The organism is Arenibaculum pallidiluteum (genome assembly GCF_017355985.1).
Lineage (GTDB): Bacteria > Pseudomonadota > Alphaproteobacteria > Azospirillales > Azospirillaceae > Arenibaculum > Arenibaculum pallidiluteum.
In genome coordinates this window covers 1-49,191 of record NZ_JAFIQU010000018.1, presented here as the reverse complement: position 1 = coordinate 49,191, position 49,191 = coordinate 1, and the positions used below count along the sequence as shown (strand labels likewise).

44 protein-coding genes are annotated in these 49,191 nt (G+C 69.6%); 16 read left to right on the top strand and 28 right to left on the bottom strand.

What is annotated here, in order from left to right; genetic code table 11:
* The 4 genes from JUB13_RS25415 to JUB13_RS25400 all read right to left on the bottom strand — a co-directional run.
* On the bottom strand, positions 1 to 939 hold a 939-nt coding region (locus JUB13_RS25415; RefSeq protein WP_207484091.1), incomplete at its 3' end, for an ABC transporter permease.
* The gene (locus JUB13_RS25410; RefSeq protein WP_236025220.1) at positions 936 to 1,955 is read right to left on the bottom strand and encodes an ABC transporter permease; all 1,020 of its coding nucleotides are present in this window, start codon (positions 1,953 to 1,955) and stop codon (positions 936 to 938) included. The genes JUB13_RS25415 and JUB13_RS25410, both read right to left, overlap by 4 nt.
* Complete coding sequence (locus JUB13_RS25405; protein WP_207484089.1) at positions 1,948 to 3,015, bottom strand: ABC transporter ATP-binding protein; 1,068 nt, start codon at positions 3,013 to 3,015, stop codon at positions 1,948 to 1,950. Before JUB13_RS25405 ends, JUB13_RS25410 begins: the two co-directional genes overlap by 8 nt.
* 87 nt (positions 3,016 to 3,102) lie before the next feature.
* On the bottom strand, positions 3,103 to 4,272 hold the full coding sequence (locus JUB13_RS25400; protein WP_207484087.1) for an extracellular solute-binding protein: 1,170 nt from the start codon (positions 4,270 to 4,272) through the stop codon (positions 3,103 to 3,105).
* 241 nt (positions 4,273 to 4,513) lie between these two features.
* Here JUB13_RS25400 and JUB13_RS25395 point away from each other — a divergent pair, with 241 nt between their 5' ends.
* Positions 4,514 to 5,248, top strand: a complete 735-nt coding sequence (locus tag JUB13_RS25395) for a sulfite exporter TauE/SafE family protein (RefSeq protein WP_207484084.1) — start codon at positions 4,514 to 4,516, stop codon at positions 5,246 to 5,248.
* Between the two features lie 8 nt (positions 5,249 to 5,256).
* On the opposite strand, the gene JUB13_RS25390 is transcribed toward JUB13_RS25395, so the two are convergent.
* Positions 5,257 to 6,156 (bottom strand): DMT family transporter, encoded by a 900-nt coding sequence (locus JUB13_RS25390; protein WP_207484082.1) that lies wholly within the window; start codon positions 6,154 to 6,156, stop codon positions 5,257 to 5,259.
* A gap of 169 nt (positions 6,157 to 6,325) precedes the next feature.
* Here JUB13_RS25390 and JUB13_RS25385 point away from each other — a divergent pair, with 169 nt between their 5' ends.
* The 3 genes from JUB13_RS25385 to JUB13_RS25375 all read left to right on the top strand — a co-directional run bounded on the left by JUB13_RS25385 (position 6,326) and on the right by JUB13_RS25375 (position 9,381).
* Complete coding sequence (locus JUB13_RS25385; RefSeq protein WP_207484080.1) at positions 6,326 to 6,637, top strand: polyhydroxyalkanoic acid system family protein; 312 nt, start codon at positions 6,326 to 6,328, stop codon at positions 6,635 to 6,637.
* 249 nt (positions 6,638 to 6,886) lie between these two features.
* Positions 6,887 to 7,666 carry a substrate-binding periplasmic protein gene (locus tag JUB13_RS25380; RefSeq protein ID WP_207484078.1) on the top strand — a complete coding sequence of 260 codons (780 nt, stop codon included), beginning with the start codon at positions 6,887 to 6,889 and terminating at the stop codon, positions 7,664 to 7,666.
* Between the two features lie 149 nt (positions 7,667 to 7,815).
* Entirely contained in the window at positions 7,816 to 9,381 is a 1,566-nt protein-coding gene (locus JUB13_RS25375) for a methyl-accepting chemotaxis protein (RefSeq protein WP_207484076.1), read from the top strand.
* An 81-nt stretch (positions 9,382 to 9,462) separates the two neighbouring features.
* Here the strand turns inward: JUB13_RS25375 and JUB13_RS25370 are convergent, their stop codons facing one another.
* On the bottom strand, positions 9,463 to 12,795 hold the full coding sequence (locus JUB13_RS25370; RefSeq protein WP_328703015.1) for a maltotransferase domain-containing protein: 3,333 nt from the start codon (positions 12,793 to 12,795) through the stop codon (positions 9,463 to 9,465).
* Between the two features lie 120 nt (positions 12,796 to 12,915).
* On the opposite strand from JUB13_RS25370, the gene JUB13_RS25365 reads away from it, so the two are divergent.
* From JUB13_RS25365 to JUB13_RS25355, 3 genes are all read left to right on the top strand, one after another.
* Positions 12,916 to 13,743, top strand: coding sequence for a polyphosphate kinase 2 family protein (locus JUB13_RS25365; RefSeq protein WP_207484074.1), 828 nt, complete (start codon positions 12,916 to 12,918; stop codon positions 13,741 to 13,743).
* 69 nt (positions 13,744 to 13,812) lie between these two features.
* Positions 13,813 to 15,267, top strand: a complete 1,455-nt coding sequence (locus JUB13_RS25360; protein WP_207484072.1) for a TrkH family potassium uptake protein — start codon at positions 13,813 to 13,815, stop codon at positions 15,265 to 15,267.
* Positions 15,268 to 15,605: 338 nt separating this feature from the next.
* Positions 15,606 to 16,259 carry a TetR/AcrR family transcriptional regulator gene (locus tag JUB13_RS25355; RefSeq protein ID WP_236025219.1) on the top strand — a complete coding sequence of 218 codons (654 nt, stop codon included), beginning with the start codon at positions 15,606 to 15,608 and terminating at the stop codon, positions 16,257 to 16,259.
* Between the two features lie 24 nt (positions 16,260 to 16,283).
* On the opposite strand, the gene JUB13_RS25350 is transcribed toward JUB13_RS25355, so the two are convergent.
* The 14 genes from JUB13_RS25350 to JUB13_RS25285 form a co-directional block, all read right to left on the bottom strand.
* Positions 16,284 to 17,018, bottom strand: a complete 735-nt coding sequence (locus JUB13_RS25350; protein ID WP_207484068.1) for an MBL fold metallo-hydrolase — start codon at positions 17,016 to 17,018, stop codon at positions 16,284 to 16,286.
* 2 nt (positions 17,019 to 17,020) lie between these two features.
* Entirely contained in the window at positions 17,021 to 17,824 is an 804-nt protein-coding gene (locus JUB13_RS25345; protein WP_207484065.1) for an ABC transporter permease, read from the bottom strand.
* Positions 17,821 to 18,723, bottom strand: coding sequence for an ABC transporter permease (locus JUB13_RS25340; protein WP_207484063.1), 903 nt, complete (start codon positions 18,721 to 18,723; stop codon positions 17,821 to 17,823). The genes JUB13_RS25345 and JUB13_RS25340 overlap by 4 nt, the downstream gene beginning before the upstream one ends.
* A 68-nt stretch (positions 18,724 to 18,791) precedes the next feature.
* Positions 18,792 to 19,940 carry an extracellular solute-binding protein gene (locus JUB13_RS25335; protein ID WP_207484061.1) on the bottom strand — a complete coding sequence of 383 codons (1,149 nt, stop codon included), beginning with the start codon at positions 19,938 to 19,940 and terminating at the stop codon, positions 18,792 to 18,794.
* Between the two features lie 57 nt (positions 19,941 to 19,997).
* The gene (locus tag JUB13_RS25330) at positions 19,998 to 21,104 is read right to left on the bottom strand and encodes an ABC transporter ATP-binding protein (RefSeq protein WP_207484059.1); all 1,107 of its coding nucleotides are present in this window, start codon (positions 21,102 to 21,104) and stop codon (positions 19,998 to 20,000) included.
* Positions 21,105 to 21,517: 413 nt separating this feature from the next.
* Positions 21,518 to 23,434, bottom strand: coding sequence for a response regulator (locus tag JUB13_RS25325; RefSeq protein ID WP_207484057.1), 1,917 nt, complete (start codon positions 23,432 to 23,434; stop codon positions 21,518 to 21,520).
* Entirely contained in the window at positions 23,434 to 24,495 is a 1,062-nt protein-coding gene (locus JUB13_RS25320) for a chemotaxis protein CheB (protein WP_207484055.1), read from the bottom strand. Before JUB13_RS25320 ends, JUB13_RS25325 begins: the two co-directional genes overlap by 1 nt.
* Before the next feature lie 6 nt (positions 24,496 to 24,501).
* The gene (locus JUB13_RS25315; RefSeq protein WP_207484053.1) at positions 24,502 to 26,724 is read right to left on the bottom strand and encodes a hybrid sensor histidine kinase/response regulator; all 2,223 of its coding nucleotides are present in this window, start codon (positions 26,722 to 26,724) and stop codon (positions 24,502 to 24,504) included.
* Positions 26,721 to 28,343: a methyl-accepting chemotaxis protein gene (locus JUB13_RS25310; protein ID WP_207484051.1), complete on the bottom strand. Its 1,623-nt coding sequence runs from the start codon at positions 28,341 to 28,343 to the stop codon at positions 26,721 to 26,723. The genes JUB13_RS25315 and JUB13_RS25310 overlap by 4 nt, the downstream gene beginning before the upstream one ends.
* The gene (locus JUB13_RS25305; protein ID WP_207484049.1) at positions 28,340 to 28,897 is read right to left on the bottom strand and encodes a chemotaxis protein CheW; all 558 of its coding nucleotides are present in this window, start codon (positions 28,895 to 28,897) and stop codon (positions 28,340 to 28,342) included. The genes JUB13_RS25310 and JUB13_RS25305 overlap by 4 nt, the downstream gene beginning before the upstream one ends.
* Positions 28,894 to 30,363, bottom strand: coding sequence for a CheR family methyltransferase (locus JUB13_RS25300; RefSeq protein ID WP_207484047.1), 1,470 nt, complete (start codon positions 30,361 to 30,363; stop codon positions 28,894 to 28,896). The genes JUB13_RS25305 and JUB13_RS25300 overlap by 4 nt, the downstream gene beginning before the upstream one ends.
* On the bottom strand, positions 30,360 to 30,878 hold the full coding sequence (locus JUB13_RS25295; protein ID WP_207484045.1) for a chemotaxis protein CheW: 519 nt from the start codon (positions 30,876 to 30,878) through the stop codon (positions 30,360 to 30,362). The genes JUB13_RS25300 and JUB13_RS25295 overlap by 4 nt, the downstream gene beginning before the upstream one ends.
* Positions 30,878 to 31,261: a response regulator gene (locus JUB13_RS25290; protein ID WP_207484043.1), complete on the bottom strand. Its 384-nt coding sequence runs from the start codon at positions 31,259 to 31,261 to the stop codon at positions 30,878 to 30,880. Before JUB13_RS25290 ends, JUB13_RS25295 begins: the two co-directional genes overlap by 1 nt.
* 119 nt (positions 31,262 to 31,380) lie before the next feature.
* Positions 31,381 to 33,273, bottom strand: coding sequence for a potassium transporter Kup (locus JUB13_RS25285; protein WP_207484041.1), 1,893 nt, complete (start codon positions 33,271 to 33,273; stop codon positions 31,381 to 31,383).
* 197 nt (positions 33,274 to 33,470) lie between these two features.
* On the opposite strand from JUB13_RS25285, the gene JUB13_RS25280 reads away from it, so the two are divergent.
* Positions 33,471 to 34,010 carry a peroxiredoxin gene (locus tag JUB13_RS25280; protein ID WP_207484039.1) on the top strand — a complete coding sequence of 180 codons (540 nt, stop codon included), beginning with the start codon at positions 33,471 to 33,473 and terminating at the stop codon, positions 34,008 to 34,010.
* 87 nt (positions 34,011 to 34,097) lie between these two features.
* Positions 34,098 to 34,643, top strand: a complete 546-nt coding sequence (locus JUB13_RS25275; protein ID WP_207484038.1) for a carboxymuconolactone decarboxylase family protein — start codon at positions 34,098 to 34,100, stop codon at positions 34,641 to 34,643.
* 103 nt (positions 34,644 to 34,746) lie between these two features.
* Here the strand turns inward: JUB13_RS25275 and JUB13_RS25270 are convergent, their stop codons facing one another.
* Both JUB13_RS25270 and JUB13_RS25265 read right to left on the bottom strand, forming a co-directional pair.
* A complete protein-coding gene (locus tag JUB13_RS25270; protein WP_207484036.1) occupies positions 34,747 to 35,397 on the bottom strand; it encodes a LysE family translocator in 651 nt (216 codons plus the stop codon).
* A 60-nt stretch (positions 35,398 to 35,457) separates the two neighbouring features.
* Complete coding sequence (locus JUB13_RS25265) at positions 35,458 to 36,105, bottom strand: LysE family translocator (RefSeq protein WP_328703014.1); 648 nt, start codon at positions 36,103 to 36,105, stop codon at positions 35,458 to 35,460.
* Positions 36,106 to 36,252: 147 nt separating this feature from the next.
* Here JUB13_RS25265 and JUB13_RS25260 point away from each other — a divergent pair, with 147 nt between their 5' ends.
* Together JUB13_RS25260 and JUB13_RS25255 are read left to right on the top strand one after the other, a co-directional pair.
* Positions 36,253 to 37,332, top strand: coding sequence for a Kelch repeat-containing protein (locus tag JUB13_RS25260; RefSeq protein WP_236025218.1), 1,080 nt, complete (start codon positions 36,253 to 36,255; stop codon positions 37,330 to 37,332).
* 90 nt (positions 37,333 to 37,422) lie between these two features.
* Entirely contained in the window at positions 37,423 to 39,042 is a 1,620-nt protein-coding gene (locus tag JUB13_RS25255) for an acyl-CoA synthetase (protein WP_207484032.1), read from the top strand.
* 169 nt (positions 39,043 to 39,211) lie between these two features.
* Here JUB13_RS25255 and JUB13_RS32135 read toward each other — a convergent pair whose 3' ends face one another.
* Together JUB13_RS32135 and JUB13_RS25245 are read right to left on the bottom strand one after the other, a co-directional pair.
* On the bottom strand, positions 39,212 to 39,784 hold the full coding sequence (locus JUB13_RS32135; RefSeq protein ID WP_207484030.1) for a c-type cytochrome: 573 nt from the start codon (positions 39,782 to 39,784) through the stop codon (positions 39,212 to 39,214).
* Between the two features lie 40 nt (positions 39,785 to 39,824).
* Positions 39,825 to 41,048 (bottom strand): PQQ-dependent sugar dehydrogenase, encoded by a 1,224-nt coding sequence (locus tag JUB13_RS25245; protein WP_236025217.1) that lies wholly within the window; start codon positions 41,046 to 41,048, stop codon positions 39,825 to 39,827.
* 489 nt (positions 41,049 to 41,537) lie between these two features.
* On the opposite strand from JUB13_RS25245, the gene JUB13_RS25240 reads away from it, so the two are divergent.
* Positions 41,538 to 41,924: a nuclear transport factor 2 family protein gene (locus JUB13_RS25240; protein ID WP_207484028.1), complete on the top strand. Its 387-nt coding sequence runs from the start codon at positions 41,538 to 41,540 to the stop codon at positions 41,922 to 41,924.
* A gap of 61 nt (positions 41,925 to 41,985) precedes the next feature.
* Here the strand turns inward: JUB13_RS25240 and JUB13_RS25235 are convergent, their stop codons facing one another.
* Complete coding sequence (locus JUB13_RS25235; protein ID WP_207484026.1) at positions 41,986 to 42,564, bottom strand: lysine transporter LysE; 579 nt, start codon at positions 42,562 to 42,564, stop codon at positions 41,986 to 41,988.
* A gap of 202 nt (positions 42,565 to 42,766) precedes the next feature.
* On the opposite strand from JUB13_RS25235, the gene JUB13_RS25230 reads away from it, so the two are divergent.
* A complete protein-coding gene (locus JUB13_RS25230) occupies positions 42,767 to 43,192 on the top strand; it encodes an OsmC family protein (protein WP_207484024.1) in 426 nt (141 codons plus the stop codon).
* Positions 43,193 to 43,211: 19 nt separating this feature from the next.
* Positions 43,212 to 43,754 carry a TerB family tellurite resistance protein gene (locus JUB13_RS25225; protein ID WP_207484022.1) on the top strand — a complete coding sequence of 181 codons (543 nt, stop codon included), beginning with the start codon at positions 43,212 to 43,214 and terminating at the stop codon, positions 43,752 to 43,754.
* Here the strand turns inward: JUB13_RS25225 and JUB13_RS25220 are convergent.
* From JUB13_RS25220 to trhA, 3 genes are all read right to left on the bottom strand, one after another.
* A complete protein-coding gene (locus JUB13_RS25220; protein WP_207484020.1) occupies positions 43,739 to 44,905 on the bottom strand; it encodes an iron-containing alcohol dehydrogenase in 1,167 nt (388 codons plus the stop codon). The two genes, JUB13_RS25225 and JUB13_RS25220, sit on opposite strands and share 16 nt — an antisense overlap.
* A 74-nt stretch (positions 44,906 to 44,979) precedes the next feature.
* Positions 44,980 to 45,387, bottom strand: a complete 408-nt coding sequence (locus tag JUB13_RS25215; protein ID WP_207484018.1) for a response regulator — start codon at positions 45,385 to 45,387, stop codon at positions 44,980 to 44,982.
* A gap of 198 nt (positions 45,388 to 45,585) precedes the next feature.
* Entirely contained in the window at positions 45,586 to 46,278 is a 693-nt protein-coding gene (gene trhA, locus JUB13_RS25210) for a PAQR family membrane homeostasis protein TrhA (RefSeq protein WP_236025216.1), read from the bottom strand.
* Between the two features lie 210 nt (positions 46,279 to 46,488).
* Here trhA and JUB13_RS25205 point away from each other — a divergent pair, with 210 nt between their 5' ends.
* Both JUB13_RS25205 and JUB13_RS25200 read left to right on the top strand, forming a co-directional pair.
* On the top strand, positions 46,489 to 47,466 hold the full coding sequence (locus JUB13_RS25205) for a BMP family lipoprotein (protein WP_207484014.1): 978 nt from the start codon (positions 46,489 to 46,491) through the stop codon (positions 47,464 to 47,466).
* 8 nt (positions 47,467 to 47,474) lie between these two features.
* Positions 47,475 to 49,058, top strand: coding sequence for an ABC transporter ATP-binding protein (locus JUB13_RS25200; protein WP_207484012.1), 1,584 nt, complete (start codon positions 47,475 to 47,477; stop codon positions 49,056 to 49,058).
* The last annotated feature ends 133 nt before the right edge of the window (positions 49,059 to 49,191 follow it).

Below are 49,191 nucleotides of genomic sequence, written 5' to 3'. Positions count from 1 at the left end.
CTGGGCTTCTGCCGCGGGCTGCGCATTGGGCTGCGCCGGACGGGCCGGCACCGGCGCGTCGGCGGGCGTGACCAGCGCGGAGGCCGATTGCGCGTCCACGGCCTCGGCGGCTTCGCGCCGGCGCCGGGCCCGCGCCTCCTCCCGCCGCTTCAGGATCTCGTAGGCGACGGCGCCCAGGACGGTGACAGCCACGATCAGGACCGCGAGGGCGCTGATGGCGGGCGTCGTGCCCTGCCGCACTCGGCCGGCGAGGACGGTCGTCAGCGTCTTCTCGGCCAGGATCGCGAAGGTCGTCGTGTTGTAGTTCTCGAAGGAGGATAGGAAGGCCAGCACGGCGGCCGAGAAGATCGCCGGGCGCAGGAACGGCAGCAGGACGTGGCGGAACACCTGCGCGTGGCTGGCGCCGAGGTCCAGCGCCGCCTCCTCCTGCGCGCGGTCGAAGCGCTGCAGGCGGGCCAGCAGGATCAGCATGCAGTAGGCCGAGATGAAGCTCGCCTGGGCGAGCACGGTCATCACGATGCCGTCGTACAGGAAGCGCAGCCCGGTGGCCCCTGTCACGTCGCGCCAGAACACCACCGTCGAGATGCCGATGATGACCCCGGGGGTGAGCACCGGCGACACCACCACGAGATAGTAGAAGCCGCGGGCCCGTGCGTAGACCTGCGTCAGCACGATCGCGCCAGCCAGGCCGATGGGTACAGAGACCAGCACCACCAGCAGCCCGACCCAGAGGCTCGTGCGCAGGCCCAGCATCACCTCCTGGTCGCGCAGCAGGGTTGCGAACCAGTTCAGCGTGAAGCCCTCGAACGGCACGACCGAGGGATAGCTGGCGCTGTTGAAGGCCGTGACGCCCATCACGGCCAACGGGCCGAAGAGATAGAGGAGGAAGACCAGGATGTAGAACCGCACCAGCCATCGATTGACCGCCTGGGACGTCATCGCGTGATCTCCCCGAGGCTCAGGCGGCAGACCCGCATGGTCGCGAGCACGAAGACGATGCAGGCCACCAGCAGCAGGAAGGCGTAGGCCGCCCCCTGGGGCCAGTTGAAGGCTTGGTAGAAGCGGTCGTAGACGATGGGCGTGAACCACAGCGTTCGCGGCCCGCCCAGGATCTGCGGCGCCGCCAGCGCACCCGCCGTCAGCATGAAGACAAGCGTGCAGCCCGAGGCGATCCCGGGCTTGGCATGCGGCACCACGACGAAGAGGTGGATGTGCCACCACGGGCCGCCGAGGTCGCGCGCGGCCTCGATCTGGTTGCGGTCCAGGCTTTCGATGGCGTTGTAGAGCGGGAACACCATCATCAGCAGGTAGGCGTAGGACAGCCCGGCATAGAGGCCGAGGTCGAGGCCCAGGAAATCGACGGGCTCCGAGACCAAACCGAGCCCCATCAGCGCCTGGTTGACCACCCCGGACGAGGCCAGCAGCACGCGGATCGCAAACGCCCTGAGGATCTCGTTCACCCAGTACGGCGCGATCAGCATCAGCATCAGCAGCCGCATGCGCGTCGTCGATGCCGCCTTCGCCATGTAGAAGGCGATGGGATAGCAGAGCAGCAGGTTCAGGAATGTGATCGCCACCGAGGCCAGGATGGTCAACGCAAAGGCCTTCAGGTGGATCGTGTTCCAGGCCGCGGTGGAGCGGGTCGAGCCGTACAGGAAGAAGCGGTAGTTCTCGAGCGTGTAGACGTCGTTCGGGCCGCCCATCTGGGTCGGCGGCAACCGCGGGCGGAAGGACAGGTCGATCATATAAAGCTGCGGCAGCACGATCAGCAGCACCGTCCAGACGCCGACCGCGACCACCAGATAGGTCGAGACCGCGATGCCGTTGCGCTGCACGAAGGAAACCGGGCGTGCCCCCGGGGCGCGCCGCCGGTCCAGCAGGGCCATGGCGGCATAGAAGAGGACGACCGCGACCGGCAGCGCCAGGATCAGCCAGTGGCCCACCGAGCTATGCATGGGCGAAGCCTTCGCGGGGAAGGACCAGCGCGTCGGCGGGATCGTAGCCGAGCCGCACCGCGGCGCCGGGCTTGGGCACCGGCGCGCCCCGCGGGATCGTCGCCGTCATCCGCCCGCCGCCGTCGAGCTCGAACGTGGCGTGGGTCAGGATCCCTTCGTAGGCGACCTCTGTCGCCCGGCCGGTCAGCGGTCCCTCGCCCAGCACGACGGCCTCGGGGCGCACGAACAGGACGGCCTCGGATGTCCGCATCAGGTTGCGCAGGTTGCGGCCGCTGAGCGGCCCGGCCGCCGTGGTCACCAGCGCCCTGTCCCGGTCGGCCTCGGCGACGGTGCCTACGAAGGCGTTGTTCTCGCCGACGAAGGACGCGACGAAGGCCGTCCGGGGCGCCTCGTACAGGGTGCGCCCGTCGGCGACCTGCTCGATCACGCCCCGGTTCATCACCGCGATGCGGTCCGACATCGCCAGCGCCTCGCCCTGGTCGTGGGTGATGTAGATGAAGGTGATGCCGACGCGGCGCTGGATCGCCCTCAGCTCGTTGCGCATGTGCTGGCGGAGCTTGAGGTCGAGGGCCGAGAGCGGCTCGTCCAGAAGCAGCACCTTGGGCTCGACCGCGAGCGCCCGGGCGATGGCGACGCGCTGCTTCTGCCCGCCCGACAGCTCGTCGACGCGCTTGTCCGCGTGGCCCGGCAGCGCGATCAGATCGAGCAGCCGCTCGGCGACTTCCCGCCGCGCGGATCTGGAGACGCCGCGCACCCGCAGCCCATAGGCGATGTTCTCGGCGACGCTCATCATCGGGAAGAGCGCGAGGTTCTGGAAGATCAGTGCCGTCGGCCGCCGGTTGGGGCCGAGACCCCGCATGTCGGTCCCGCCGATCCGGACCTGCCCCTCGCTCGGCTCTATGAAGCCCGAGATCGTGCGGAGCAGCGTGGTCTTCCCGCATCCCGACGGACCGAGGAAGCTGAAGAACTCCCCGGCCTCGATGGACAGCGTTGCGTCCTGGACGGCCGTGAAGGCTCCGAAGCGGACGGTGACGTGGTCGAGTTCGACGGCGGAGGTCATGGGGAACCCTGTCCTGATCTCGGGAACATCGCCGCGGCCGCGGCGGAGCGGCGGGCGCCCACCAAGGGGCGCCCGCGCGGCACGCCGCTACGCCGCCTTGAACTTCTCGGCGTACTGGGTGCGCAGCTCGGCGAACCAGGAGGGTTCCGGCGGCCGGTTCCACAGCTTGTTGACGGCGTCGCCGGGGAAGGACTCTTGGAAATTCTTCTTCGCCGTCGCCGAGAGGAAGGCGTCGGCGCCTTTCGAGACCGGGTTGTAGCCGGAGCCGTCCGCGATCCTGGCCGAGACCTCGGGCGAGTGGACGTAGTTCAGCCACTCGTAGATCTGGTCGAGGTTCTTGGCGGCCTTGGTCATGGACCAGCCGTCAAGCCAGGCAATGGCGCCCTCCTGCGGGGCCATGTAGGACACGGGCTTTCCTTCCTTCTTCAGGCTCAGCGCGGGGCCGTCCCAGGTCATGCCGATCACCACGCCGTTCTCCATCAGGCCGGACTTGGTGTTGTCGGCGGAATCCCAGAACTGCTTGATCCACTTCTTCTTCTCGATCGCGACCTTCAGGATCTGATCGTAGATCTTCACCATGGCCTCTTCGTTCTTGAAGGCGTCCATCATCCGGTTGGACGGAAGCTTGCCGGTCGCGTCGAGCCAGAGGCCGATCCCCAGCAGCAGCGAATGCGGCCGGCCCTGGACCTTGCCCATGTACTGCTCGTCCCACAGCGTCCCGTAGCTCAGCGTCGCGTAGTCGAGCTTGGTCAGGTCGGTGCGGAAGGAGATCGCCTCCGAACCCCAGGTGTGCGGCACGTGGTAGAGGCCGCCCTCCCAGGTCCAGACGCTGGTCGAGGCCTCCAGCATGGAGGGCAGCAGGAGATCGAGCTTCAGCTTCTTCGTGTCGAACGGCGCCAGCAGGCCGAGTTCCTGGAACTGCGGGGCGCGGTCGCGGGTGGGCGCGCACAGGTCGAAGCCCTCGCCGCCGGTCGCCTGCAGCTTGTTGATCTGCTCCTCGTTCTGCGAGAAGGGCGTCGTGTTGACCTTGATGCCGGTCTTGGCGACGAAGTCGGGGATCACGGGCTCCGGAAGCTCGTCGCTCCAGTTCAGGAGGTTGAGCTGGCCCGAGGAGGACAGGGCGTCGCGTACGTACCAAGGCCCGATGGCTGCGGCCGTGCCCGCGACGGCGGTCGCCTTCAGGAGTGTGCGGCGCGTGAATTCCTTCGCCGCCAGCAAGGTCTCACGGGTCTCGTTCGTCCTACGCTCGTCGCTCATGGTCGGCCCTCGTGTTGTCGCCATGAGTTCCCGCCGTATGCAGAAAGCGGACCAGAGCTGAATCCTGCCCGTCACCGCGATTCCGGCCGAAGCCAGCCGCCCACGCTTTCGGCATGTCGGGGATGAACTGTCCAGATTCTGGGCTTGCCGCGAATCCGGGCGCTGGACGTGGCCTCTGTCCGATCCGGCCCGGACGGGCGGAACGCCGCTTGCAGGCCCGCCGCCCCGAAAGGGATATCGCATGCTCTCTTCGCTCTTTGCGGGCGCGGTCGTCTTCGCGGCGGGGCTGGTGCGCGGGGCAACCGGCTTCGGCTTCGCCCTCCTGGCCGCCATCGGCCTGTCGCTGGTGATGCCGGTTGCGCAGGTGACGCCGGTGGTGCTGCTGATCGAGATCGTGCTGTCGGCGCTGATCCTGCGTGAAGGCGGGTTCGGCGCGCTGGACCGGCGCCGCGCGGTCCCGCTGATGGCGGGCGGCGTGCTCGGCGTGCTCGGCGGCTATGCGCTGGTCTCGGGCTTGCCTGGCGACGCGGTCGCGGTCGGGCTGAACCTCGCGGTCCTGGCCTCGGCCGCGGTGACGCTGCTGCGGGTCGAGACGGCCGGACTGGACACCCGCGGCTGGGCCGTGGCCATCGGCGCGCTGGTCGGTGCCCTGATCGCGGCCTTCGCCGTGGGCGGGCCGCTGGCGGTCGTCTGGCTGCTGGCCTCGGGGGCGGCGCCGGCGGCGATCCGCGCCACGGTCAGCGTCTTCTTTGGCATGACCGACAGCATGAGCATCGGCGTTCGGCTTCTCGACGGCAGCTTTCCCGCAGAGGCGCTGGTCAGCGCGCTCTGGCTTCTGCCGCTCGCCGGCCTCGGCACGCTCGCGGGCGGCGCGCTGTTCGCGCGGATCGATCCCGCGCATTGGCGGCGGGCCGTCGCCGCCTTCCTGGTCGCCGCGGCGGTCCTGAACCTGCTGCGGACGCTGTCCACCTCCTGATCAAGGGATCAGGCGCGCGGCCTGACGGTCGCCAGGAAGATGCCAGGCAGGATCAGCGCCGCTCCCAGCAGGTGGTGAAGCTGCGGCGCCTCGTCCAGCAGCATCCAGGCGAGCCCCGCATTGTAGAGCGGGCCGAGATACAGGGTCAGGCCGGTGCGCGCCGGACCGAGCACGGCCACCAGCCTGTTGTAGGCCAGGAACGCGCCGATCCCCGGCACCAGAGCCAGGAACAGCAGGACACCGATGGTGCGCAAGTCGGTTCCGGTCGTCTGGCCCAAGGCGATCTCGGCGAGATAGAAGGGCAAGGTGCAGGCGACGCCCGCGGCGACCATGCCCTCGAAGCGGACCAGCAGCGGCAGATCGCTGCGGCTGTAGCGCAGCAGGACCGAATAGAGCGCCCAGGCGAGCATGGACATGATGATCCATAGGTCACCCTCGACGAAGGACAGGGCCGCCAGGGCCATGGGATCGCCCTTGGCCAGGATCGCCAGCACGCCGAGTAGGCAGAGCGCGATGCCGGCGGCCTGCCGGCCGGCCACGGGCTCGCCCCAGAAGATCCGCGCCAGGACGAGGATCAGCACCGGCGACGCAGCGTAGATCAGCCCGATATTCGTCGCAGTGATCGTCTGGGCGCCGAGATAGACCGGAGCGCCGCACAGCCCCATCCCCAGCGCCCCCAACGCCATGAGCGGCCGCCATTCCCGGCGCAGCGCCCGGCGATGCGCATGCAGGCGCGGCAGCACGAAAGGCAGCAGGACGAGCAGGGTGATGGCCCAGCGCCAGAAGGCCATGGCGACGGCAGGGATCTCGCCCGCGACCCAGCGGGCAGCCAGCATGTTGCTGACCATCATCACCGGCGAGACGATCAGCAGGGGATAGGCCCAGCGGGGCGATCGGGTGTCGGGCATTGTGGCTTTCGGGAGGGGTGCAGGGGTTCTACCGTCCCGGGCGAGGCCCCTGCAAGGATGCGGCCGGGGTCCGACCGGGCCGCCGATCCGCGTGCCTTCGGGAGCAGCCGGCCCGCAAGCCTGTTGGATCCTGCAGGGATCGCTCCAGGGGAGCCTTCGAGGAGCCGTCATGCGCAAGCCCGTCGTCGTCGATGTGCCGCACCAGCTGACCCGCCAGGACGCCAGGACCAAGATCGAGGACGGCCTGGGCCAGGTACGTGGCCAGCTCGCCGGTCTCGGCGCCCAGGTCGAGGACCGCTGGACCGGGGACCGGCTCGACTTTACGGTCCGGCTCCTGGGCCAGGCCGTGACGGGGCGGATGGAGGTGCTTGACCAGTCCGTCCGGGTCGAGGTCGATCTTCCCTGGATCCTGGCGCGGCTCGCCGGAAAGGTGACAGACCGCATCCAGAAGCAGGGCAGCCTCATGCTCACCAAGGGCTGAACCCAGGCCGATCCCGACCCGGCGCTCCTGGGCGGCTGCCGGAGCCGCTGTGACGAGGACCGGCGACGGCCCGCGCGTGCGGTTCGGCGGGCCGCCAATCCACCCCACGCCCACCCAGAACATAAAATTTTAATATATTAGAAACAAATCCGTCACAACTTGGCAGGCGTGGGTTTTCGGACAAGATGAACCCGCACCGCGGAGTCACGTCCGAACCAGAAACTATAAAACCTGGGCAGTCCAACAATCATGAACAAAGTTATTCTTGCGGCATTCGCAAGCCTACTAGCCCTTGGAAGCGTTGCAGCGAGCGCCGCACCCAAGCTCGTCATCGCCTACGAAGACAAGCAGCAGTTCCCGAACTATCTCGGAAACTCGACGGACATCGACGCGAACAAGCCCGGCATGCATGTCGAGCTGGTCAAGATGGCCGCGGCCGACATCGGCGCCGACCTCCAACTCGTCCGCCTGCCCTGGAAGCGCGCGCTCGACAGCCTCAAGAAGGGCGAGGTCGACGCGGTCTTCAGCGGCTCCTTCAGCAAGGACCGGCTGGAGCTCGGCGTCTATCCCATGAAGGGCGATGAGCCCGACGACGACCTCAGGATCGGCACCACCTCCTACTCGCTCTACCGGGCGAAGGGCTCGCCGGTGAGCTGGGATGGCAAGGCCTTCTCCGGCCTCAAGGGCGCCGTCAACGCTCCTGCCGGGTACTCCATCGTCGGCGACCTCAAGAAGATGGAGGTCTCCGTCAACGAGAGCGCCTCGACCACCCAGGACCTGACGATGCTCAAGGCCGGCCGGATCGATGCCGTCGCCGCCCAGGAGGTCACCGCCGACGAGCTCCTGAAGAAGCCGGAGCTGGCAACCCTCGAGAAGGTGACCCCACCCATCGTGACGAAGAGCTATTTCGTGATCTTCAGCCACCAGCGCATGGCGAGCGACCCCGAGCTCGTGAAGAAGTTCTGGGCATCCCTGGCCAGGAACCGCACCGCGAAGGGCGCCGAGCTGGCGGCGAAGTACGTGGAGTAACCATGGGCTGGGAGCGGCCCGGGGTTCCGCCGAGGACCTCGAGCCGCACCCAGCGCTCCGCTCCCCGGCGGAATCGTCCCCCGGGGACATGCCTGCCCAAACTCACACCCGATCGCGCCGGCAAAGCCCCGCCCGAAGGACCTCCCGGAATGCCAATCCTCAGATACTTCGCCGCCAACCTCATGCGCCGGGCACTGGCGCCGCTGGTGATCATGCTGGCGCTGATCGCGGCCGGCCTCACCCTCCTGATCGCCGAGGCGAACATGACGAGGGCGCGCCAGGCGCTCGAGGAAAAGGCGCGGCTGACTGTTGCCATCGCTTCGGAAAGCCTTCAGGAAGCCTTGTGGAACCTGAGCCCCGACCTGGCCGAGGGAACGCTGCGGGCCCTGGCGGCGGACCCCGACTTCCTGTCGGTGTTGATCACCGGGGAGGATGGGACCGTCTTCGCGCGCGGCGGAAGCGAGACCCCGGGCCCGGGCCTCTCGGCTAAGCGCGATATCACCCATTCCGAGCAGGGCACGGCGAAACGGATCGGCGCCATCGAGCTGTGGGTCTCCTCTGCCCGGTCCGAGGCGGCGGCGCGAACCGAGGCGCTGTGGACGCTCTGCGCTGGCGGCGTCGTCCTCGCGATGGTGGCGAGCTTCCTCTATCTCGTGCTCAGGAGCGTGATCCGCCCGATCTCGCGGATGACCGCTGCCATGATCCGGCTGAGCGGCGGCGAGCTCGGCACCGAGATCCCCGCACTGGAACGGACCGACGAGGTCGGCGCCATGGCGCGAGCCGTCCAGGTCTTCAAGGACAACGCCGCGGCCAAGCAGCGCCTCGAGGCCGAGCACGAGGCAGCCGCCAGGCGCACGGAGGAGGAGAAACGCCTTGCCATGGTGGCCCTCGCCGACGGGTTCGAGCAGGCGGTCGGCAGCCTGATGGACACGGTGATGGCGGAGACCTCCGACATGGAGCTCCAGGCCCAGGAGATGACGCGGGCGGCCGATCGCACCAACAAACTCGCCGGCACCGTGGCCGCCGCGACCGAGCAGACCTCGGCCAATGTCCAGACCGTCGCCGCCGCGTCGGAGGAGCTGTCGGGTTCGATCGACGAGATCAGCCGGCAGGTCCTGGATTCCAGCCGCATCGCAGGCGAGGCGGTCGGGCTCGCGCACAAGGCGAACGACAAGGTGGCGAGCCTCGCGGACACGGTGCAGAAGATCGGCGCCGTGGTCGAGCTGATCAACTCCATTGCCGGCCAGACCAACCTGCTCGCCCTGAACGCGACGATCGAGGCGGCACGGGCCGGCGAGGCCGGCAAGGGCTTCGCGGTGGTGGCCAGCGAGGTCAAGGCCCTGGCGAACCAGACGGCCAAGGCGACCGAGGAAATTGCGGCCCAGGTCGCGGCCGTCCAGTCGGTGACGCGCGAGGCTGTGACCGAGATCCATGGCGTTGCCGGCGTGATCGAGCGCGTGAACGAGATCGCCACCACCATCGCCTCGGCCGTCGAGGAGCAGGGCGCCGCGACCAAGGAGATCAGCCGCAACGTCCAGCAGGCGGCTGGCGGCACCCAGGAGGTTGCTGCGAACATCGCGGGCGTGAACGAGGCGGCCGGCGAGAGCGGCAAGGCCGCCTGGGCGGTCCTGGAGACGTCACGCAAGCTCTCGATGCAGGCGACCACGCTCAACGAGGAGGTCTCGGCCTTCCTGCGCAGCGTCCGGGCTGCCTGACCGGCTGCCCGAGGGCCCGCCCCGAGGACCCACCTTGAGAATAGGCGGGCCGCCCCGCGGCCGGGGCGGCCCGCCTGGCGCTCAGAAGCGCTGGGCCAGGCCCGGCAGCGCGATCCGCCAGATCGCTGCGGGGTTCTGGCGGGGATCCAGCCACATCTGCTGGACCTTGCCGTACCAGGAGAAGCGGGCGCCGGTGAACAGGTCCTCCACGTCCACGCGGGCGTGGTCGGGCAGCCCGAACTCCCACAGCGGAACCTCGAAATGGGCCCCGTGCGGGTTGTGGGGATCGAGATTGACTGCAACGAGCACGAAGTTGTCCTTCGAGGCCGTCATCTTCCCGTAGTAGAGGATATTGTCGTCCCAGGCGTTGTAGAAGCGCAGGTTGTCGTATTCCTGCAGCGCCGGATTGGCCCGCCGGATCGCGTTCAGCCGGGCGATATAGCCGCGGATATTGCCGGGCCTGTCCCAATCCCAGGCCTTCAGCTCGAACTTCTCGCTGTCGAGGTATTCCTCCTTGCCCGGCAGGGGCCGGCCCTCGCAGAGCTCGAAGCCGCTGTACATGCCGTAGACCGAGCTCAGGGTCGTCGCCATCACCGCGCGCATCATGAAGGCCGCCCTACCGCCGGTCTGTAGCACCGGCGGCAGGATGTCCGGCGTGTTGGGGAACAGGTTCGCCCGCATGTACTCGCGCGGTTCCTGCTGCGTCAGCTCGGTGAAGTACTCGATCAGCTCGGCCTTGTGGTTGCGCCAGGTGAAATAACTGTAGCTCTGGGTGAAGCCCAGCTTGGCGAGACGCTTCATCAGCTTCGGACGGGTGAAGGCCTCGGCCAGGAAGATGACGTCCGGATGGGCGTCCTGCACCGAGCGGATCAGCCACTCCCAGAAGGGCAGCGGCTTCGTGTGGGGATTGTCGACGCGGAAGATCTTTACCCCGTGCTCGACCCAGAACAGCACGACGTCGCGCAGCGCGTACCAGATCTCCGGCAGGGCGTGCCGGTAGAAATGGACGTTCACGATGTCCTGGTACTTCTTGGGCGGGTTCTCGGCGTATTTGATGCTGCCATCCGGGCGCCAGTCGAACCAGTCCGGATGCTCCTTGATCCAGGGATGGTCGGGCGAGCACTGGATCGCGAAGTCCAGCGCGATCTCCAGGCCCTGGTCCCGGGCCGCGGCGACCAGCCGGTCGAAGTCCTCGATGGTCCCGAGCTGCGGATGCACGCCCGTGTGCCCGCCCTCCTCCGAGCCGATCGCATAGGGGCTGCCGACATCGTCGGGCCCAGCCTCGAGCGTGTTGTTCCGGCCCTTGCGGAAGGTGCGCCCGATGGGATGGATCGGCGTGAAGTATAGGACGTCGAAGCCCATGGAGCGCACATAGGGCAGCTTGGCGATCACGTCGTCGAAGGTGCCGTGCCTGTTCGGATCGTCGCTCATGGAGCGCGGGAACAGCTCGTACCACGCCGCGAAGCGGGCGGCCGTGCGGTCGGCGAAGACCTCGAGCTCCTTGTAGGCCGTCAGGTTCACGCGCTCGCCCAGACGGCGCATGTCCTCGTGGAGCCGGTCGTCCAGCAGCGCATGCTGCAGCGACTGCTCGTCGTCGCCGGCCGCCTTGACTGCCTCGAGATGGCGTCCCAGGACCTCCCGCGCGCCGGGCTCCCTGGAGCACTGGACCGATTTCTCGACCAGGGCCCGTCCTTCGATCAGCTCCAGGCCGATGTTCTGGCCCGCATCGCGCTTCTTGATGAAATCGGCGCGCCAGTGCTCGAACAGGTCGCGCCAGGCCTCGACCCGGAAGGACCACCGCCCGTTGCGCGTCAGCGGAAACTGCCCCGCCCATCGGTCGTTGTCGACGAAGGCCATGGGGTATTCCAGCTCGCCCTCGGCCCCGGCGAAGCGGACCTTGATGCAGGCGTTGATCTTCTCGTGGCCGTCGGCGAAGACATCGGCCACGACCTCGACCACGTCGCCGACCTCGCGCTTCACGGCAAATCGCCCGCCGTCGAGCTCGGGCTGGACGGACTCGATGGCGACCCGGCTGCCGGCCAGCCTTTCGAGCAGCGCGCGGTCGGCCTCGCGGTAGGCATCGCTGCGTACCTCGACGACGGCCTGCCCCTCGGCCCGCGATCCGCGGAAGACCCGCAGCTCCAGCGGCGCGAGCTCCAGCGGCGTGCCGGGCTCGAGCGGGCGCGCCTCGGCCTCGGGCGTGACGTCCCTGAACCCGTCGAAGACGCCGCCGGTGGCCGCCAGCAGGGGCCCCGGCTCCACCGCATGGGCGCCGCGCTCGTCGGGATTGATCAGGATCAGCGCCGCATCCTCGCCGTCGCCGCCCCAGCGGCAAAGGCCGACCACCGGCGCCTGGGGGGCGCTGACGCGGCGCTGGGGCCCTTCGGCGTTGAGCACCGGAACCGAGGCCTTCATGGCGTTCACCTCGGCGACGAAGCCGGTCAGGTCGACCTTCGGCTCCTCCCAGTCCTCGGGCCGGGTCCGCACCACGTCCAGCGGCCGCGTGAACCCGTACTCGTAGCCGACCGGCATCATAACGCCGGTCGAGAAGCTGGCCGAGAACAGGTAGCGCGACTTCAGGTGGGTCTCCAGGCGCCGGCGGTCCTGGCTGCCGAGCTCGGCCGCCAGGCGCTCGGTGTCGTGGCTCTCCGGAAAGGCGATGGTCGGCGCGATCCGCCGGTAGCGCTCGTACTGGTCGAGCAGCCAGTCGGCGCGGAAGTCCCACCACTTGGCGCTGTTGAAGAGATAGTCGAAGCCCGCGTCGCACAGCGCCTCGACCTGCTCGGGCGTGCAGCCCAGCGTCTCGGCGAAGAACCTGACCTCGGGGTCGCGCTCCCGCGCGGCGTCGATCAGCGTCCGCCAGACCTCCGCCGGGATCTGATAGGCAGCGTCGCACCGGAAGCCCTTCACGCCAAGCCCGACATGGTGCCAGACATAGTCCGTGAAGTATCGCAGCAGCCCCGGCCGCGCCGATGGATCGTCCCAGGCGAAGGCGGCCAAGTCACCCCAGACCGTGCCGCCGTCGCCGCCGTTCCCAGGCGCCCGGGGACTTACCAGCTCCCCGTTGGCGTCGCGCCGGTACCAGCCGGGATGCCAGCCGGTCACCACCGAGTCCTTGGAGGTCTGGCCGACCACCAGGTCGAACATCACCTTCAGCCCATGCTCGCGCGCCTGGTCGCAGAAACGGCGGATCAGGGCGTCGGCCGGCTCGGTCGAGTCGCCCTGGATCAGCGGGTTCAGCTTCCAGTGGTCCTTGATCGCGTACAGGCTCCCCGAGAAGCCGGGCTCGTGCACCGGGTTCAGGTAGAGCCAGTCGAAATTCATGCCCGCGACGCGTGGCAGGTGCGCGGGCCAGCGATCAATGGAGCCGGCCAGCAGGGGAAACAGGTTGTAGATGCGGGGTCCGGCGGTCACGTCCTGGGCCTCGTCACGGTTGATATCGTCGCGGCTCGGGGGATCATGGGACGAACTGATTCCCGTCCCGCCGCTGGCTCAACCGGGGCGCCCGACCCCGAGTTCCCACCCGGAGCACCCATGGCACGCACCGAGATCAAACCTGCGAAGACGAAAATCCGCCTGGACAAGCTTCCTTCCGCCGCGGCCTTCGAGAACAAGTCGGCCTACGAGGCACGCCTGAAGAAGCTGCAGACTCTGCTGATGCGGATCCAGCAGACCTATTGGCACGAGAAGCGCCGGGCCGTGATCGTGTTCGAGGGGTGGGATGCCGGCGGCAAGGGCGGCGCAATCCGCCGCATGACCGAGCTGCTGGACCCGCGCGGCTTCCATGTCTGGCCGATCGCGGCCCCCAGCGCGGCCGAGCAGGGACGCCACTATCTCTGGCGCTTCTGGCAGCGCCTTCCAGAGCCCGGCACCTTCGCGGTCTTCGACCGGTCCTGGTACGGCCGGGTGCTCGTCGAGCGGGTCGAGGGGTTCGCCAAGCCCGCGGAATGGAAGCGGGCCTACGACGAGATCAACGAGTTCGAGCGACTCCTGATCGACGACGGGGCACGCATCGTGAAGCTGTTCCTGCACATCACGCCTGAGGAGCAGCTCGAACGCTTCCGCGAGCGCCTGACGAACCCGTACAAGCGCTGGAAGCTCACCGAGGAGGACCTGCGCAACCGCGCCAAATGGGACGACTACGTGCAAGCGGCCGAGGACATGTTCGACCGCACCGCAACCACTATCGCGCCCTGGCACGCCATCCCGGCCGACAGCAAGTGGCATGCCCGGGTCCGCTGCCTCGAGATCGTGACCGAAGCCCTGTCGGAGGGGGTGACGATCATGCCGCCACCGGTAGATCCGGGGCTCCAGGCGGCCGCGGCCGAGCTGCTGGGGATTCGGATTCCCTACGACGGGTGAGCGTCCCGGCACGCTTTACAGGCGTGCGGGTTCGTGTTGCATTGCCGCACGGTCTGACCCCTCCGAGAAATGCTGGCTCTCGACACGCGCCCGGTCCTTTACGTCGCCGGATGGATCCTCGCCGTTCTGGCGATATCGATGCTCGCCCCCATGGTGGTGGACATCGCCGCCGGACACGGCGACTGGGTCGTATTCGGCACCTCGGCCATGCTCACCCTGTTCTTCGCCGTGGTCCTGGTTCTGACCAACTGGACCCCGGGACGAGCCTTCAACACGCGCCAGCTGTTCCTGCTGACCAGCCTCGCCTGGATCCTGGTCAGCGTCTTCGCGGCGCTGCCTTTCGCCTTCGGCATGGCGAACCTCTCGGTCGCCGACGCCTTCTTCGAAAGCGTCTCGGGGCTCACCACCACCGGCTCGACGGTGATCACCGGCCTCGATTCGCTGCCGCCCGGGCTCCTGCTGTGGCGCGCCCTGACCCAGTGGCTGGGCGGGATCGGGATCATCGGCATGGGCATCGCGATCCTTCCCTTCCTGAGGGTCGGCGGCATGCAGCTCTTCCGCTCGGAATCCTCGGACCGGTCGGACAAGGTTCTACCGCGCGCGGGCGACATCGCGGCCGCCATCGGATGGACCTACATCGTCCTGACGGTTTTCTTCAGCGCCCTTCTCGCGCTGGGGGGCATGAGCGTGTTCGACGCGATCTGCCACACCATGGCGGCGATCTCGACCGGCGGCTTCTCCAACTACGACGCGTCGATGGGGCATTTCAACGAGCCCTGGCTGCACTGGATCGTGGTGCTGGCCATGGTGGTCGGAGGCATGCCGCTGGTCCGCCTGATCAGCTTCGCCAAGGGCGACTACGGGGCGATCCACCGCGACAGCCAGATCCGCTGGTACCTGATCTTCCTGACGGTTGTCACGCTGGGGCTGGCAGTCTGGCTCTCCCTGACGGGCACCCTGACCGGCGAGGCCGCGCTGCGCCATGCGGCCTTCAACGTGGTGTCCGTCGTGACCACCACCGGGTTCGCGAGCATCGACTACACGCTCTGGGGCCCGCTGTCGTCGGGCGCCTTCCTGATCCTGACCGTCGTGGGGGGCTGCACCGGATCGACTGCCGGCGGGATCAAGATCTTCCGGTTCGAGATCTTGTTCATGGTGCTGCGCGCCCAGATCCAGCGGCAGTTCAGCCCCAACCGCGTGATCCCGCTGACCTATCAGGACAAGCCCGTGAACGCCGAGGTGATGATCTCGGTGATGAGCTTCGGCTTCGTGTTCGGCGCGCTGCTGCTTCTAACGGCGCTCGGCCTGACGGCCTACGGTCTGGACCTGGTGACGGCCGTGTCCGGCTCCGCCACCGCCTATGCCAATGTCGGCCCGGGCCTGGGCGCCATCATCGGCCCCGCCGGCAACTTCTCGACGTTGCCGGACGGGGCGAAGTGGCTGCTATCGCTGGCCATGCTGCTGGGCCGGCTCGAGTTCTTCACAATGCTCGTGCTTCTAAGCCCAGGCTTCTGGCGGGCGTGATCCCGAGCTTCACCTTCTGCAGGAGCTCCCGCAGGGAATCGGGCTCCACTCCGTCGCGCGTCATCACCATCCGGATCAGCGGATCGTGAAGCAGGTCGTCCAAACTCGGCTGCGGGCAGGCCATATGATCTCTCCTGGTGTTGATGTCGTGTTCGAGGCTTCGAGGCTCCTGGCAACTTCCAGCGGTCCACCGCCCGGCGGCTCCGCTGTATGTATGTGATTGAATACATCACGCCGCACGACCGCTTGTCAAGTATGCGCATACATACCAATATGGGCTATCAGCCGCTGGACGCGGCGTGGCAGCCGTGCGATGCGGCGGCCGGACGAGGATGGGAATGAACGAAGGGGAATGTAGCGCGCATGCCGACCACGCCGCGGACTGCGGCGGCCCGCGGCGGCGCGACAAGGAGGCGACCAAGCGCGCCCTGCTGGATGCCGCACGGTCGGTCTTCGCGGAACGCGGCTTCGACGCCGCGACGACCCGCGAGGTCGCTGGCCGCGCCGGCCTGAACGAGCAGTTGATCCAGCGCTATTTCGGCGGCAAGGCCGGTCTGCTGGAGGCGCTGGTCGAAAGCTACGGCCGGGAGGAAGAGGCCGATGCGGCATCGCTGCCGCCGCTGGCCGAGACGCTGGAGGCCGAGATCGAGGCCATGCTCTCCCACGAGGTCGGCCGGTGCTGGGAGCGCCGCGAGCTGGCCAAGGTGGTGATGGACCGCGCCCTGGTGGATCCCGAGGTGGCGCGCCGCATGGCCGAGGCGGCCGAGGGCTGCCGCGCCGCGCGCCTGCAGGAGCGGCTGGAGACCTTCAGGGCGCGCGGCGCCATCGCGGCCGACCTGGACCTGTGCGCGATCGCGCAGGGCATCGCGACGCTGGGCTTCGGGCTCGGATTCCTCGACCGCGTGGTCTTCGACGGGTGCCCACGGCGCACGGACGAGATCCTAAGGGCCCAGGCGCGGGTCCTCGCGGGCGGCCTCAGACCGCAGCCCTGAGGCGCCGGCCGCCCGGCCGGCGCCTTACAGGCGGATCCGCTCGCCCGGCACGGCCAGCGCGATCCGCGGCTCCCCGTCGATGGCACGCCCGACCGCGGCGCGCTGGTCCTGGCGCAGATGGTAGAGCCGCACAGCCGCCGCCCCGGTCGCGGCGGCCAGGCGCCTCACCGAGCCCGCGTCGCAATGGAACGCCATCTCCGGATCCTCCTCCGCGACGTAGCACTCGTGGAACAGCAGGTCGCAGCCGCGATAGAGGTCCAGCGCCTCGGGTGTCGGGCGGCCATCGCCGCTGTAGGCGAAGGCGCGGCCGCCGGCCTCCAGGCGCACCGCATGGTTCGTGATCGCGTGCTGGGTCTCGGCGAAGCGCACCGCGAAGGGGCCGATCTGCCGGACCTCGCGGCTGTCGCGCGGGCGCAGCGCGAAGGGCAGCCCCCCTTCCGGATCGATCCCGCCAGCCGAGAGCATCAGGCGGAGCTGCTGCCAGCCCTCGCCGGTGGTGACGATCTCCAGCGGCTTCGTGCGTCGGTCGTCCGTCCACCGGATCAGGGCGGGAACCAGGCCGAAGCAGTGGTCGGGATGGTGGTGCGTGAAGACCAGCGCATCCACGGCGTCCGGGTCGGCCAACATGCGCCAGAGCTGCGGCGGGACGGAATGGCCGCAGTCGATCATCACGCGGTAGCCATCCAGCTCCACGGCCACGGAGGCGTTCGGGAATTCGGGATCGGCCGCCTCGCCGACGCCCAGGACCAGGATCTCCATGCTCAGTGCCCCACCTTCGCCAGCACGTCGGCCTTCAGGAAACGCTCGATCACCAGCATGAACCCGACCGACGGAACCAGCAGGATCAGGGCGGTGATGGAGGCGATCTGGTAGTTGCCGCCCATGGCGGCGTTGAACATCAGCAGCGGCAGCGTCGTCACGTCCGGCACGCCCACGAAGTAGGTCCCCGTGAACTCGTCCAGGGATTCCAGGAAGACGAAGATGGCGCTGGCCAGCACGCCGGGCGCGGCCAGCGGCAGCGTGACCGTGAGGAAGGCCCGCAGGGGCCCCGCGCCGATGTTGCGCGCCGCCTCCTCGAGCGAACGGTCCACGGCTGCGAAGGCCGCCGTGGTGATCCAGACAGAGAAGACGAGCCCGTGCACGGCATGCACGAGCACCACGCCGGCGATCGTGCCGTTCAGCCCGGCCGCGTAGAAGATCCGCGCGACATTGATGTACACCGGCACGCTCGGAAAGGCCTGGGGCAGCAGGAAGGCCAGCAGGATCAGGCCGCGCCAGGGCAGCCGCAGCCGTGCCAGCGCGTAGCCCGCGGGCACCGAGACGGCGAGGCAGGCAAGGACCGTGAAGAGCGCGATGGTGACGCTGGTGCCAAGGGAGGCCATGGCATTGGACCGCGGCGCGAAGACTCGTTCCCAGAACGCGAAGCCGTATTCCAGCGGCAGCGTGTGGGGGAAGTACCATTTCTCGGCGACCGCCCAGAGCACCAGGTTCGCGAGCGGGCTGAACACCGCGAAGGCGGCGAGGCCCAAGACCGCGCCGCGCGGGATCCACAGCAGCGCGCTCATGGCCCCGCCCCGCGGCGGACGCCATGCCGGAGATAGATCCAGGCGACCGTCCCCGCCATCAGGTAGGAGACGAAGCCCAGCGCGTTGGCGACGCCGTAGTCGCCATGGGCGTTGATCCGGTAGGCCATGTCGACGGTGATCATCGTGGGCGCATTGGGATTGATCATCATCGGCACCGAGAGCACCGAGAGCATGGTGACGAAGCTGAGGATCAGCCCGACCGTCAGGGTCTGCCGGACCTGCGGCACCACGATCTCGACCAGGATCCGCAGGCGCCCCGCGCCGAGGTTGCGGCCCGCCTCGATGGTCGAGCGGTCCAGCGAGGCCATGGCGCCCGCGACCATCAGGGCCACGAAGGGCGTCTGCTTCCACACGAAGGTGACGACGATGCCCCGCCAGTCCAGCAGGCTCGCCGCCTGCAGCGGCTCGATCACGCCGAGCCCGACGAGCCCGTTGTTGAGCAGGCCGTTCTTGGCGAGATAGCCGCGCATCATCTGCGCCGCCACCACGAAGGGGATGAAGAGAGGCCAGCGATAGAGCCAGCGCAGCAGGGCGACCGCCCTGGCGTTCTCGCCAAGCGTCAGGTATCCGCCGATCGCGATCGACAGCACCGCGACGAGCAGCGACGACAGGCAGGCGATCATCAGCGTGAAAGCCATGTCGCCGCCGTAGAGCTCGAAAGACTTCCGGAAGTTGTCCAGGGTCCAGGCGCCCGCCCTGTCCTGGAAGGCGCTGACCAGCGAGAAGCCTAGCGGATACAGGAAGAACAGCGCGACCATGGCGAGCGCCGGCAGCACGAGCAGCGCCGCCCAGACGCGCTCCTCGATACGGTCGGCAAGGCCGTGCAGGCCGGCCGGCCGGTCCCGTGCCGCGTCGCGGAGATCACCGCTGACGTCCATGGCGGTTCCTTTCCAGTGGGACCGGAGCGAAGGCGGGAGCCGCGCCCCCGCCTCCGCGTCCGCGCGTGTCAGTTCGAGACCACGCGCTCGTAGGCTTCCAGGATGTCGTTGAAGTAGCCCGACAGCGGGAAGGGCCTGCCCTTGCTCGCGAGATCCTCGGGCTTCACGTCCGTGAAGAGGCGCGACCAGGTCTTCTCGTCGAGCTTTGCCTGGACGTGCTGGGCGTCGATCCCGGGATACCAGTTGAAGCGCTTCACGATCCCCTCGGCCTGGACCTCGGGGCTGGTCGCCATCTCGATGAACCGGGCGGCGAGATCCGACTGGGCGGCCTTGGCCGGAACCACGTAGTACATGGGCTGACCCGGCATGCCGGGACCGATGAGCTGCAGCTTCATGGACGGGTTCAGGCGGCCGTCGGCCTGCCAGGTGTAGAACATGTCGACCCAGACCGGGCCCATGGCGATCTCGCCGCGGTTCAGCATGTCGAGCGTCCCGGCATTGCCGGGGGTCAGGGTGACGGTCTTGTTGAAGTCCTTGAGCCCGGCCAGCGCCTTCTCGATGGCGGGCTTCACGGCCGGATCGTAGGGGCCTTTCTCGAGCTTCGCGGGGTCGTCGATGTTGGCGCCGACCCAGCCCGTCACGAAGCCGACGCCGGACATGCCGCCCTTGACGCCGTTGTAGCCGAAGGCCTTCGGATTCTTACGCGCCCAGTCGACCAGCTCGGCATAGGTCCTGGGCGGTGCCTTCACCAGGTCGGGGTTGTAGGCCAGCGCGATCTGGCTGTGGAACATCGGGACGACGAAGCCGTCCACATTGGCGCCGAGCGCGTTCCGGGCCGTGTCGCGGGTTGCGAGCTTGTAGGAGGCCAGGCCCGGGGCATAGGGCGACAGGAGCTTCTCCCCCGCCATCTGGCCGGCCATCTTCTGGTGCACCACGGCGACGTCGACGTCCCAGGCCGCGGCGCCGGCCTTGGCCTGGGCGTCGAGCTTCTCGTAGATCTTCTGGGAGCCCGCATCGCCCGGCCCCGTGCCCGTCGCACGCACCTTGACGCCGGGGTTCATCTGCTCGAACCGGGGGGCGAGATAGTCGTTTACGTAGTCGACCATGTTCTGGTCGCCGGCAGAGACGACGTTCAAGGTCTGCGCCCCCGCCGTTCCCGCGAAGCCCGTGGCGAGCAGCAGGCTGCAGGCAAGCGTGGCGATGGGTCTCATGCTCATCTCATTTCCTTTCTGTTGGCCCCATTCTGTTGGCGTGGGGCGCGGCAGGCGGACGCTTCAGGACGGTTGGGCGTCGTACAGATGCAGGGCCGAGGGCGGGACGGCGACGCCGACGGCCTCGCCCACGGAAAGGCGGCGCGCGTCGTCCACCAGGAAGCGCCGCGCTCCCACCTCGACCGCATAGCGATAGAAGCCGCCGGGATAGGAGGCCTGCGCGATCCGGCCGCGCAGCAGCACGCCCCCCGGCCCGTCCTGCCCGAACGGCACCAGCGAGACGGCCTCGCTCCGGAAATGGGCCCGCACCGTACCCGGCCCGGACGCGCAGAGATGGACCCCCGGCTGGCCGGTCCCGGCGCTGACCGGCAGCTCCGCCGCATCGTGGTCGGGGCCCGGCTCGACCCGGATATGCCCGTCCCCCGCCGCGCCGACGGTCAGCGGAACCACGTTGCTGGCGCCCATGAAGTCGGCGACGAAGGGGGAGCGGGGCCTCAGATAGATGTCCTCGGGCGTGCCGAGCTGCGCGATGCCGCCCGCCTCCATGATTGCGATCCGGTCGGCCATCACCATGGCCTCCTCGCGGTCGTGGGTGACGTGAACGGCGGTGATGCCGAGCCGCGTCTGCAGCGCCTTGATCTCGTGCCGGACGACCTCGCGGATCCGGGCGTCCAGATTGGACAGCGGCTCGTCCAGGAGCAGCATGCGGGGGTTGACCGCGAGCGCCCGTCCGAGGGCCACGCGCTGGCGCTGCCCGCCCGAGAGCTGCGTGACGGGACGGTCGCCGAGCCCGCCGAGGCCGAGCATCTCCAGCACCTCGGCGACGCGGCGGTCGCGCTCGGCGCGCGGGATCTTCCGGATCCGCAGGCCGTAGGCCAGGTTTTCGGCCGCGGTCATGTGCGGCCACAGCGCATAGGATTGGAAGACCATGGCCACGTCCCGCCGCTCGGGCGGCAGCGACGTGACGTCGCGCCCCGCGATATGGATGCTGCCGGAGCGCACCTTTACGAACCCGGACACGGCGCGCAGCAGAGTCGTCTTACCGCAGCCCGACGAGCCGAGCAGCGCCACGAACTCGCCTGGCGCGATGTCTATGGAAACACCTTTCAGCACGGGCACGGAGCCGTACTCGACCACGACCGCCCGCGCAGACAGGCTGTCGCCGCCCATTGCGCGATCCTCCCCCTGACGCCGGTTTTCCCGGCGCGGTTGTTGGCATAGCCGTTTTATCGCGGAACTACATATGAAATATTTATTTCATCGGAACCGATCCGAGGTCAAGGCGCATGCGACTGGCGGGCCGTGATTCACGGCTCATATCCCAAAAGGCTTAGTACCTGGGAACGATCGCTCGCGCGAAAGTGGCATTGCCCCGGAATGCACGATCCTGGTAGCAAGGTTCATCCGGACGTCGGGGAGAAGACGCGGCAAAGCGCAGGGACGGACGGGGGAGGAAACGCACGAACAACACCGCGGCAGCCCCTCGGAGCGCCGTGGTCAAAGAGAACCGATCAAGGACTGGAAGGCTATGCCGCGGCATAGCCTTTTTCGTTTTCGGGCCCCCGCCCCGGCGGAGCCGAAGCTCAGATGACGGGCTCGGGCCCCAGCTCGGGAACGACCGAGGGGTCGAGTTCGGAATAGGGCACATCGATCACGCAGTGCAGGCCGCTCTCGCGAAAGTCGAGACGGGCCCGCCCGCCGAGCTCGTATGCGATCCCGCCCTCGATCAGCGTGCGGCCGAGGCCCTTGCGGCTGGGCACCTCCACCGTCGGGCCGCCGCTCTCGCGCCAGTCGATCACCACACGGCTTTCCGGCGCGGGACCCTCCCGGCGCCACGACACGGCGACGCGCCCCTCGGGCGTCGTGAACGCGCCATACTTGGCGGCATTGGTAGCGAGCTCGTGGAACACCATGCCTAGCACCAGCGCCGCCTTGGGCCTGATCAGCACCTCCGGGCCGGTCAGGCCCACCCGCCCGCCATCGGCATCCGCATAGGGCGCGAGTTCGCCCGCTGCGACCTGGGCCAGCGGGACGGCGGTCCAGTTCGTGGTCGCGAGCAGGTTGTGGGTCGCCGCCAGCGCCCGGATGCGGCCATTGAAGACTGCCTTGAACTCCTGCGGGTCGGGATGACGCAGCATGGTCTGGTTTGCGATGCTGAGCACCGTCGCCAACGTGTTCTTCACCCGGTGGCTGAGCTCGGCCATGAGCATGAGCTGGAGCTGCTCCGCCCGCTTCCGTTCGGTGACGTCCACGATCTCGGCCACCGCGCCTGTGCCCGCAGCGTCGCCTTCGCGCGGTAGGGGCGCCAGCGACCAGGCAACCGGAAAGACCGTGCCGTCGCGCCGCCGCAACTCGCCGCTGCGTTCGCGCACCGGGGCGTCCGGCAGGCTGCCGTCCAGGGCGCCCCGGGTGAAGAGGCTCCACAGGGGCCGGTCGGAGATCTCCTGCAGGGTGTAACCCGTCATCTGCTCCGCGGCCGGGTTCATGAAGGTCGGCCGGCCCACGGCGTCGATCATGAAAAGGCCCGAGGTGATGTTGTCGGTCAGCGTTCGCGTGATGCGCGCCTGCGCGGCCAGGCGGTGGAGCGCGCCCTCGAGGTTCTGGTTCGCGCGCTCCAGCTTCTCGGCGAGCGCGGCGCGGGCCGCCGCCGCCGCCGTCTCGGCCCGCAGGCGCAGCCGCTCCAGCTCCTGCTCGCGCACGGCCTCGGCGATCCGGCGCTGCTGCTGCTGCAGGAAGCGGCGCCTGAGGACCGCGCGCAGGCGTGCCCGCAGCAGCGTGAACTCGGCCCCGGCGCTGACGTGGTCCTGGGCCCCCGCGTCCGGCGCGTCCGCGTCGTCCTCCAGCAGCGTGATCAGCACAGGGGCGTCGGGATTCTGGTCCTCCCCAATGCGCCGCGTCAGGTCGGCGCTTCCCGGGTCGCCGGGCCTCACGGCCGCGATCACGCAGTCGAATCCGTCCGCGTCGAGGGCGGCCAGCGCCTCGGCGCCGGTCGCCGCGCGCTGCACCTCGCAGCCCTCCTCCAGGAGCGCCTCGCTCAGGGTCGCGTCGGCGGCGGCCCCGGCACCCACCAGCAGCACGCGCGGCCGGCGGAACAGCGGGCGAGGCAGCGCGGCGAGCTCGGATGCCTGCCGGGACTGGCGCAGCAGGCTCTCGACCCGGCGCAGGAGCTGCTCGCCCCGGGCCGCCTTGGGCAGGAAGTCGTCCGCCCCGGCCTCCAGGGCGATGCGCTGGGCCTCCGCCGTGTCATCGGCCGTCAGCATCAGCACCGGCAGTCCGAAGGTGCCGAGGTTCAGGCGGATCTGCCGGCACAGATCGGCACCCTGGAGACCGGGCAGATGGTAGTCCAGCAGCACGAGGTCGGGCAGCCCGCGGTTCAGCAGCTCCAGCGCCAGCTCGGCGCTCGGCACGGCGTCGACGCGGTAGCCCTTCGCCTCCAGCAGGAGTTGAAGCTTCAGGCTCTGGGTCGGCGAGTCCTCTACGACCAGAATCAGCGGGGGCATCACGATCCCGCCCCCTCGCCCGAGACCAGCTCCAGGATCCGCGGCCCGATCAGCGGCAGCGGCAGCATCTCGTCGACGGCCCGCAACCGCGCGGCGACGTCCGGCATGCCGAAGACCACGGCAGTGCTCTCGTCCTCGGCGATGGCATGGCCTCCGGCGCGCCGCAGCTCCAGCAGGCCGCGCGCGCCGTCCTGGCCCATGCCCGTCAGCACCACGCCGATGGCGCCGGGCCCTGCGCTGGCCAGCGACCGCAGGAGGGTCGTGCCCGACGGGCGCTGCCCGTCCACCGGCGGCCCATCGGACAACGCCAGGCGGTCGCGGTCCCAGATCAGGTGCCGGTCCGCGGGCGGCAGATGGACGACCCCGGGCTCCGCCATCTCGCCGTCGCGCACGATGCGAGTTCGGAAGGGCGTGACCGTGCGCAGCCAGTCCGCGAAGCCCGGCAGGAACGGTCCCAGGATGTGCTGGACCAGGAGGATCGGCAGCGGGAAGCCCGGCCCCAGCTCGGCCAGAACCTGGGACACCGCCTTGGGGCCGCCGGTCGAGGCGACGAGCCCGAGAACCACGTAACTCTGCGGCTGTGCCCAAGCCGCGGGGGCCCGCCGCACGGCCGAGCCGAAATCGACGGCCCGGCTGCGCACCTGCCGCACGACCCTGACCCGGCTCATCAGCACGAGCTGGTTGCGCAGGCGCTCGGCGATGGCGCCATAGGCGGCATGCTCCATGCCGACGGGCTTCTCGACCACGGCCAGGGCACCCGCGCGCAGCGCGTTCATGGCGATGCCGAGTTCGGGTGCCGCGATGTCGGCTGCCACCACGATAATCGGCGTGGGCCGCCGGCGCATCACCTCGACCGTGGCGTCGAGGCCGTTCATGCCGGGCAGTCGGACGTCCATGGTGATCACGTCCGGCGCGATCCGATCCAGCGCCGCCAGCATTTCCTCGGCACTCGCGACGGCGCCCGCAACCTCGAGGCGCGGGTCTCCTGCCACGATGTGCTCCAGCAGCACGCGGACGGTTGGGGAGTCCTCGACGATCAGCACGCGGATTTTGTCGGCCATGGTCCCCTATATGAGCTGCCGGATGGTCTCCAGCAGCGCCTGCTGGTCGAATCTCTGCTTCACCACGTAGGCATCCGCGCCGAGCGCCAGCCCCCTGGCTCGCTCCTCGCGGCGATCCAGCGAGCTCACGATCACCACCGGGATCTCCTTCAGCGCCTCGTCCTGCTTCATCGCCTGCACCAGGCCGAACCCGTCCAGCCGGGGCATCTGGATGTCCGTGACCACGACATCGGGGCGTTCGGTGCGGGCGCGGTTCAGGCCCTCGATGCCATCGACCGCCATCAGCACTTCGTAGCCGTGGGCCTCCAGGATGCTCTTCTCAAGCGTCCGTGTCGTCAGACTGTCGTCGACAACCAGCACCACGGGAGCGCGGCGCGTCGCCGCGCGCTCGCGCGTCTCGACGGCGGTGGGCGCGCGACGGAGGCTGCGCTCCAGCGCGGCAGGGTTCAGCACGACGGCAACGTCGCCGTCCTCCAGCACGACCCCGCCTGCGGCCAGGGCACCCGGGGCGGCCGGCAGGCCGAGACTTCGCACGAGCACATTGCGCAGCCCCAGCAGCTCGTCGACACCAAGCGCCAGTACCGGCCGCTCGTCGCCGAGCACGACCACCGGCATGCGCGCCCGCGTGGTCTCGATGCTCGTCTCCGCGAGGCCGAGCAGCGCCGATAGGCCCGCCATGCGCACCGGCCGGCCGTCGATCTGGATCGCGGGCCGTCCCTCGACCGACCCGACGGCTTGCGCTTCGAGACGCATCAGCCGCTCGATCCCGTCGGCGGGCAGCGCGAAGATGCGACCGCCCGTGCGGACCAGCAGCACGTCGCGGGCCAGCGCGGAAACCGGGACCGACAGCCGGAACCGTGCCCCGCCATCCGGCCGCCGGGTCGCGACGGCCGTGCCGTCGAGCCGGTGGACCGCCTCGCGCACGACGGACAGGCCGATCCCGCGCCCGGCGATGGAATCCGCGGCCTCGCGGGTCGAGAACCCGGAGGAGAAGAGCAGCTCCAGCAGATCCGCGCCGGCGGGTGCGGGCTCGTCCGCGGCGATCAGGCCGGCACGCCGCGCCGCCGCTGTGATCTCTGCGGGATCGAAGCCGCGCCCGTCGTCGGACACGATCACCAGCAGACGGTCGCCGGCCACCCGGAATTCCAGCGAGACCCGGCCCTCCGGTGGCTTTCCCGCCGCCCGGCGCTGCTCCGGCGGCTCTATGCCGTGCCCGACCGCGTTGCGCAGCAGGTGCATCACGGGGTCCTTCAGCTCCTGCAGGACCAACCGGTCCGCCTGGACCTCCAGGCCGCGGATCTCGACGGCGACCTCCTTTCCGGTGTCGGCGGCGAGGTCGCGGACCATCTTGCGCGCACCTTCGAAGACGGAAGCGGCCGGCGTCATCCGCGCCGCGCGAAGCTGGCGCCCCAACGCCTCGCCGGTGCGCCGCGCCGAGCGCAAGGCGCCCTCGTGCCGCCGCCGCACCTCGCGGCCGACACGGCGCAGGCGGCGCAGCTGCTGCTCGAAGGCGTCGGACAGGCGGCCCAACCCCAGCGCCTCGGCATCGGTGCCGAAGGCGGGAACAGCGGCACCGATCGCGCGGCGGAGCGCGGCCCAGCTCCGCTCCAGATCGGCGGCCTCGCGGTCCAGCTCGCCGAGCTGCCTGCCGGTGGCGTCCATACGGGTCTGCTCGGCCAGCAGCTCGCCCGCGGTTCGGAGCAGGTCGTCGAGACGCGCCGCCTCCAGCCGCAGCGTTCCGGTGCTGTCGGGCCGGGCCGGTGCGGCGTCATGGGAAGCGGCTTCCTGGGGAGCGGGGGGTTCCGGCGGCCGCGCAGCCGGGACCGTCTGCCGGGGAGCCGAAGCCGGTCCGTCGCGGAGGACCGCGTCGAGCGCGGAAAGCGTGGAATCCGCATCCACGGGGCGCCCCCCACGCGCGGCCGAGGCCAAGTCCTCGATGGCGTCCAGCGCCTGGCGAATCGCGCTGGCCTGCACGGGGCCGAAACGAACGATCCCGTCGCGCAGCGCGATGAAGACGGCCTCCAGGCGGTGCGCCACGGCCTCGATCCCGGGAAGGTCGACGGCGCGCGCCGCCCCCTTGAGGCTGTGGGCCTGGCGCAGCATCTCCTCGATCTCGGCACCGAGGGCGCCGCCCTCGCCAAGGCGGTCCAGGCGTGCCCCGATATCGGTCAGGTATTCCCGGTGCTCCGCCTCGAATGCGGCCAGCAGCTTTTCCCGGATTCCGGTCACAAGCGGTACTTCTCCATGGCCCGGGCCAGCGCGTCGGCCAAGCCGTTCAGCTCGCCCGAAGTGCGGGCGAGCTGGTCCGTGCTGGTCGCGGTCTGGAGGCTGGCCTGCCGGATCTGATGCAGGCCCTGCGCGATCTGTTCCAGGCCGATCTGCTGCTGCCCCGTGGCAGCCGCGACCTGCTGGAAGGAGTCGGCGTTCTCCTGGATGCTCGCCGCCATGCGCCGGATCGCCTCCTCGGCGCTCGAGGTCTTGTCCCGGCCCGAGGCCACGCGCTTCAGCGCCTCCTCGGTCAGCATGACCGAGGTATTGATGCCCTTCTGCGTCTGCTCGAGGATCGAGCGAACCTGCTTGGTCGCCTCCTTCGCCTGGTCGGCCAGGGCCTTGATCTCGCTCGCCACCACGGCAAACCGGCGTCCCTGCTCTCCTGCGTCGGCGGCCTCGATGGCGGCGTTGAGCGCCACCAGGTTCGACTGCTCGGCGATCTCGTTCACGGTCGCGATGATCTCGCCGACGGCCTGCGTCCGCTCCGAGAGCATGACCACGGTCTCCGCGACGCTTTCAGCCTGGGACCGGATCGCCTCCATGGCGGCCGTGGTGTCGAGGACGGCCTGCAGCCCGAAGCGGCCGGTCGCGACGGCATCGTCGGCGGCCCCCCCGACCTCGCGCGCCATGCCGGAGACCTGCTCGGCGGACTGGCTGATCTCCTCGACGGTCGAGGTGATCTCCTGGACCGCCGCAGCCTGCTGCTTGGTGCTGCTGGCCTGCTCCTGGACCGAGGCCACGATCTGCGAGACCTCGCGGCGCAACCGGTCCGCCGCGCCGCGCGTCTCCTCGGTGACGCTGCGCAAGGAGACCAGCATCTGGTTCAAGGCTCCCATCAGCAGGCCGACCTCGTCGCTCGAGCGCACGGGGACGGCTCGGACCGACAGGTCGCCATCCGTGATCGCGCGGGCGAGCCCGACCGCTTCGCCGAGCGGACCGGTGATGGACCGTCCGACGAGCCATGTCGCCACGAGGCCGGTGACCGCGGCGATCAGCCCCACCACGATCGCGCGCTGGATCGAGACCTCGACCTGCTGGCGCAGGTCGCGCGACAGCGTCTTCGCGGTGGTGTCGGCCAGGGTCGCGACCTCGCGCCGTATGCGCGCCATCTCGTCCAGCAGCGGCAGCGAGGCCTGGCGCTCGGCCGCCGACATGGCAAGGAACCGGTCCATGGCCGAGAAGAGCCGGTTCGCCGCGGCCTGCTGCGCCGAAAGGCGCTCGGCCAGCTCGGCACTCGCGGCCGGCATGGTGACATAGCGACCGGTGTCGAAATCGACGTTGACGCGCCCGCCTCCGATCAGCGCCCCCAGGTTCTCCTCGTATACCCGGCGCATCAGCCGGTAGTCCTCGGGATCGCCGATCACGCTCTGCAGGGCGTCCGCGTAGTAGCGCGTGATCAGGAAGCGCTGGCGGCCGAGCGCATCCACCTGCTCGGACCCGTTGGCCTGGGTATCCAGCGCCATCACGGAAAAGGCGATCTGGAAGAGGATGGTCGCGGAGAACACCGCTGCGACGAACAGCATCTTGCCGCTGACGCTCAGCGTCTGCCAGAAGCCGCGGGAACGGTCAGGGCTCATCGTGTCCGGTCCATGTCTCGGTCGGGAATCGGTCCATCGGCTGGGCCGAACAGGGGGAGCGCAAGGATTCTCCGGACGTCCAGCAGAATCAAGCCGTCGCTGGAAACGCCCGCGACGAGGGGGCCGGCGGCCTCGGGCGGGTCGGCCACGGCCTCGTCCGGAACCTGCCTGACCTCGCCCAGCGCATCGACCCTCAGACCGATCGTCCGCACGCCGCGCAGGAACAGGACGGCCCCGGGCTCGGCGGGCTCGGGTAGCCCGAGCACCCGCCGCAGGTCGAGCACCGGCACCAGCGTCCCGCGCCGGTTCACGACGCCCAGCAGCTCGGGCGGCCAGCCCGGCACCGCGGCGCAGCCTTCGAGCGCCGCCGCCTCGGTTAGCGACCCGAGCGCGATGGCGTAGGTCTCGGGGCCGATGCCGAAGCTCAGCACCGAGCCGCCCGCCCGAGGCGCCTCGGCAATGCGCGGGGCGGCCAGGCGCTCGGCGCGCCGGCGCAACAGGGCGGCGAGGGCCAGGTCCTCGGGACCGCCCTCCTGCGCCGGGGATCGGATCATGTCTCCTCCAGGGTCTTGAGCTGCAGCATGGCGGCGCGGCGCAGCTCCCCGGCCGTCGCCCCGCCCGCTTCGGGAAGGGCGGCCGCGTCCTCGGCCGAAGCGAGCAGCTCCAGGACGTTCCGAAAGGCGCGCCGCGCCTTGGAAAGCTCGCCGCGGCGCCGCAGCAGGCAGCCGAGCTGATAGTGCGCGAGGACGGCGCGCCGGTCCAGGAACAGCGCGCGCCGATAGGCGCCCTCGGCCGCCGCGGCGTCGCCGCGCTCGTCCAGGAGCAGGCCCATCAGCGCCTGGGCGCCCGCATCAAGCGCGTCCGCCTCCAGCCGGGCCGTGCAGGCCGCCTGCGCGGCCGCCCAGTCGCCGCGCCCGATCAGGCCGCGGATGGCCATGTCATCGGGCAGGCCCTGCGCGCGGGGCGGCGGCGCAGGCCCGCCGGCGGCAGGCTTCGGGGAAGGAGGTACGGACTCCCGCGGGCCGGGCGTGCGCGGCGGTGGCTGCCTGGGATCCGGCCGGCGCCCGTTCGCCGGTGCCGGCCCGGGTGGCGACTGGGTCGCCGCCCCCCGCGCCGGCCCGGGCGCCGGTCGTGCCGTCGGCCGGCCGGGCCGGACGGTGGGAGCCGCCCCGCCACGTGGCGGCCCGGCATGGCGGCGGTACAAAGTGGTCTCCGGCAGCATCACCGTCTCGAAGTCGGCAAAGGCCCGGGGCGAGGTCTCGGCGTGCCCGACCACCAGCCAGCCCTCCTCGACCAGGGCACCGTGCAGCGCCTTGGCCAGGGTCGCGATGGTCGGCGCGTCGAAGTAGATCATCACGTTGCGGCACAGGATCAGGTCGAAGGCGCCTCCGTCGGGGGGAATGGCGTCGGTCACCAGGTTGTGGCGGCGGAACTCGACGCTGGCTCGGATCTCGGGAAGGATCTCCCAGCCGTCGCCATGCGGCCGGAACCAGCGCTCACGGAAGCTGTCCGGCGTCGCCCGGAACGACCAGGAGCCGTAGATGCCGGCCCGCGCCGCGTCGAGCGCGTTGCGGTTCAGGTCGGTGCCGAGGATCGTGACGCCCCAGCCATCGAGTTCCCGGGCGAATCGTCCACGCAGCAGGGTTGCGAGCGTATAGGGCTCGGCGCCGACGGCGCAGCCCGCGCTCCAGCAGCGCAGGCGCCGGGTCGCGGCATTGCGCTGGATCAGCGCCGGCAGCACGATCGACTCCAGCGCTTCCCACTGGGCGAGGTGGCGCAGGAAGTAGGTCTCGCCGATGGCGACTTCGGAGACGAGGGTCTCGCGCTCGTCCGGATCCGAAAGCCGGTCCAGGTAGATGCCGAGATCGCGGAGGCCGAGCATGGCCAGCCGGCGCTCCAGGATCGCAGCCAGCGTCTCGTCCTTGTCGGCATAGAAGACCATGCCGGTCAGCTCGGCCACGAGCTGCTTCACCCGCGGGAACGCCGCGTGCCGGAGCAGCGTCGCATGGCGCGGGCTCATGAAGCGGCCTGGACCTCGTCGAGCCGCCGCTGCGCCGCTGCCTGCAGCTCGGCCAGCAGCGCCTCCTCCTCGCGCATCAGGATGCGCTCGGCGGCAAGGATGGCGGTCGGCACGCCGTCGAGATCGGCCTCCGCGACCACGCAGCCGGCCAGGGACATCCCCGGCGAGATCGGCCGGCGGGCCTCCTCGGTCACCGCGCGGACGTCGACGACGCGGTCGACCAGGAGCGCGGTCGGTGCCGCCGCGGCACGCAGCAGCACCAGCGCCGTCGACGTATCGGGCGGCGGCTCGGGAAGCTCGAACAGCCGCGCCGTCCGCACGACCGCGACCGCGGTCCCGGCGAGGTCGAGGAAGCCCGCGAGAAGAGAAGGAAGCCCCGGCGGCGCGGACAGCGCGGCGTAGGGCAGGATCTCGCGCACGGCCGAGACCGGCAGCGCGCAGCTGCGCCCTGAGACCACCAAGACCGTGTGCGCGACGGCACCCGGCGCAGCGCCGGCGATCCTCGCCCAGGGCATTACGGCACCGGGCGTGCCGCCGCCAGCGCCGCGGCGATGCCGGCCTGCAGCTCGCGCGGCTGGAACGGCTTGCGCAGACGCGGCACGGTCCGGTATGCCTCCGGCAGCGCCTCGGCGCCGTGCCCGGTCGCGAGGACGAAGCCGATGCCGCGTGCAGCCAGCGCCTCGGCCAGCGGGAAGACCGGCCGGCCGCGCACGTCGACGTCGAGCACCGCCGCATCGATCTCCGCCCCGGCGGCGATCCGCAGCGCCTCGTCGAGATCCGCGACCGGCCCGAGGACGTCGCAGCCCAGCGAGCGCAGGAGCTCCTCCAGCGCCATGGCCACGAAGAACTCGTCCTCCACCAGCAGGATCCGCTTTCCCGCAAGTGCAATTTCCGCCATCGGGGACCTCCGGTCCTGCGCCTGCGTCCAGATCGTCCTTCTCCTCAAAGATGAAACGCCGGGGCCGCAACGGCGGGTGCGCGGATCATCCGTTTGCATAGGCGAGGCCGCATCTCCGGTCAAACCTCGATCTGGGTTCCCAGCTCGACGACGCGGTTGGCCGGTATGCAGAAGAAGTCGGATGCGGCGATGGCCGTGGTGGACAGCGCAACGAAGATCCGCTCCTGCCAGTGCGGCAGGTCGGGCCGGGTCGACGGCACGATGGTTTCCCTGCCCAGGAAGAACGAGGTCGACATCAGGTCGATTGGCAGGTGGTGCTCCGCGAGCAGCTTCAGGGCTTGCGGCACGTGAGGCTCCTCCACGAAGCCGAAGCGCAGGATCACCCGGTGGAACCCCTGCCCGAGCTCCGAGAACTCGATTCGCCGCGCCTCGTCGACGCGAGGCACCTCCTCGGATTTAACCGTCAGCAGAATCACGCGCTCGTGCAGGACCTTGTTGTGTTTCAGGTTGTGCAGAAGCGCATGGGGGATCAGCCGGGTGCTGCCGGTCAGGAAGATCGCCGTGCCGGGAACCCGCAGGGGCGGCTTCTCCTGGCAGCGCCGGACGAACAGGTCGACCTCCATGCCCTGCGCGGCCAGCCGCCGGAAGACGATCTCCCTGCCGCGGCGCCAAGTCGCCATCAGCGTGAAGGCCGTGACCCCCGCCAGCAACGGGAACCAGCCGCCATCGGCGACCTTCAGCAGGTTGGCGCCGAAGAAGGACAGGTCGATGGCCATGAAGACCAGCAGCGCCGGCACCGCCCAGAGGCGCGACCAGCCCCAGAGGGTGCGCGCAACCACGTAGCCGAGCACGCTGGCGATGGTCATTTCGCCCGTCACGGCGAGTCCGTAGGCGGAGGCCAGGCTGGAGGAGGACCCGAACCCGAGGACCAGCGTGACCACCAGCACGCAGAGAAGCCAGTTGAGACGCGGGATGTAGATCTGCCCGATCTCCTCGGCCGAGGTGTGGCGGACCCGCATGCGCGGGATCAGACCGAGCTGAATCGCCTGCCGCGCCACCGAGAAGGCGCCCGAGATCACCGCCTGCGAGGCGATTACAGTCGCCGCCGCGGCGAGCAGCAGAAGCGGCAGCGCGCCCCAGTCAGGCGCGAGATGGAAGAAGGGGTGCTCGAGCGCGGCCGGATCGTGCAGCAGCAATGCGCCCTGCCCGAAGTAGTTCAGCAGCAGTGCCGGCAGGACGAGGCCGAGCCAGGCGACGCGGATCGGCGCGCGGCCGAGATGGCCCATGTCGGCATACAGCGCCTCGGCCCCGGTTACGGCCAGCACGACCGATCCCAGCGCCACGAAGGCGAGCCAGCCGTTCTCCAGGGCGAAGGCGGCCGCCCAGCCCGGCGAGGCCGCGCGCAGCACGTCCGGCGCCCGGATCAGCTCCGCGGCTCCCAGGCCGCCGAGCACCAGGAACCAGACGGCCATCACCGGGCCGAACAGCCGGCCGACGCGGCTGGTACCGCCGCGTTGCACCAGGAACAGGCCCAGGAGGATCACCAGCGTCAGCGGCAGGATCCAGGGCGATAGCGACGGCGCCGCGACCTTCAGCCCCTCGACGGCACCAAGGACCGAGATCGCCGGGGTGATCAGCCCGTCGCCGAAGAACAGCGCCGCTCCGAACATGCCGAGCACGGTCAGCGTCGCCCGGGGATAATGGGCTGGATCGGCATTCCTCAAAGCCAGCGTCATCAGCGCCAGGATGCCGCCCTCGCCACGGTTGTCCGCGCGCATGATGACGATCACGTACTTCACCGTGACGACCAGGACGAGCGACCACAGGATCAGCGAGAGGATGCCGAGGACATTGGCCTCGGTCAGCGGCAGGTCCACGGTGCGACCGAAGCACTCGCGCAGCGTGTAGAGCGGGCTCGTCCCAATGTCGCCGTAGACGATGCCCAGCGCTGCCAGGACCATGGGAGCCAGCCGGCCTCCTCCGCCGTGGCCGATTTCAGCGGACAGCTCCATGTGTGATCCCTGCCGGCTCCTTCGGTCAGGATGAGGGAACAATCGAGCACCGCGATCGGCGTCACGTGCCCCATTCCATGCCCGACGCGTCGCTTTGCCGCGCTGCAAACTTCGCGGTTGCTTTCGGCGGCGCCCTCTCGCTAAGTTTGGAACTATTCCAAACACGCCCCGCCGGGCATATCGAGAGGGAGTTCCCCATGCTGACCGTTGGCGACAAGCTTCCGGCCTTCAACCTCAAGGCCGTCGTGTCCACCGACATGAAGCAGGCCTTCACGGACATTACCGACCAGAGCTACAAGGGCAAGTGGCTGGTGCTGTTCGCTTGGCCGAAGGACTTCACCTTCGTCTGCCCGACCGAGATCGTCGCGTTCGGCAAGCTGAACGAGGAGTTCAAGGACCGCGACGCGCAGATCCTCGGCCTGTCCACCGACAGCGAGTTCGTGCACCACGCCTGGCGCGTGCACCACGAGGACCTGAAGGACCTGCCCTTCCCGATGCTGGCCGACGTCAAGCGCGAGCTCTCCTCCGCGCTCGGCATCCTGCACAAGGAAGAGGGCGTGTGCCTGCGCGCCACCTTCGTGGTCGATCCCGAGGGCATCATCCGCCATGCCTCGGTCTATGACCTGTCGGTCGGCCGCAACCCGCAGGAGATCCTGCGCACCGTCGACGCCCTGCAGACCGACGAGCTGTGCCCCTGCAACTGGCAGAACGGCCAGGACACGCTGAAGGTCGCCTGACGGCCTCCAGCATCCGATGCGAAGGCGCCCGGGGATCGGCCCGGGCGCCTTCCCGTTGACTTCCCGAGGACAGAAAGAAGCCGCCCGATGTCGATCGACGCGCTGAAGGCCAAGCTGCCGGATTACGCCAAGGACCTGAAGCTCAACCTCTCGAACGTGCTGACCTCGACCAGCCTGACGCCGCAGCAGGTGTGGGGCGCCGCGGTCGCCTCCGCCCTCGCCTCGCGCAACGCCGAGGTCATCCGCGCGATCGTCGGCGAGGCCCGCCAGCACCTGTCCGACGCCGCCATGACCGCCGCCAAGGCCTCGGCTGCGATCATGGGCATGAACAACATCTACTACCGCTTCGTCCATCTCTCGGGCTCGCCCGACTTCAAGACGCTGCCGGCACGCCTGCGCATGCAGGTCATCGGCAACCCCGGCGTCGACAAGGTGGACTTCGAGCTGTGGTCGCTCGCCGTCTCGGCTGTGAACGGCTGCGGGATGTGCATCGAGTCCCACGAGCACGAGGTGCTCGGCAAGGGCATCACGAAGGAAGGCGTCCAGGACACGATCCGGATCGCCGCCGTGATCCATGCCGTCGCCGCGGCGATCGAGGGCGAGGCTGCCCTGGCGGAAGCCGCCCTCGCCTGACCAGAACGGCCGGGCCGAACGGGCCCGGCCGAATGGGATGCCACGATCCGGCCGGGCGCAGGCAGCGCCCGGCCGGACGCGTTTCCGGGGCCGCTGACCGGGGTCAGCTCCGGGACAGCAGGAGCCGCAGCCCCGCGAAGCCGAAGAAGAGCGCCAGCACCGCTTCCAGCCAACGCCGCGCGCGGGCGTAGAGCCGCACCATCGGCCCGGTCGAGAACACCAGCGCGTAGCCTCCGAAGACCATCACGCCCAGCCCCGCGCAACCGCCGATGATGGCGGGAACCGCGGACGCATGACCGGAGTCCCCGAGGCCCAGCGACATGATCGCGAGCCAGGCCAGGATCGCCTTGGGGTTGGTGAGGTGCAGCAGCAGTCCCTGCAGGTAAATCGCAGGGAGCCCGTCGCGCTGCGTCCCGCCGCCCTGCGGCCGCGGCGCTCCTCCCGCCATGGCCGAGCGTGCCGACCGCCAGGCGAGATACAGCAGGTAAAGGCCGCCCAGCAGCTTGATGGCCGTCAGAACCTGGGCATAGGAGGCGAGGACCACCGAGACGCCGGTTCCCGCGAGTGTCGCCCAGAACATGGATCCCGTCATGACCCCGGCGGCGAGGGTCAGGGCTTGCCGGCGCCCCGCATTCATCGCGACGCCCATGATCGCCATGTTGCTGGGCCCCGGGCTCGCGGTCGCGATCAGATAGGCCCCGTAGACCATCAGGAGGTCGTCCCAGGGCACGGGCGGCTGAAGCAGCATCGTCATGGAGGTGTCGGGGTCCCGCTGGTCGGATCTCCCCAGGCTAGCGCGCTCCGGCGCGGGATCCTAGGCCCAGGCCAGCTCTCCGATCGCGCTGACCACCGCATAGGCTCCGAAGGCCAGGAGCAGCCCGGCCGCGGTGCGATTGATCGCACGGAACCAGGCATCGTTGATCCGGTGTCCGATCGCCGCCACGCCTGCGTTCAGGATCAGCCACCAGAGCGAGGCGCCCAGGAACACGCCGACCACGACCGTCGCCGCATCCGCGTTGCCGAGACCGCCGCCGAGCCCGAACCCCGCGAAGATCGCGAGGAAGCCGAACACCGTCAGCGGGTTGAAGAGCGTCAGCACGAGCCCGGTCGCGAAATTCGCGGCCAGGCCGGGCGGATCCGGGACCTCGCCGCCCTCGGGGAGCGATCGGGCGCGGAAGCCGTGGACGGCGACAGCCACCATGAACGCACCGCCGATCATCCGGAAGGCCGTCTGGTGCCCGGTCAGCAGGTCGATCAGGACCTGCACGCCGAAGGCGGCCACCGCGCCGTAGACCGTGTCCGCCAGCGCGGCCCCGAGGCCGGTGGCGACGCCGAACCGCACGCCGTGCTCGAGGGTACGTCGCACGCAGAGCAGGGCGATGGGTCCCACCGGCGCCGCGATCACGAAGCCCATGATGATCCCGCGCACCAGCACGCCAAACTCGTCGAACAGAAAAGGCACGGTCCCCTGCACTCGCTTTGAGGTGGCGCGGAGTATGCCCATCCCGCCCCCTGACGCAATGGCGGATGGCTGCCGGTGATGCGGTCGCCGGGGATCGGTGCTATGGCTTGTCGGCACCCCCGACATTCAGCCAGGGAGACCTTTGCGATGGGCACCTGCGGCCGGCGCGGATTCATGGCGAGCGGCATCGCCCTAATCACCCTTCCAGCAGCGGCCCAGGGGCCGGCCCATCACGGCGGCCTCTACGAGAGCCTGCGCGAGCCCGGGCGGACCGGCCTCCCCGAGGCGGCGGCCCGCCAACGGGTCTTCGACAGCCCTGCGCCGGCCGCCGAGCAGCCCGGCCGCTGGATCGAGCGCGCGCCGCTGCCCCTACCGCGCAGCGAGATGGCGTGGGCGGCGGAGCGGGACGGCCGCTTCCATCTCCTCGGCGGCTATGCCGAGCAGCGGGTCGACCGGCCCTACCACCATGTCTACGACCCCGCCTCCGATACCTGGCTGGCCGCGCCGCCCCTGCCGCTGGGCGCCAACCACGTGGGAGTCGCCGTCCTGGGCGGCACGCTCTTCGCGATTGGCGGCTTCACCGCCCAGAACAACACGCCGCACGACCGCTGCTTCGCGCTGGAACGCGGGACGCAGGCATGGCGGAGCATCGCTCCCCTGCCCCGCCCCACCGGCGCCATCGCCTGCGTGGCCGAGGGCGGCCGGCTGCATGCGGTCGGCGGCGGCATCGGCACCGGCTTCGAGGCGCGCCGCTCCGTCGACTGGCACCTGGCCTACGATCCCGCCGCCGACAGGTGGGAGACCCGCGCGCCGCTTCCGACCGGGCGCGACCACACCGGGATCGTGGCGCTGGACGGACGGATCCACGTGATCGGCGGCCGCGTCGACAGCTTTCACACGAACTCGAACCTGCACCATGCCTACGATCCCGCCGCCGACCGGTGGGAGATGCGCGCGCCGTTCCCCACGGCCCGCAGCGGCCATGGAGCGGTGCTGTACCGCGGGCGTATCTTCTGCATGGGGGGCGAGGGGTCGAACCGCGTCTTCGGCCAGAACGAGGCCTATGACCCCAGGACCGATTCCTGGCAGCACTTCGCGCCGATGCCGACGCCGCGGCACGGGCTAGGCGCCGTCGTCCTGGGCGACTTCATCCATGTGGCCGGCGGGGGGCCCGTGATGGGCGGCGGCGTCCAGAGCGCGGTGCACGAGGCCTTCACGCTGGGCTGAGGTCGCGCCGCGCCCGTCCGGCATCCGAAACCCTCCATCCGCCGTCCTCCCAGCCGCCCGCCGTCCGCGCTTGCAACCCCGAGGCTCCCGATGACCGCCTATGACCGCGATCTCGACCGCAATCCCGCCAATTTCGCGCCGCTGACGCCGCTGAATTTCGTCGAGCGCGCGGCGGCGGTGTATCCCGAGCGCATCGCCGTGATCCACGGTGCGCTGCGCCGCACCTGGCGGGAGACCTGGGAGCGCAGCCGGCGCCTCGCCTCGGCGCTGGCGCGAGCCGGGATCGGACACGGCGACACGGTCTCGATGCTGGCCCCCAACACCCCCGCCATGATCGAGGCGCACTACGCCGTGCCGCTGACCGGAGGCGTGCTGAACGCCATCAACACCCGGCTGGATGCGGCCACCATCACCTTCATCCTGGAGCATGGCGAGGCCAAGGTCCTGCTGGTCGACCGCGAGCTGGCGCCGCTCGCCGCGGCGGCTCTCGCCCGCACGGACCGCCGCCCGCTGGTGATCGACATCGACGATCCCGCAGCGCCGCCCAACGCCCCGATCGGGAGCACGGACTACGAATCCTTCCTTGCCGGCGGCGATCCCCAATTCGGCGGCGCGCCGCCCGCGGACGAATGGGATGCCATCGCGCTGAACTACACCTCGGGCACCACGGGTGATCCGAAGGGCGTCGTGATCCATCACCGGGGTGCCTATCTGAACGCCGTGGGCAACGTGCTGACCTGGGGCCTGTCGGGCCATCCCGTCTACCTGTGGACCCTTCCGCTCTTCCACTGCAACGGCTGGTGCTTCCCCTGGACCATAGCGGCGCTCGCGGGGACCCAGGTCTGCCTGCGCCGGGTCGAGGCCGCCGCCATCTTCGAGGCCATCGCCGGGCACGGCGTGACCCATCTCTGCGGCGCTCCGGTGGTGCTGGGTCTGCTGATCCACGCGGCCGAGGCCGACCAGCGGCCCTTCGCGCACACGGTCGAGGTGATGACGGCCGCCTCGCCGCCGCCAGCCGCGGTGATCGAGCGCATGGAGCGCGAGGGTTTCCGCATCACCCATGTCTACGGGCTGACCGAGGTCTACGGCCCGGCGGTGACCTGCGCCTGGCACGAGGAGTGGGACGCACTGCCGCCCGAAGAGCGGGCGCGGCGCAAGGCGCGCCAGGGCGTGCGCTATGCGGTGCTCGAGGGCCTGCGCATCGGCGATCCCGCGACGCTGGAGCCCGTGCCGGCCGACGGCGCGACCATGGGCGAGGTGCTGATGCGCGGAAACATCGTAATGAAGGGATACTTCAAGAATCCCGCCGCAACGCAGGCCGCCTTCGCCGGCGGCTGGTTCCACACCGGAGATCTCGGCGTCCGGCACCCCGACGGCTACATCGAGCTAAAGGACCGCTCCAAGGACATCATCATCTCGGGCGGCGAGAACATCAGCACCATCGAGGTCGAGGCGGTGCTGCACCGCCATCCCGCCGTCGAGGACGCGGCGGTGGTCGCGCGCCCCGACGAGAAATGGGGCGAGACGCCCTGCGCCTTCGTCAAGTTGCGGCCCGGCCACAGCGCGACCGAGGCCGAGATCATCGCCTTCGCGCGCGAGCACCTCGCCCATTTCAAGGCGCCGAAGACGGTGGTCTTCGCGGACCTCGCCCGCACCGCCGCCGGCAAGATCGACAAGGTTCGCCTGCGCGCGATCGCCGCCGCGCTCTGAGGCGGCAGGCAAAGGGTCCGCAACGTACGAACTGCGAACCCACCCATGGGGCTGCGGAGTTGACAGCTTCATCATCCGTGCGCGTCTGCCGCCACGGTGATCTTGTCGCGGTCAGATGCATCGCCTCCACGCAGATGCGCCATGGGCAGATGCGCCATGGGCATATGCGCTATGGGCGGAAGTGAGCGAGGAAATGGGCGAGGTCCGCGAGATCGGCCTCGCTCAGCGGAGCGACCACCTCGGGCATGGACGCACCATGGCCAATGCGTCTGCCGCTCTTGTATTCGGCCAGGCTGCGCAGTGAATAGTCCTCCCGCTGTGGCGCGATCCGCGGGACCTGGTCCCGTCCAGAAAGATCGCGTCCATGGCAGGACTGACAGCGGTGCTCCCGTGCGAGCACGGCCCCCCTCTCATAGCGTTCCTGGTCTGAGGCCTTCTCTGGTGCCTGGGGCGCTGGAAGGCCGGAGACGCGCTCCGAAAGTTCCCGCAACTCGTCGTCGCTGAGGCCTCGCGTCGTCTCGGTCATTACCGTCGCGGGCCGCCGCCCCTCCCGGAAGAAATAGAGCTGCATCGCGACATACAGGGTCGGTTGTCCGCCGAGCGACGGAACGCCGGGTTGCTCGGAAGTTCCCTCGCTGCCGTGGCAGGCGAGACAAGTGCCCAGGCGCTCCTCGATGGTCTGCGCCTGCCCTGCTCCGGATCCCGCGAGCAGGCTGGCGACCTGCAGAAGAAAGGCGGGCACGACCCGGCGGAATGCGCCGCCGGGTCGACGGCTTCCGGTTTCAGCCACCAAAGGAGATGCGGTAGATCGCGCCGTTGTGGTCATCCGACACCAGAATGGACCCGTCCTTCATGACCATCACGTCGGCGGGCCGTCCGAGATAATTGTTGTTCTCGACAAAACCGGTAAGGAACGGCTCGACCGAGCGAACTCGCCCGTCGGCGTCAAGAAATGCGACCGCGACGTCCGCGTCCTTCTTGGTGCGGTTCCAGGGGCCATGCCGCGCAATGAAGATCGCGTTCCGATACTGCTGCGGGAACATGGTGCCCGTGTAGAAGCGCATGCCCAATGGCGCCGCATGCGGGCCCAGAAGGGCTGCCGGGCGCGTGAACTCGTCACACGAGCGCCCCCAGCCGAACTCCGGATCGGTCATTAGGCCGGAGTGGCAGAACGGATACCCGAAATGCTGCTTCCCGGGCTCCGTGACGCGATTCAGCTCGTCCAGCGGCATGTCCTCGGCAAGCCAGTCGCGCTGATTGTCCGTAAACCAGAGCTCGCCCGTCTGCGGATGGAAATCGAAGCCCACTGTGTTGCGGACGCCGCGCGCCACCACTTCCTTGCCGCTGCCGTCGGGGTTGATGCGCATGATCAGAGCGTGGCGCTCGGATGGCAGGCAGATGTTGCAGGGCGCCCCGACCGGGACATAGAGTTTGCCGTCAGGCCCGATCTTGATGAACTTCCAACCGTGCGGAGCGTCTCCGGGAAGATCATCGAAGACCTTCACCGGCTTCGGCGGGGAGTCGAGGTTCGCTTCGATGGCATCGTATCGAAGGATTTCCTTCGGGGTCGCGACGTAGAGCGCTCCCTTGTGGTATTCGATCCCGTTCGCCGCCTCCAGGCCCTCGGCGATGGTCTTGACCTCGCGCTTTCCCCCACGGTCCCTGACTGCATAGATCTTGCCCGCGAGGAAAAGCGAACTCACGAAGACGGTACCGTCGTCACCCTGGCGCAGGCCGCGTGCGTCGAGAATTCCGCTCGACCATGTTTCGACCTTGAATCCCTCGGGCACCTTCAGTTTTGCGACCGGAAGCTTGTCGGCCGCAGTGGGGAACGGCGACTGGGCGATCGGCGCCATGCGCGCCGCCTCCTCGTTCTTGGGGCGGCCGACTGCCCAGGACGGCTCCTCTTCCTGCTGTTGGGCGGCGGCCGGCGGCATGCCGGCCATTGCGATGAGCAACGCGGCCGCGAGCGATGTGCCAAACCAGGAAAATCCTGCCAGTGCCATTGATTCTCCTCCCTTTGCGATGCGTCGGCCTGAGTGGAGAGTAGCTGGGCCAGGCTGGTCCAGCCGGGAGCCGGCGGTGCCTTTTCGGCGAGTTCGTTCAACGTACTATGCAGGATACTATGCAGACGCCTCCGAGCCCGAGAAGGGATAATAGGGGTAGGCATCGGCTCGCCTTGACCGTGTATGCTCACCGACACTGCTTTCGGGTCTCTCCCGAAGTACCGCGCCCCTTCTTTCCCTCTTATTCAATAAGCAGACTAGATGGAGAGCACCGACGTTGGTTCGGACCCCGCTCTCCGAGATGCGGGCTCGCCGCGTCGGCACGACGGACAGGCTGAAGGCCGAGGTGGATCGCCTTCTTGCGGCCATCCGCACGGCATGAGGCGCGGGGGCCGCTTACCCCTTACCCCTTAGTGGAGGCAAGACAAGCCCATCGACGGGATATGATGCGTGTCCGCGAAGCCGCGGCGGATCGACAGGGAGGTGCACATGACGGGAAGCGCAGGTGCAGGGCTCTTCGATTTCACGACGCTGAGGCGGGCGCTGGAGGAGAGCGATGCGGCCACCCTTGCGGAACTCTACGATGAGGACGCCGAGATGCTCGTGGTGGACCGCAATCGCCCGCCGAGCGCGCCGATGCGGCTGAACGGAAAGGAAGCTATCGCCGCGTTCTGGCGCGATGTGTGCGGTCGCGACATGACCCATAAGGTCGGGCACGAGGTGGTCGGCCCCGATCGGGTGGCATTCATCGAAGAATGCGCCTATTCGGATGGCTGCCATGTGATGTCGGCGATGACGCTCGACCTGCGCGATCGGCACATCGTCAGACATCTGACGGTACAGGCCTGGGACGAGGTGAGTTGCGCCACCGGATGAATCCCGCGATGGGCGGCACGGTCCTGGGTTCTCCAGGTCCATGCGGCCATCGCCCCCTTTCTCAGGCGAGGGCGGAAGCGCCCAGCGATGCCGAGAAGGCCAGCAGGACCATGGCCGCGCCGCGCTGCGCGAGATCCGACCGTCGCCCCCGGCCGCCGCCGGCAAGGCCCGCTCCGAGCGCGATCCAGCCGAGCGCCACGGGAACCAGCACGGCCGAGAAGCCGCCAGCCGCCTCCAGGAAGCCGGCGATGCTGTGGAACGCGGCTTCGGGAAACACGCCGACGGCGAAGAGCAGCGCCTTCGGGTTCAGGAGCGTCGCCACCAGCACGCCGCACGGACCGATCGCCGCCACCTCGCCGCCGGGCGCCCCGGCCCGCCAGAGCCGGACGGCGGCCCGCGCCAGATAGGCCGCGCAGGCTAGCCTGAGGGCCGGCCCGAGCTGGGGAAGGACTGCCATCGCGGGCCCCAGGACCAGACCCCAGGCGGCGATGGCGACGAGATATCCAGTCAGCTCCGCCGGGACGAGGGATAGCGACGGCACGATTCCCCGACGCGCGGCAGAGGCCGCGAGCAGGGTGTTGGTGGGGCCCGGCGTGGCAAGAATCGCCGCGACCGGGATCAGGAGGGCCGGTTCGGTCATGCCGGTGGATTACCGGTTCACGCACCGGCGGGCATTGATCCTGCTCAAGCGCTCGCGCCTCACCCGGATGGGAGATTGGCGGCTCTGCCGATTGGCACCATCTTCCTGCGGCGGGTCAATCCCGCGCTCTCAACCCAGGCACGGATCGGGACAGGCGATCCGGCTGAGACGCCGGAATGTCCCGCTCCAGGGAGGACGAGACATGGTGGCACGGAGTTCTGAAGCCGAATGGCGCGGCGACCTGCGCCAGGGCAAGGGCACGATGAAGCTCGGCAGCGGCGCCTTCGAAGGCTCGTACTCCTTCCCCTCGCGCTTCGAGAGCGGCCAGGGCACCAACCCCGAGGAGCTGATCGCCGCGGCCCATGCCGGCTGCTTTTCCATGGCGCTGTCGGCGGGGCTGTCCCAGGCCGGGAAGCCGCCGACGCGCGTTTACACCAGCGCGCGCGTCCATCTCGACAAGGTCGATGCCGGATTCGCGATCACGCGCATCGAGCTCGAGACCGAGGCCGAGGTCCCCGGCATCGACGACGCGGCCTTCCAGCAGCAGGCGCAGGCGGCTAAGGCGAACTGCCCGGTCTCGAAGGCGCTTGCTGGCACGGAGATCACGCTGAAGGCCGTGCTCCGGTAGCGCGACGGGAACGCATCCCATGCTGCTCGACTGGATCGAGGCGGCGATCGCATCCGCCTACCGTGAGCTCGCTGGACGGATCGCCGGGACACAGCCGGCCATCGTGGACACCATCGTGGAGGCGGCAGCCCTCGTCGCCGTCGCCGACGGGCCCGCGCGGGAAACGGACGCCGCAAGCCGGACGGCCAATGCGAGCCCGGCCGCCCGGCGCGAGCAGGCCGAGGCGATCAATGCGGTCCGGCAGATCGCCAACCTCGACCGGCTCGGCCTGAACCACGCCGTTCGCCGCTTCGAGGCGGTGAAGGCCGAGCTGCGCCGGGACGGCCCCGCGCGCGCCGCGCTGCTGGCCCGGCTGGGCGCGGCGGGGTTGAGTGGCGCCGAGGCCCGGCTCGTCCTCTCCGTGGCGGGAGGCGTCGCCGCGGTGGACGGCCATGTCTCGGACGCCGAGGTCACGGCGCTGAACGATGTCGCCGCGGCGCTCGGCCTGCCACCGGCCGTCCCGCCCGGCGGTGCAGGCACCGCAAGGGGCACAGCAGGGCCCGCAGATCAGGCGCCGCCGTAGACGGTGCGGTAGAGCTCCGCGATCTCGGCCGCCGTGGGAACCCGGGGGTTGTTCCCCGGCGATCCCGAGGCGAGCGCCTGCTCGGCCATGGTCGGGATCAGCGCCTGCCAGCGGCCGGGATCGATCCCCCATGCCGCGGGCGTGGGCACCTTCAGATCGCGGTTCAGCGCGGCCAGAGCGTCGAGCAGGGCGCGCCCGGCCGCGGCATCATCCGCGCCGGCCGGCGCGGCGCCCATGGCGCGCGCGCAGTCGGCATAGCGGGCGGGTGCCGCAGCCAGCGAAAACTCGGTGACGGCCGGCAGCAGCATGGCGTTGCTGAGGCCGTGCGGCACATGGAAATGCGCGCCGATGGGACGGCTCATGCCGTGGACCAGCGCGACGGACGCATTGGAGAAGGCGAGCCCCGCCTGGGTCGCGGCAAGCATCATCTCCTCCCGCGCCCGGCGGTTTCCCGGCTCCAGGCAGGCGGTCCGCAGGTGATCCGCGACGCGCCGCATGGCGGCAAGCGCCAGGCTGTCCGAATAGGGATTCGCCCGCCGGCTGACATAGGCCTCTATGGCGTGGGTCAGCGTGTCGATGCCGGTGTCCGCGCTGAGACGGAAGGGGCAGCTCAGCGTCAGCTCGTAGTCGACGATCGCCGCCCGCGGCACCACGCCCAGCCCGGCGATCAGCATCTTCTCGTCAGTCTCGGTGTCGGTGATCACCGTGAACCGAGTAACCTCCGACCCGGTGCCGGCCGTGGTCGGCACCGCCACGACGGGAAGGCCGTCCACCGGGATGGGGTTCGGCACCTTGTAGTCGCGCATTCGCCCCCCATTGGCCGCCAGAACGCCAATGGCCTTGGCGGTGTCGATGGGCGAGCCGCCCCCCAGCGCCACCATGCCGTCGAAGCCGCCCGCGGCGAGCGCGGCCGTGCCGGCCGAGACCACGTCGGTGGTGGGATCGGGAACCGTGTCCGCGAAGACGCCATAAGGTATGTGCGCCGCCTCCAGCGGATCGGTCACTCGCGCCAGCATGCCGGAGTCCCGGATGAAGGGATCCGTCACGACCAGCGGGCGGCTAATTCCCGCCCGGCGAAGAACCTCGGCAATCTGGGCGACGGAACCCCCGCCGATCAGCATGTATGCGGGCTGGACGATGGTCGCTGTCATGGCTTACCCCGGGATCTGCTCGCAGGCCTGATTGTCGGCCCATCCTGGCCGATGCACGGCCGCGGGGGAAGCGGTCAGGCGGCCCCGCCGAACACGACGACCCCGGCGGCCGGCCCCGGGGGGTGCCCGGCGCGGATGCGCTCCAGGCAGGCGAGCGCCGAGGCCAGGGCGGGATCCGCCACGGGCTTCGAGAGCACCCCGAAGGCGCCGTCCCTGTGGGACATCGCCGTCTCGGCGTTCCCCGTCACGTAGAGGCAGATCGACCCGAACCGCTCGCGCACCAACCGCGCGATGTCGGGACCGAATTCGTCCTCGCCGAGATGCAGGTCGACGAAGGCAACGTCCGGCGCGCTCTCCTCCGGCAATGCCCGGACCTCGGCCGCGGAGCGGACGATGCCGACGACCTCATGACCCAGGCGCTCCAGGCATTCCTGGAGGTCGAGCGCGACAAGCGCTTCATCTTCGACGATCAGGATTCGCATAGAACGGCTCGGCAGGCGTTTTCGGCGGACGGCCATGGGATGGCTGGAATGGCAGTTTTGTAACGGTGCAGGCGGGATCCCAGGTTCTGCGCAAAAGAGGTAAATCCGTCCCGCCGCATCCTCCTGCCAGACGGGGCATTCGCTACCAGGGGCGTTGGGCATGAAAGGGCGTCTGGCACGACGCGGCCAGAAGGCCGGTCATGCCAGGCTGCCGGGTTGGGCCAGGTAGAGATAGATCGACAGGAAGTGGAAGGCGCTGCCCGCCAGCACGAAGAGGTGCCAGACGGCATGGCCATAGGGCAGGCGTTCCCACAGGAAGAAGACGACCCCGCCGGTATAGGCCACGCCGCCCAGTGCCAGGAGCACCAGCCCATCCTGGTGCAGGCGGTCCAGCAGGGGCGACAGCGCCAGGATGCCCAGCCACCCCATGCCGAGATAGAGGGCGAGCGACAGCCCCTCGTAGCGATCGAGGCAGACGACCTTGAAGGCGATGCCCAGGATCGCGATCGTCCAGACCGCCGCAAAAAGTGCCCAGCCGGTGGCGTCGTCGAGCGCGATCAGCGCATAGGGCGTGTAGGTCCCTGCGATCAGCAGGAAGATCGCCGCATGGTCGCACAGACGGAAGAACCGCTTTCGGCCATCGTCCCGCGTCGCATGGTAGAGCGTGCTGGCGAGATAGAGCAGCACCAGCGTCGCCCCGTAGACCACGAGCGCGGCGACGCGCCCCGGGGAGGATTGCAGGCTGGCCGCGGCCAACAGCAGGACGAGGCCAACGATGCTGAGCGCCGCGCCGAGCCCGTGGGTCACGGCATTGGCGAGCTCCTCGCGCAGTGGATCGCGCGGTCGGGGGGCGCGCGGTCGGGACTCTCGCCCTCTGGGGCCTTCGGGCATCGCAGGTGGCTCCGCTAGTCCGTCGTGGATTCAACCCGCGCCGCGACCGGACATGAGGCTGCCCGCTCGGCGTACCGCGGGATCCGCGCGCCGGGGCCGGTCCCCGCCCCTTTCGATTAGACCTGTGCTCGGGCGCCGGTGCCGATTATGTTCGTCCGAACACGGCGTCCGCCCCTCCGTGGCGCCGTTGCACGCAGGGAGACGGGATCAATGAAGAAGCTGTTCGCGGCCGCGGCGATCGCGCTCGCCATGGGCACCGGCGCGGCCGGGGCGCAGGAGTTCCAGCCGGCCCTGGTCTTCGACATGGGCGGCAAGTTCGACAAGAGCTTCAATGAGGCCGCGTACAACGGCGCTGAACGCTTCAAGAAGGAGACCGGCGTCGCCTACCGCGAGTTCGAGGTCACGAACGAGGCCCAGCGCGAGCAGGCGATCCGCAACATGGCGCGCCGCGGAGCCACCGTGATCGCAGGCATCGGCTTCGCCCAGGAGACCGCGATGACCAAGGTCGCGGGCGAGTTCCCCAACACCAAGTTCTGCATTGTCGACGCGGTCGTGAAGCAGCCCAACGTCCAGTCCATCGTCTTCAAGGAGCACGAGGGCTCGTACCTCGTCGGCATGGCGGCGGCTCTGGCGTCCAAGTCCGGCAAAGTGGGCTTCGTGGGCGGCATGGACATCCCGCTGATCCGCAACTTCCTCGTGGGCTACGAGCAGGGCGTCAAGCACGTGAACCCCAATGCCGAGGTGATCGCGAACTTCGTCGGCACCACGCCGGCGGCCTGGAACGACCCCGGCCGCGGCGGCGAGCTCGCGCGCAGCCAGTTCGACCGCGGCGCCGACGTGGTCTATGCGGCGGCAGGCGCATCGGGCCTGGGCGCGCTGCGGGCCGCGGCCGACGCCGGCAAGCTCTCGATCGGCGTCGACAGCAACCAGAACCACCTGCATCCGGGCTCGGTCCTGACCTCCATGCTCAAGCGCGTGGACGTCGCGGTCTACAACTGCCTGAAGAGCGCCAAGGACGGCAGCTGGAAGGGCGGAACGCTGTCCCTGGGCCTCAAGGAGGAGGGTGTCGGCTATGCGGTCGACGACAACAACCGCAAGCTGATAACCGCTGACATGGAGAAGAAGCTCCAGGAGGCCCGGCAGCAGATCGTCGCCGGCCAGCTTCCGGTGCGCGCGTACCAGCAGTGACGGAAGGCATGGCGCCGGCGGGACACCCGGGAGTGCGCGGGGGTGCGCAGGGGGGCGCCGAAGCGCCCCCGGCGCTCGAGGTGCGGGGCGTGGACAAGTGGTTCGGCGCCAACCACGCGAACCGCAACGTCTCGCTCACGGTGCGCCGCGGCACCATCCATGGCGTGATCGGCGAGAACGGCGCCGGCAAGTCCACGATCATGAGCATCGTCTACGGCTACCTGCAGCCGGACGGCGGATCGATCCTGGTCGATGGCACGCCGGTTGCCATCCGCACGCCGCGCGACGCCATTGCCCGGGGCATCGGCATGGTCCACCAGCATTTCATGCTGGTGGACACCTTCTCGGTGCTGGAGAACGTGCTGCTGGGCGCGGAGGGCGGCTTCACGCTCGGCCGCGGCCTCGCCCGCGCCCGGGCAGAGCTCCGGCGCCTGCAGGAGGAGTACGGGCTGGAGGTCGACCTGGACACGCCGGTGGGAGAGCTGGCGGTCGGGCTGCAGCAGCGCGTCGAGATCCTGAAGGCGCTGTTCCGCGGCGCGGAGATCCTGATCCTGGACGAACCCACCGGCGTCCTGACCCCGCAGGAGGTCGACCACCTGTTTCGGATCCTGCGCGCGCTGCGCGACCAGGGAAAAACGATCGTGATCATCACGCACAAGCTGCGCGAGATCATGGCGCTGACCGACGAGGTCACGGTGATGCGGCGGGGCGAGGTGGTCGGGCGCGTCGCGACCGCGGGGACCAGCCGCGAGCAGCTCGCCGAGATGATGGTCGGCCGGAAGGTGCTGCTGCGCATCGACAAGGCTCCCGCGACGCCCGGCGAGGTGCTTCTGTCGGTGCGCGACCTGGTGGTCGCGGCCGGCGGCGTCGAACGCGTGAAGGGCGTCAGCTTCGACGTCCGCGCGGGCGAGATCGTGGGCATCGCCGGCGTCTCCGGGAACGGCCAGTCCGAGCTGCTCGAGGCGCTGGCCGGCATCCGGACGCCCCGTTCGGGCAGGGTTTTCCTGAAGGGGCGCGAGGTCAGCGCCGACCGCGTGGTCTTCACCCCGGCCGGGCTGCGCGGCGCCGGCCTGGCACATGTCCCCGAGGACAGGCAGAAGGTCGGGCTGGTCACCGGCTTCTCCGCCTCGGAATGCTCGATCCTGGGCTACCAGGACGACCCGAGGCTTAACGGCCGGATCCTGATGGACCTGGACGCCGTCGCCTCCTACTGCGCGCACGACATGCGCGAATACGACGTCCGTCCCCTGGACCCGGACCTGAGGGCCGCGAACTTCTCGGGCGGCAACCAGCAGAAGATCGTTCTCGCGCGCGAGATCGAGCGGAACCCCGACGTGCTGCTGATCGGCCAGCCGACCCGCGGCGTCGATGTCGGCGCCATCGAGTTCATCCACCGCCGGCTGATCCATATGCGCGACGCCGGAAAGGCCATCCTGCTGGTCTCGGTCGAGCTCGACGAGATCATGGGCCTGTCGGACCGCATCCTCGTAATGTTCGACGGAAGGCTGGTCGGCGAGGTGCCCGCGGCCGGCGCCGACGAGCGGACCCTGGGCCTGATGATGGCGGGCGTCGCGCGCGACGCCGCGGCCTGAGCCCTGGGGCCCGGCGCCTCGCCCGGCCCCAGGGCTCAGAAGCTCTCGACGCGGTAGAGTGCGGGATCGGCGAGGATGGGCTTCAGGGCATCGGCGAGGCGGGCTGCCCATTCGGCCTCGCCTTCGGGGGTTG

What these genes read in the sequence shown, in the direction of transcription:
- JUB13_RS25410 (WP_236025220.1), bottom strand. Translation starts at nt 1,955, where the DNA reads ATGCATAGCTCGGTGGGCCACTGGCTGATCCTGGCGCTGCCGGTCGCG.
- JUB13_RS25405 (WP_207484089.1), bottom strand. Translation starts at nt 3,015, where the DNA reads ATGACCTCCGCCGTCGAACTCGACCACGTCACCGTCCGCTTCGGAGCC.
- JUB13_RS25400 (WP_207484087.1), bottom strand. Translation starts at nt 4,272, where the DNA reads ATGAGCGACGAGCGTAGGACGAACGAGACCCGTGAGACCTTGCTGGCG.
- JUB13_RS25395 (WP_207484084.1), top strand. Translation starts at nt 4,514, where the DNA reads ATGCTCTCTTCGCTCTTTGCGGGCGCGGTCGTCTTCGCGGCGGGGCTG.
- JUB13_RS25390 (WP_207484082.1), bottom strand. Translation starts at nt 6,156, where the DNA reads ATGCCCGACACCCGATCGCCCCGCTGGGCCTATCCCCTGCTGATCGTC.
- JUB13_RS25385 (WP_207484080.1), top strand. Translation starts at nt 6,326, where the DNA reads ATGCGCAAGCCCGTCGTCGTCGATGTGCCGCACCAGCTGACCCGCCAG.
- JUB13_RS25380 (WP_207484078.1), top strand. Translation starts at nt 6,887, where the DNA reads ATGAACAAAGTTATTCTTGCGGCATTCGCAAGCCTACTAGCCCTTGGA.
- JUB13_RS25375 (WP_207484076.1), top strand. Translation starts at nt 7,816, where the DNA reads ATGCCAATCCTCAGATACTTCGCCGCCAACCTCATGCGCCGGGCACTG.
- JUB13_RS25365 (WP_207484074.1), top strand. Translation starts at nt 12,916, where the DNA reads ATGGCACGCACCGAGATCAAACCTGCGAAGACGAAAATCCGCCTGGAC.
- JUB13_RS25360 (WP_207484072.1), top strand. Translation starts at nt 13,813, where the DNA reads ATGCTGGCTCTCGACACGCGCCCGGTCCTTTACGTCGCCGGATGGATC.
- JUB13_RS25355 (WP_236025219.1), top strand. Translation starts at nt 15,606, where the DNA reads ATGAACGAAGGGGAATGTAGCGCGCATGCCGACCACGCCGCGGACTGC.
- JUB13_RS25350 (WP_207484068.1), bottom strand. Translation starts at nt 17,018, where the DNA reads ATGGAGATCCTGGTCCTGGGCGTCGGCGAGGCGGCCGATCCCGAATTC.
- JUB13_RS25345 (WP_207484065.1), bottom strand. Translation starts at nt 17,824, where the DNA reads ATGAGCGCGCTGCTGTGGATCCCGCGCGGCGCGGTCTTGGGCCTCGCC.
- JUB13_RS25340 (WP_207484063.1), bottom strand. Translation starts at nt 18,723, where the DNA reads ATGGACGTCAGCGGTGATCTCCGCGACGCGGCACGGGACCGGCCGGCC.
- JUB13_RS25335 (WP_207484061.1), bottom strand. Translation starts at nt 19,940, where the DNA reads ATGAGCATGAGACCCATCGCCACGCTTGCCTGCAGCCTGCTGCTCGCC.
- JUB13_RS25330 (WP_207484059.1), bottom strand. Translation starts at nt 21,104, where the DNA reads ATGGGCGGCGACAGCCTGTCTGCGCGGGCGGTCGTGGTCGAGTACGGC.
- JUB13_RS25325 (WP_207484057.1), bottom strand. Translation starts at nt 23,434, where the DNA reads ATGCCCCCGCTGATTCTGGTCGTAGAGGACTCGCCGACCCAGAGCCTG.
- JUB13_RS25320 (WP_207484055.1), bottom strand. Translation starts at nt 24,495, where the DNA reads ATGGCCGACAAAATCCGCGTGCTGATCGTCGAGGACTCCCCAACCGTC.
- JUB13_RS25310 (WP_207484051.1), bottom strand. Translation starts at nt 28,343, where the DNA reads ATGAGCCCTGACCGTTCCCGCGGCTTCTGGCAGACGCTGAGCGTCAGC.
- JUB13_RS25305 (WP_207484049.1), bottom strand. Translation starts at nt 28,897, where the DNA reads ATGATCCGATCCCCGGCGCAGGAGGGCGGTCCCGAGGACCTGGCCCTC.
- JUB13_RS25300 (WP_207484047.1), bottom strand. Translation starts at nt 30,363, where the DNA reads ATGAGCCCGCGCCATGCGACGCTGCTCCGGCACGCGGCGTTCCCGCGG.
- JUB13_RS25295 (WP_207484045.1), bottom strand. Translation starts at nt 30,878, where the DNA reads ATGCCCTGGGCGAGGATCGCCGGCGCTGCGCCGGGTGCCGTCGCGCAC.
- JUB13_RS25290 (WP_207484043.1), bottom strand. Translation starts at nt 31,261, where the DNA reads ATGGCGGAAATTGCACTTGCGGGAAAGCGGATCCTGCTGGTGGAGGAC.
- JUB13_RS25285 (WP_207484041.1), bottom strand. Translation starts at nt 33,273, where the DNA reads ATGGAGCTGTCCGCTGAAATCGGCCACGGCGGAGGAGGCCGGCTGGCT.
- JUB13_RS25280 (WP_207484039.1), top strand. Translation starts at nt 33,471, where the DNA reads ATGCTGACCGTTGGCGACAAGCTTCCGGCCTTCAACCTCAAGGCCGTC.
- JUB13_RS25275 (WP_207484038.1), top strand. Translation starts at nt 34,098, where the DNA reads ATGTCGATCGACGCGCTGAAGGCCAAGCTGCCGGATTACGCCAAGGAC.
- JUB13_RS25270 (WP_207484036.1), bottom strand. Translation starts at nt 35,397, where the DNA reads ATGACGATGCTGCTTCAGCCGCCCGTGCCCTGGGACGACCTCCTGATG.
- JUB13_RS25260 (WP_236025218.1), top strand. Translation starts at nt 36,253, where the DNA reads ATGGGCACCTGCGGCCGGCGCGGATTCATGGCGAGCGGCATCGCCCTA.
- JUB13_RS25255 (WP_207484032.1), top strand. Translation starts at nt 37,423, where the DNA reads ATGACCGCCTATGACCGCGATCTCGACCGCAATCCCGCCAATTTCGCG.
- JUB13_RS25245 (WP_236025217.1), bottom strand. Translation starts at nt 41,048, where the DNA reads ATGGCACTGGCAGGATTTTCCTGGTTTGGCACATCGCTCGCGGCCGCG.
- JUB13_RS25240 (WP_207484028.1), top strand. Translation starts at nt 41,538, where the DNA reads ATGACGGGAAGCGCAGGTGCAGGGCTCTTCGATTTCACGACGCTGAGG.
- JUB13_RS25235 (WP_207484026.1), bottom strand. Translation starts at nt 42,564, where the DNA reads ATGACCGAACCGGCCCTCCTGATCCCGGTCGCGGCGATTCTTGCCACG.
- JUB13_RS25230 (WP_207484024.1), top strand. Translation starts at nt 42,767, where the DNA reads ATGGTGGCACGGAGTTCTGAAGCCGAATGGCGCGGCGACCTGCGCCAG.
- JUB13_RS25225 (WP_207484022.1), top strand. Translation starts at nt 43,212, where the DNA reads ATGCTGCTCGACTGGATCGAGGCGGCGATCGCATCCGCCTACCGTGAG.
- JUB13_RS25220 (WP_207484020.1), bottom strand. Translation starts at nt 44,905, where the DNA reads ATGACAGCGACCATCGTCCAGCCCGCATACATGCTGATCGGCGGGGGT.
- JUB13_RS25215 (WP_207484018.1), bottom strand. Translation starts at nt 45,387, where the DNA reads ATGCGAATCCTGATCGTCGAAGATGAAGCGCTTGTCGCGCTCGACCTC.
- trhA (WP_236025216.1), bottom strand. Translation starts at nt 46,278, where the DNA reads ATGCCCGAAGGCCCCAGAGGGCGAGAGTCCCGACCGCGCGCCCCCCGA.
- JUB13_RS25205 (WP_207484014.1), top strand. Translation starts at nt 46,489, where the DNA reads ATGAAGAAGCTGTTCGCGGCCGCGGCGATCGCGCTCGCCATGGGCACC.
- JUB13_RS25200 (WP_207484012.1), top strand. Translation starts at nt 47,475, where the DNA reads ATGGCGCCGGCGGGACACCCGGGAGTGCGCGGGGGTGCGCAGGGGGGC.